54 protein-coding genes are annotated in these 55,925 nt (G+C 72.0%); 34 read left to right on the forward strand and 20 right to left on the reverse strand.

The annotated features are described in order from the left end of the window. Both ACN6LD_RS00005 and hemW read left to right on the forward strand, forming a co-directional pair. The coding region (locus tag ACN6LD_RS00005; protein ID WP_445042123.1) for a Dyp-type peroxidase at nt 1-998 on the forward strand (998 nt) is incomplete at its 5' end. A 165-nt stretch (nt 999-1,163) separates the two neighbouring features. Next, the gene (hemW, locus tag ACN6LD_RS00010; RefSeq protein ID WP_319189177.1) at nt 1,164-2,396 is read left to right on the forward strand and encodes a radical SAM family heme chaperone HemW; all 1,233 of its coding nucleotides are present in this window, start codon (nt 1,164-1,166) and stop codon (nt 2,394-2,396) included. 171 nt (nt 2,397-2,567) lie between these two features. On the opposite strand, the gene ACN6LD_RS00015 is transcribed toward hemW, so the two are convergent. Both ACN6LD_RS00015 and ACN6LD_RS00020 read right to left on the reverse strand, forming a co-directional pair. After that, complete coding sequence (locus ACN6LD_RS00015) at nt 2,568-3,377, reverse strand: DUF3097 domain-containing protein (protein ID WP_319189179.1); 810 nt, start codon at nt 3,375-3,377, stop codon at nt 2,568-2,570. Between the two features lie 33 nt (nt 3,378-3,410). Beyond that, the gene (locus ACN6LD_RS00020; protein WP_319189181.1) at nt 3,411-4,139 is read right to left on the reverse strand and encodes an MBL fold metallo-hydrolase; all 729 of its coding nucleotides are present in this window, start codon (nt 4,137-4,139) and stop codon (nt 3,411-3,413) included. A 161-nt stretch (nt 4,140-4,300) separates the two neighbouring features. On the opposite strand from ACN6LD_RS00020, the gene hrcA reads away from it, so the two are divergent. The 10 genes from hrcA to ACN6LD_RS00070 all read left to right on the forward strand — a co-directional run bounded on the left by hrcA (nt 4,301) and on the right by ACN6LD_RS00070 (nt 15,215). Next, nucleotides 4,301-5,317, forward strand: coding sequence for a heat-inducible transcriptional repressor HrcA (gene hrcA, locus ACN6LD_RS00025; protein ID WP_057574712.1), 1,017 nt, complete (start codon nt 4,301-4,303; stop codon nt 5,315-5,317). Further along, complete coding sequence (gene dnaJ, locus ACN6LD_RS00030) at nt 5,318-6,454, forward strand: molecular chaperone DnaJ (RefSeq protein ID WP_057574713.1); 1,137 nt, start codon at nt 5,318-5,320, stop codon at nt 6,452-6,454. It begins immediately after the preceding gene. Nucleotides 6,455-6,611: 157 nt separating this feature from the next. Next, complete coding sequence (locus tag ACN6LD_RS00035; protein ID WP_319189184.1) at nt 6,612-7,748, forward strand: nitronate monooxygenase; 1,137 nt, start codon at nt 6,612-6,614, stop codon at nt 7,746-7,748. Continuing rightward, nucleotides 7,745-8,491, forward strand: coding sequence for a 16S rRNA (uracil(1498)-N(3))-methyltransferase (locus ACN6LD_RS00040; protein WP_319189185.1), 747 nt, complete (start codon nt 7,745-7,747; stop codon nt 8,489-8,491). The genes ACN6LD_RS00035 and ACN6LD_RS00040 overlap by 4 nt, the downstream gene beginning before the upstream one ends. A gap of 73 nt (nt 8,492-8,564) precedes the next feature. After that, the gene (locus tag ACN6LD_RS00045; protein ID WP_319189187.1) at nt 8,565-8,957 is read left to right on the forward strand and encodes a VOC family protein; all 393 of its coding nucleotides are present in this window, start codon (nt 8,565-8,567) and stop codon (nt 8,955-8,957) included. A gap of 105 nt (nt 8,958-9,062) precedes the next feature. Further along, nucleotides 9,063-9,554, forward strand: coding sequence for a hypothetical protein (locus ACN6LD_RS00050; RefSeq protein WP_319189188.1), 492 nt, complete (start codon nt 9,063-9,065; stop codon nt 9,552-9,554). A 45-nt stretch (nt 9,555-9,599) separates the two neighbouring features. Beyond that, nucleotides 9,600-12,836, forward strand: coding sequence for a S41 family peptidase (locus tag ACN6LD_RS00055; protein ID WP_445042124.1), 3,237 nt, complete (start codon nt 9,600-9,602; stop codon nt 12,834-12,836). A gap of 103 nt (nt 12,837-12,939) precedes the next feature. Further along, nucleotides 12,940-13,293 carry a histidine triad nucleotide-binding protein gene (locus tag ACN6LD_RS00060; protein ID WP_319168461.1) on the forward strand — a complete coding sequence of 118 codons (354 nt, stop codon included), beginning with the start codon at nt 12,940-12,942 and terminating at the stop codon, nt 13,291-13,293. Nucleotides 13,294-13,299: 6 nt separating this feature from the next. Beyond that, a complete protein-coding gene (locus ACN6LD_RS00065) occupies nt 13,300-14,205 on the forward strand; it encodes a ribonuclease Z (protein ID WP_319189192.1) in 906 nt (301 codons plus the stop codon). A 20-nt stretch (nt 14,206-14,225) separates the two neighbouring features. Next, nucleotides 14,226-15,215, forward strand: coding sequence for an adenosine deaminase (locus tag ACN6LD_RS00070; protein ID WP_319189194.1), 990 nt, complete (start codon nt 14,226-14,228; stop codon nt 15,213-15,215). Between the two features lie 98 nt (nt 15,216-15,313). On the opposite strand, the gene ACN6LD_RS00075 is transcribed toward ACN6LD_RS00070, so the two are convergent. Further along, a complete protein-coding gene (locus ACN6LD_RS00075; protein ID WP_445042125.1) occupies nt 15,314-16,096 on the reverse strand; it encodes an IclR family transcriptional regulator in 783 nt (260 codons plus the stop codon). Between the two features lie 156 nt (nt 16,097-16,252). On the opposite strand from ACN6LD_RS00075, the gene ACN6LD_RS00080 reads away from it, so the two are divergent. The 11 genes from ACN6LD_RS00080 (at nt 16,253) to ACN6LD_RS00130 (ending at nt 27,173) form a co-directional block, all read left to right on the forward strand. After that, the gene (locus tag ACN6LD_RS00080; protein WP_445042300.1) at nt 16,253-17,149 is read left to right on the forward strand and encodes a 5-dehydro-4-deoxyglucarate dehydratase; all 897 of its coding nucleotides are present in this window, start codon (nt 16,253-16,255) and stop codon (nt 17,147-17,149) included. Beyond that, nucleotides 17,146-18,435: a glucarate dehydratase family protein gene (locus tag ACN6LD_RS00085; RefSeq protein WP_445042126.1), complete on the forward strand. Its 1,290-nt coding sequence runs from the start codon at nt 17,146-17,148 to the stop codon at nt 18,433-18,435. The genes ACN6LD_RS00080 and ACN6LD_RS00085 overlap by 4 nt, the downstream gene beginning before the upstream one ends. A gap of 209 nt (nt 18,436-18,644) precedes the next feature. Then, a complete protein-coding gene (locus ACN6LD_RS00090) occupies nt 18,645-19,865 on the forward strand; it encodes a carbohydrate kinase family protein (protein WP_415924853.1) in 1,221 nt (406 codons plus the stop codon). Nucleotides 19,866-19,988: 123 nt separating this feature from the next. Next, on the forward strand, nt 19,989-21,047 hold the full coding sequence (locus tag ACN6LD_RS00095; protein ID WP_319189201.1) for a PhoH family protein: 1,059 nt from the start codon (nt 19,989-19,991) through the stop codon (nt 21,045-21,047). A 12-nt stretch (nt 21,048-21,059) separates the two neighbouring features. Beyond that, complete coding sequence (ybeY, locus tag ACN6LD_RS00100; RefSeq protein ID WP_057574725.1) at nt 21,060-21,557, forward strand: rRNA maturation RNase YbeY; 498 nt, start codon at nt 21,060-21,062, stop codon at nt 21,555-21,557. Beyond that, nucleotides 21,554-22,858, forward strand: coding sequence for a hemolysin family protein (locus ACN6LD_RS00105; protein WP_319189203.1), 1,305 nt, complete (start codon nt 21,554-21,556; stop codon nt 22,856-22,858). Before ybeY ends, ACN6LD_RS00105 begins: the two co-directional genes overlap by 4 nt. Beyond that, on the forward strand, nt 22,855-23,214 hold the full coding sequence (locus ACN6LD_RS00110; RefSeq protein ID WP_319189204.1) for an MmcQ/YjbR family DNA-binding protein: 360 nt from the start codon (nt 22,855-22,857) through the stop codon (nt 23,212-23,214). Before ACN6LD_RS00105 ends, ACN6LD_RS00110 begins: the two co-directional genes overlap by 4 nt. A 111-nt stretch (nt 23,215-23,325) precedes the next feature. Next, on the forward strand, nt 23,326-23,679 hold the full coding sequence (locus ACN6LD_RS00115; protein WP_445042127.1) for a cytidine deaminase: 354 nt from the start codon (nt 23,326-23,328) through the stop codon (nt 23,677-23,679). A gap of 383 nt (nt 23,680-24,062) precedes the next feature. Further along, a complete protein-coding gene (locus ACN6LD_RS00120) occupies nt 24,063-24,539 on the forward strand; it encodes a hypothetical protein (RefSeq protein ID WP_319189207.1) in 477 nt (158 codons plus the stop codon). A gap of 172 nt (nt 24,540-24,711) precedes the next feature. Next, complete coding sequence (locus tag ACN6LD_RS00125) at nt 24,712-26,037, forward strand: beta-xylosidase (protein ID WP_319189208.1); 1,326 nt, start codon at nt 24,712-24,714, stop codon at nt 26,035-26,037. A gap of 101 nt (nt 26,038-26,138) precedes the next feature. Further along, nucleotides 26,139-27,173 carry a WxL protein peptidoglycan domain-containing protein gene (locus tag ACN6LD_RS00130; protein ID WP_319189210.1) on the forward strand — a complete coding sequence of 345 codons (1,035 nt, stop codon included), beginning with the start codon at nt 26,139-26,141 and terminating at the stop codon, nt 27,171-27,173. Here the strand turns inward: ACN6LD_RS00130 and ACN6LD_RS00135 are convergent. Next, nucleotides 27,170-27,508: a P-II family nitrogen regulator gene (locus ACN6LD_RS00135; protein WP_057574732.1), complete on the reverse strand. Its 339-nt coding sequence runs from the start codon at nt 27,506-27,508 to the stop codon at nt 27,170-27,172. The two genes, ACN6LD_RS00130 and ACN6LD_RS00135, sit on opposite strands and share 4 nt — an antisense overlap. Next, nucleotides 27,505-28,815 carry an ammonium transporter gene (locus ACN6LD_RS00140; RefSeq protein ID WP_319189211.1) on the reverse strand — a complete coding sequence of 437 codons (1,311 nt, stop codon included), beginning with the start codon at nt 28,813-28,815 and terminating at the stop codon, nt 27,505-27,507. Before ACN6LD_RS00140 ends, ACN6LD_RS00135 begins: the two co-directional genes overlap by 4 nt. A gap of 173 nt (nt 28,816-28,988) precedes the next feature. Between ACN6LD_RS00140 and era the strand changes: the two genes are divergently transcribed. Beyond that, nucleotides 28,989-29,942, forward strand: a complete 954-nt coding sequence (gene era, locus ACN6LD_RS00145) for a GTPase Era (RefSeq protein ID WP_319189212.1) — start codon at nt 28,989-28,991, stop codon at nt 29,940-29,942. An 85-nt stretch (nt 29,943-30,027) separates the two neighbouring features. Here era and ACN6LD_RS00150 read toward each other — a convergent pair whose 3' ends face one another. From ACN6LD_RS00150 to ACN6LD_RS00165, 4 genes are read right to left on the reverse strand one after another with little or no spacing between them, the layout of a single operon-like run. Continuing rightward, the gene (locus tag ACN6LD_RS00150) at nt 30,028-31,287 is read right to left on the reverse strand and encodes an MFS transporter (protein ID WP_445042128.1); all 1,260 of its coding nucleotides are present in this window, start codon (nt 31,285-31,287) and stop codon (nt 30,028-30,030) included. Further along, nucleotides 31,284-32,606: a GH1 family beta-glucosidase gene (locus tag ACN6LD_RS00155; protein ID WP_445042129.1), complete on the reverse strand. Its 1,323-nt coding sequence runs from the start codon at nt 32,604-32,606 to the stop codon at nt 31,284-31,286. Before ACN6LD_RS00155 ends, ACN6LD_RS00150 begins: the two co-directional genes overlap by 4 nt. A gap of 58 nt (nt 32,607-32,664) precedes the next feature. Further along, entirely contained in the window at nt 32,665-32,931 is a 267-nt protein-coding gene (locus ACN6LD_RS00160; protein ID WP_445042130.1) for a protealysin inhibitor emfourin, read from the reverse strand. Between the two features lie 21 nt (nt 32,932-32,952). Then, nucleotides 32,953-34,023 carry a M4 family metallopeptidase gene (locus tag ACN6LD_RS00165; RefSeq protein WP_319189218.1) on the reverse strand — a complete coding sequence of 357 codons (1,071 nt, stop codon included), beginning with the start codon at nt 34,021-34,023 and terminating at the stop codon, nt 32,953-32,955. Nucleotides 34,024-34,366: 343 nt separating this feature from the next. On the opposite strand from ACN6LD_RS00165, the gene leuA reads away from it, so the two are divergent. Further along, nucleotides 34,367-36,088, forward strand: a complete 1,722-nt coding sequence (leuA, locus tag ACN6LD_RS00170; protein ID WP_319189220.1) for a 2-isopropylmalate synthase — start codon at nt 34,367-34,369, stop codon at nt 36,086-36,088. Nucleotides 36,089-36,302: 214 nt separating this feature from the next. Continuing rightward, the gene (locus ACN6LD_RS00175; protein WP_319189221.1) at nt 36,303-36,998 is read left to right on the forward strand and encodes a TerB family tellurite resistance protein; all 696 of its coding nucleotides are present in this window, start codon (nt 36,303-36,305) and stop codon (nt 36,996-36,998) included. Nucleotides 36,999-37,265: 267 nt separating this feature from the next. Here the strand turns inward: ACN6LD_RS00175 and ACN6LD_RS00180 are convergent, their stop codons facing one another. Then, a complete protein-coding gene (locus ACN6LD_RS00180; protein WP_445042131.1) occupies nt 37,266-38,240 on the reverse strand; it encodes a hypothetical protein in 975 nt (324 codons plus the stop codon). After that, nucleotides 38,188-38,790 carry a SigE family RNA polymerase sigma factor gene (locus tag ACN6LD_RS00185; RefSeq protein ID WP_445042132.1) on the reverse strand — a complete coding sequence of 201 codons (603 nt, stop codon included), beginning with the start codon at nt 38,788-38,790 and terminating at the stop codon, nt 38,188-38,190. The genes ACN6LD_RS00180 and ACN6LD_RS00185 overlap by 53 nt, the downstream gene beginning before the upstream one ends. 80 nt (nt 38,791-38,870) lie before the next feature. Here ACN6LD_RS00185 and ACN6LD_RS00190 point away from each other — a divergent pair, with 80 nt between their 5' ends. Both ACN6LD_RS00190 and ACN6LD_RS00195 read left to right on the forward strand, forming a co-directional pair. Then, on the forward strand, nt 38,871-39,338 hold the full coding sequence (locus ACN6LD_RS00190) for a protein-tyrosine phosphatase family protein (RefSeq protein ID WP_445042133.1): 468 nt from the start codon (nt 38,871-38,873) through the stop codon (nt 39,336-39,338). A gap of 60 nt (nt 39,339-39,398) precedes the next feature. Further along, complete coding sequence (locus ACN6LD_RS00195; RefSeq protein WP_445042134.1) at nt 39,399-40,349, forward strand: FAD-dependent oxidoreductase; 951 nt, start codon at nt 39,399-39,401, stop codon at nt 40,347-40,349. Between the two features lie 12 nt (nt 40,350-40,361). On the opposite strand, the gene ACN6LD_RS00200 is transcribed toward ACN6LD_RS00195, so the two are convergent. After that, entirely contained in the window at nt 40,362-41,579 is a 1,218-nt protein-coding gene (locus ACN6LD_RS00200) for a GNAT family N-acetyltransferase (RefSeq protein ID WP_445042135.1), read from the reverse strand. A 189-nt stretch (nt 41,580-41,768) separates the two neighbouring features. Here ACN6LD_RS00200 and recO point away from each other — a divergent pair, with 189 nt between their 5' ends. The 3 genes from recO to ACN6LD_RS00215 all read left to right on the forward strand — a co-directional run bounded on the left by recO (nt 41,769) and on the right by ACN6LD_RS00215 (nt 44,843). Next, nucleotides 41,769-42,518, forward strand: a complete 750-nt coding sequence (recO, locus tag ACN6LD_RS00205; RefSeq protein WP_057574747.1) for a DNA repair protein RecO — start codon at nt 41,769-41,771, stop codon at nt 42,516-42,518. Nucleotides 42,519-42,549: 31 nt separating this feature from the next. Next, nucleotides 42,550-43,386: an isoprenyl transferase gene (locus ACN6LD_RS00210; RefSeq protein ID WP_319198199.1), complete on the forward strand. Its 837-nt coding sequence runs from the start codon at nt 42,550-42,552 to the stop codon at nt 43,384-43,386. A gap of 101 nt (nt 43,387-43,487) precedes the next feature. Beyond that, nucleotides 43,488-44,843: a histidine-type phosphatase gene (locus tag ACN6LD_RS00215; RefSeq protein WP_319198201.1), complete on the forward strand. Its 1,356-nt coding sequence runs from the start codon at nt 43,488-43,490 to the stop codon at nt 44,841-44,843. Between the two features lie 34 nt (nt 44,844-44,877). On the opposite strand, the gene ACN6LD_RS00220 is transcribed toward ACN6LD_RS00215, so the two are convergent. From ACN6LD_RS00220 to ACN6LD_RS00235, 4 genes are read right to left on the reverse strand one after another with little or no spacing between them, the layout of a single operon-like run. Then, nucleotides 44,878-45,288, reverse strand: a complete 411-nt coding sequence (locus ACN6LD_RS00220; protein WP_319195055.1) for a Fur family transcriptional regulator — start codon at nt 45,286-45,288, stop codon at nt 44,878-44,880. Between the two features lie 59 nt (nt 45,289-45,347). Continuing rightward, nucleotides 45,348-46,250: a metal ABC transporter permease gene (locus ACN6LD_RS00225; RefSeq protein ID WP_445042136.1), complete on the reverse strand. Its 903-nt coding sequence runs from the start codon at nt 46,248-46,250 to the stop codon at nt 45,348-45,350. Beyond that, a complete protein-coding gene (locus ACN6LD_RS00230) occupies nt 46,250-47,026 on the reverse strand; it encodes a metal ABC transporter ATP-binding protein (RefSeq protein WP_319195051.1) in 777 nt (258 codons plus the stop codon). Before ACN6LD_RS00230 ends, ACN6LD_RS00225 begins: the two co-directional genes overlap by 1 nt. 17 nt (nt 47,027-47,043) lie before the next feature. Next, a complete protein-coding gene (locus ACN6LD_RS00235; RefSeq protein ID WP_319195050.1) occupies nt 47,044-48,000 on the reverse strand; it encodes a metal ABC transporter substrate-binding protein in 957 nt (318 codons plus the stop codon). A 208-nt stretch (nt 48,001-48,208) separates the two neighbouring features. Between ACN6LD_RS00235 and ACN6LD_RS00240 the strand changes: the two genes are divergently transcribed. After that, complete coding sequence (locus ACN6LD_RS00240) at nt 48,209-49,591, forward strand: glycine--tRNA ligase (RefSeq protein ID WP_319195048.1); 1,383 nt, start codon at nt 48,209-48,211, stop codon at nt 49,589-49,591. 367 nt (nt 49,592-49,958) lie between these two features. On the opposite strand, the gene ACN6LD_RS00245 is transcribed toward ACN6LD_RS00240, so the two are convergent. Continuing rightward, nucleotides 49,959-51,071 (reverse strand): endonuclease/exonuclease/phosphatase family protein, encoded by a 1,113-nt coding sequence (locus ACN6LD_RS00245; protein WP_319195046.1) that lies wholly within the window; start codon nt 51,069-51,071, stop codon nt 49,959-49,961. 201 nt (nt 51,072-51,272) lie between these two features. Here ACN6LD_RS00245 and ACN6LD_RS00250 point away from each other — a divergent pair, with 201 nt between their 5' ends. Both ACN6LD_RS00250 and ACN6LD_RS00255 read left to right on the forward strand, forming a co-directional pair. Further along, nucleotides 51,273-52,283: an aldo/keto reductase gene (locus ACN6LD_RS00250; RefSeq protein ID WP_445042137.1), complete on the forward strand. Its 1,011-nt coding sequence runs from the start codon at nt 51,273-51,275 to the stop codon at nt 52,281-52,283. A gap of 25 nt (nt 52,284-52,308) precedes the next feature. Then, on the forward strand, nt 52,309-52,905 hold the full coding sequence (locus ACN6LD_RS00255; protein ID WP_319195043.1) for a TetR/AcrR family transcriptional regulator: 597 nt from the start codon (nt 52,309-52,311) through the stop codon (nt 52,903-52,905). Nucleotides 52,906-52,963: 58 nt separating this feature from the next. On the opposite strand, the gene ACN6LD_RS00260 is transcribed toward ACN6LD_RS00255, so the two are convergent. The 3 genes from ACN6LD_RS00260 to ACN6LD_RS00270 form a co-directional block, all read right to left on the reverse strand. Next, nucleotides 52,964-54,211 carry a sialidase family protein gene (locus ACN6LD_RS00260; RefSeq protein ID WP_445042138.1) on the reverse strand — a complete coding sequence of 416 codons (1,248 nt, stop codon included), beginning with the start codon at nt 54,209-54,211 and terminating at the stop codon, nt 52,964-52,966. Then, entirely contained in the window at nt 54,199-54,786 is a 588-nt protein-coding gene (locus ACN6LD_RS00265; protein WP_319195040.1) for an RICIN domain-containing protein, read from the reverse strand. Before ACN6LD_RS00265 ends, ACN6LD_RS00260 begins: the two co-directional genes overlap by 13 nt. 111 nt (nt 54,787-54,897) lie before the next feature. Continuing rightward, nucleotides 54,898-55,911 carry an AraC family transcriptional regulator gene (locus ACN6LD_RS00270; protein WP_319195038.1) on the reverse strand — a complete coding sequence of 338 codons (1,014 nt, stop codon included), beginning with the start codon at nt 55,909-55,911 and terminating at the stop codon, nt 54,898-54,900. Between the last annotated feature and the right edge of the window lie 14 nt (nt 55,912-55,925).

Genomic DNA, 55,925 nt, shown 5'->3' on the forward strand with positions numbered 1-55,925 from the left:
TGCCGCGGCGAGGCACGGCGGCCTCAGTAGTGGTAGCGGGCCTTGAGGATCTTCACTTCCTTCTCGTCCACCCGGTACACGAGCCGGTGCTCGGGAGCTGGACCCGCGCTCTGTCTGAGCCCCAGGAGCCCCAGGAGAACCAGGAGAACCAGGAGACCCAGGACGCCCGGGCGGCCGGCGGTGGTCGTGAGTCACGTCTCACCGCCACGCTCGGCGTCGGCCCGGGCCTGCCCGACCGCCTCGGTCTGCGCGCCCCGGACGCCCTGCGCGACCTGCCCTCCTTTCCCGGAGACCGGCTCGACCCCGCCCGCTGCGGCGGCGACGTGCTGGTGCAGCTGTGCGCCGACTCGGCCGACGTCACCGAGGCGACCGCGGCCACCCTGACCCGGCTGGCGGGGGACGCGCTGGTTCCGCGCTGGCGGCAGGCCGGCTTTCTGCCGCCCTCCCCGGACGGCGGCGGCACCCCGCGCGACCTGCTCGGCTTCAAGAACGGCAGTGCCAACCCGACCGCCGAGGAGTGCGAGCGCTGGGTGTGGTCGGGCGACGCGACCTACCTCGTCGTCCGGCGCGTCCACCTGCGTGTGGAGGACTTCGCCCGGCTCGCCGTGCACCGTCAGGAGGAGGTCGTCGGCCGCCGCCGCGCGACCGGCGCCCCGCTCGACGGCGGATCCGAGGACGACGAGGTCGACCCGCTCGCGAAGGACGCTCAGGGCCGGTACACCACGCCGCCGCGCTCGCACGTGCGCGCCGTGAGCCCCCGCCTCGACGACGGCGCCCGGATGCTGCGCCGCAGCTACTCCTACGCCGACGGCCCCACCGACCAGGGCCTGCTGTTCCTCGCCTTCATGCGGGACCCGGCGCTGTTCGCCCGGGTGCAGCGCCGCATGGCCGCACAGGACGACCTGACCGCGTTCATCCAGGCGCGGGGCTCGGCGGTGGCGTACGTCCTGCCGGGCGCCGGCCCGGGACGTCCGCTGGGCGCGGAGCTGCTGGCCTGAAGGCGGCACGGTCACAGTCCGGGCCCCGCGCCGACGAGGACCGGCGCCGACGAGGGCGGCACAGACGAAGGCCGCTCCGTCGAGGGCGGCTCCGTCGAGGGGCTGCCCTGACGAGGACACACGAGCCGACGAGGGCTGCCACGGGCGTGCGGGACAATGGGCCGTATGCCTTCCGCACTCCCCGACGGTGAGCCGGTTCCCGGCGACGGCGCGCTCCCGGCGTCCGCACTCGCCGGCGCCGCCGACCGCCCTCTCGGGTTCTATCTGCACGTTCCGTACTGCGCGACCCGCTGCGGGTACTGCGACTTCAACACCTACACCGCGACGGAGCTGCGCGGCACCGGCGGGGTCCTCGCCTCGCGCGACAACTACGCGGACACCGTGATCGACGAGATCCGGCTGGCCCGCAAGGTCCTCGGCGACGATCCGCGCGAGGTCCGCACGGTCTTCGTCGGCGGCGGCACGCCGACCCTGCTGGCCGCGTCCGACCTGGTACGGATGCTGGGCGCGGTCCGCGACGAGTTCGGCCTCGCGGCGGACGCCGAGGTGACGACGGAGGCCAACCCGGAGTCCGTCGACCCCGCGTATCTGACGGCCCTGCGCGAGGGCGGCTTCAACCGGGTCTCGTTCGGCATGCAGAGCGCGCGGCAGCACGTGCTGAAGGTCCTCGACCGCACGCACACCCCCGGCCGGCCCGAGCGGTGTGTGGCGGAGGCGCGGGCGGCGGGCTTCGACCACGTCAACCTGGACCTGATCTACGGCACCCCCGGCGAGTCGGACGACGACTGGCGGGCCTCGCTGGAGGCGGCCCTGGGCGCCGGACCCGACCACGTCAGCGCGTACGCCCTGATCGTCGAGGAGGGCACGCAACTGGCCCGCCGGATCCGCCGCGGCGAGGTCCCGATGACCGACGACGACGTGCACGCCGACCGCTATCTGATCGCGGACGAGGTGATGTCGGCGGCGGGCTACGACTGGTACGAGGTCTCCAACTGGGCCACCTCGCGGGCGGCCCGCTGCCTCCACAATGAGCTGTACTGGCGCGGCGCCGACTGGTGGGGCGCCGGGCCGGGCGCACACTCGCACGTCGGCGGGGTGCGCTGGTGGAACGTCAAGCATCCGGGGGCGTACGCGGCGGCGCTGGCGGCGGGCCGCTCCCCGGGCGCGGGCCGGGAGCTGCTGTCCGACGAGGACCGCAGGGTGGAGCGGATCCTGCTGGAGCTGCGGCTGCGCGAGGGGGCGCCGCTCGACCTGCTCCGGCCCGCGGGGCTCTCGGCGTCCCGCCGGGCGCTGGGGGAGGGGCTGCTGGAGGGCGGACCGTACGACGAGGGACGCGCGGTGCTCACGTTGCGCGGCCGGCTGCTGGCCGACGCGGTGGTACGGGATCTGGTGGACTGATCCCCCGGGGAGCGAACCGGTGCGCGAGGCGGGCCGTGGCCGGGGTGTGCGGGCGGACGTCAGGCCCCGCCGTCCGTGACGGAAGCGGGCTGTGGCCGGGATGTGCGGGCGGACGTCAGGCACCGCCGTCCGTGACGGAAGCGGGCCGTGGCCCGGGCGTGCGGACGGACGTCAGGCGCCGCCGTCGGTGACGAAGTCGATCAGTTCCTCGACGCGGCCCAGCAGCTCCGGCTCCAGGTCCTTGTAGGAGCCGACCCGCTTCAGGATCGCCTGCCACACCGCCCCGGTGTTCTCCGACGGCCAGCCCAGCGCCCGGCACACTCCCGTCTTCCAGTCCTGGCCGTGCGGGACGCGCGGCCACCCGGCGATCCCCAGGGACGCCGGTTTCACGGCCTCCCAGATGTCGATGTACGGGTGGCCGACGACCAGCGCGTGCTCGCTGGTCACCGCCTGCGCGATGCGCCACTCCTTCGTCCCCGGCACCAGGTGGTCCACCAGGACGCCGAGCCGGGCGTCCGGTCCGGGGCCGAACTCGGCCACGATCGAGGGCAGGTCGTCCACCCCTTCCAGGTACTCCACGACCACGCCCTCGACGCGCAGATCGTCGCCCCACACCTTCTCGACCAGCTCGGCGTCGTGCCGGCCCTCGACGTAGATACGGCCGGCCCGCGCGACACGCGCGCGGGCGCCGGGGACGGCGACCGAACCCGAGGCGGTGCGGGCGGGACGGGAGGGCCCCGCGGCGGGCCTCACCAGGGTCACCACCCTGCCCTCCAGCAGGAAGCCGCGCGGCTCGAGCGGGAACACCCGGTGCTTGCCGAAGCGGTCCTCCAGGGTCACCGTGCCCGCCTCGCAGCGGATCACCGCGCCGCAGAAACCGGTGCCGGGCTCCTCCACCACCAGGCCGGGCTCCGCCGCGACCTCGGGAACCGGCGCCGGCTTCTTCCAGGGAGGGGTCAGGTCGGCGGAGTACTGGCGCATTCGGATGACGATAGGAGAATCCCCGGGGCGGGATTACGGCGACACGCCGAATCGTGCCGCCAGCGCGTCCCGCTGTGCCCGTACGAACGCCGCGTCCACCACGGCCCCGTGACCGGGCACGTACCGCGCGTCCTCGCCGCCGAGGTCGAGGAGCCGGTCCAGGGCGGCGGGCCAGCGCGACGGCACCGCGTCCGGGCCGGCCTGCGGATCGCCGGACTCCTCGACCAGGTCGCCGCAGAAGACCGTCTCGGGCTCGCCGGCCGCCGCACCCGGGACGAGGACCACCAGATCATGGGCGGAGTGGGCGGGGCCCACGTTCGCCAGCAGGACCTGCCGGCCGGCGCCCAGGTCGAGCGTCCACTCCCCGGAGACGAAATGGCGGGGCCGTACGAGCGTGTCCGCGGCCTCGGTCGCCGCGGCCTCGTCCACGCCCTGCCGCACCGCGTCCTCCCGCAGCTCGTCGGCCGGCACGGAGTCGATGCCCACCGCCCCGAACACCTCCGCGCCGGCGAACGCCGCCGCACCCAGCACATGGTCGAAATGGGGGTGTGTGAGCGCGAGATGGGTCACACGTCCGCCGGCGAGCCGCTCGGCCTGCGCCCGCAGCAGCGCGCCCTCCGCCAGCGTCGATCCGGCGTCGATCACCAGCGCCGTGCCCGCCCCGACGACCAGCCCCACCGTGCAGTCCCAGCCCGGCAGCCGGCACCGGCCCACCCCGGCCGCGACCCGCTCCCATCCCAGCTCTTCCCAAGTCATCGTCATGCCGCGACGCTAGCTGCACGGCATCCGTGCCGGGGCCGACCTTGCCCCGGGTGTACCCCACAGCCGTACACTGGCCGGGGAACGCTGGCACTCGAATGTGAAGAGTGCCAAAGGCGAGGGCCCAGGGGACTGGGGGACGACATTCTGGAGGTGTGCGCGCGATGCTGAGTGAACGCAGGCTCCAGGTGCTGCGCGCCATCGTCCAGGACTACGTCGGCACCGAGGAGCCGGTGGGGTCCAAGGCGCTCACCGAGCGGCACAACCTCGGCGTCTCCCCGGCGACGGTCCGCAACGACATGGCCGCCCTGGAGGACGAGGGGTACATCGCCCAGCCGCACACCAGCGCCGGGCGGATCCCCACGGACAAGGGCTACCGGCTCTTCGTCGACAAGCTGGCCGGCGTCAAGCCGATGACCGGCCCCGAGCGGCGCGCCATCCAGAACTTCCTGGACGGCGCGGTCGACCTCGACGACGTCGTGGCGCGGACGGTACGGCTGCTCGCGCAGCTCACCCGGCAGGTCGCCGTCGTGCAGTACCCGTCCCTGACCCGCTCGACCGTGCGGCACGTGGAGCTCCTCTCCCTCGCGCCGGCACGCCTGATGCTGGTGCTGATCACGGACACCGGGCGGGTCGAGCAGCGGCTGGTGGACTGCCCGGCGCCCTTCGGGGAGTCCTCGCTGGCGGATCTGCGCGCGCGGCTGAACAGCCGGGTGGCGGGCCGCCGCTTCAGCGACGTGCCTCGGCTGGTGGAGGACCTGCCGGACGCCTTCGAGGCGGAGGACCGCGGCACGGTGACGACGGTGCTCTCCACGTTGCTGGAGACGCTCGTCGAAGAGAACGAGGAGCGGCTGATGATCGGCGGAACCGCCAATCTCACCCGCTTCGGACATGACTTTCCCCTCACCATCCGGCCCGTCCTGGAGGCCCTCGAGGAGCAGGTCGTGCTCCTCAAACTCCTTGGCGAGGCGGGGGATTCGGGCATGACCGTACGCATCGGTCACGAGAACGCCTACGAGGGACTCAACTCCACTTCCGTGGTGTCGGTCGGCTACGGTTCGGGCGGCGAGGCAGTCGCCAAACTCGGCGTGGTCGGACCGACCCGCATGGATTACCCGGGAACGATGGGAGCGGTACGAGCGGTGGCACGGTACGTCGGACAGATCCTGGCGGAGTCGTAAGTGGCCACGGACTACTACGCCGTCCTCGGCGTGCGCCGCGACGCGTCGCAGGAAGAGATCAAGAAGGCCTTCCGGAGGCTCGCGCGCGAGCTGCACCCGGACGTCAACCCGGATCCGAAGACCCAGGAGCGGTTCAAGGAGATCAACGCCGCCTACGAGGTGCTGTCGGACCCGCAGAAGAAGCAGGTCTACGACCTCGGCGGCGACCCGCTGTCCCAGGCGGGCGGCGGTGGCGCCGGCGGCTTCGGGGCGGGGGGCTTCGGCAACTTCTCCGACATCATGGACGCGTTCTTCGGCACGGCGTCGCAGCGTGGGCCCCGCTCGCGCACCCGGCGCGGCCAGGACGCGATGATCCGGCTGGAGATCGACCTCGAGGAGGCGGCCTTCGGCACCACGAAGGACCTCCAGGTCGACACGGCGATCGTCTGCACGACGTGCAGCGGCGAGGGCGCGGCCCCCGGCACCAGCGCTCAGACGTGTGACATGTGCCGCGGCCGCGGCGAGGTGTCGCAGGTGACCCGGTCGTTCCTGGGCCAGGTCATGACGTCGCGGCCGTGTCCGCAGTGCCAGGGCTTCGGCACCGTCGTGCCGACCCCGTGTCCCGAGTGCGCGGGCGACGGGCGTGTGCGCTCGCGCCGCACCCTGACGGTGAAGATCCCGGCCGGCGTCGACAACGGCACCCGGATCCAGCTCGCGGGCGAGGGGGAGGTCGGCCCCGGCGGCGGCCCCGCCGGCGACCTGTACGTGGAGATCCACGAGCTGCCGCACGCGCAGTTCCAGCGGCGCGGCGACGACCTGCACTGCACGGTGACCCTGCCGATGACGGCGGCGTCCCTCGGCACCAAGGTGCCCCTGGAGACGCTGGACGGCCTGGAGGAGGTCGACATCCGGCCCGGCACCCAGTCCGGCCAGTCGATCCCGCTGCACAGCCGGGGCGTCACGCATCTGCGCGGCGGCGGGCGCGGCGACCTCATCGTGCACGTCGAGGTGCAGACCCCGACGAAGCTCGATCCCGAGCAGGAGCGGCTGCTGCGGGAGCTGGCGAAGCTGCGGGGCGAGGAGCGGCCCACGGGGCAGTTCCAGCCCGGACAGCAGGGACTGTTCTCCCGGCTCAAGGACGCGTTCAACGGACGGTGACGGTGGAGGTGCGGCGGGCGGCAGTCTCTTCCGCCCGCCGTGCCTTTCCCCTCCTCCCGGACGGGCCGGGGGTGCGCGCCGACGACTGAATCTCCCGGCACGTGCCGAGGGGAAGGGCCGATTCGGACTTGTCCTGAGGACGTGACAACATGCCGCCATGTCCTCCGCGCTGACCGGTCTCCTCCCTCACCCGATCGTGCAGGCCCCCATGGCGGGCGGTGTCTCCGTCCCGCAGCTCGTGGCCGCCGTGTCCGAGGCGGGCGGACTCGGATTCCTGGCAGCCGGGTACAAGACCGCCGACGGCATGTACCAGGACATCAAGCAGCTGCGGAGCCTCACCAGCCGCCCCTTCGGCGTCAACCTCTTCATGCCGCAGCCCGAGTACCCCGGCGCGAGCACCGGCTCCACCGGAGCGGCCCAGGCCGCGCTCCCCGCTGCCGGCGCCGTTGACGTCTACGCCCACCAGCTCGCCGGTGAGGCCGTCTGGTACGACACCGAGCTCGGTGACCCGGACAGCGGCCGCGACGACGGGTACGACGCCAAGCTGGCGGTTCTGCTGGACAACCCGGTGCCGGCGGTGTCCTTCCACTTCGGCGTCCCGAGCGGCGAGGCGCTGGAGTCGCTGCGCCGCGCGGGAACGTTCACGCTGGTCACGGCGACCACCGTCGAGGAGGCCCTCGCGGTGGAGCGGGCCGGCGCGGACGCGGTCGTCGTGCAGGGCGTGGAGGCCGGCGGACACCAGGGCAGCCACCGGGACAACCCCGAGAACGACGGCTGCGGCATCGGCCTGCTCTCCCTGGTCGCCCAGGTCCGGGAGTCCGTGAGCCTGCCGGTCGTCGCCGCCGGCGGCATCATGCGCGGCAGCCAGATCGCCGCGGTCCTCGCGGCCGGCGCGAGCGCGGCACAGCTGGGCACCGCGTTCCTCGCCACACCCGAGTCCGGCGCGCACGCCGTGCACAAGCAGGCGCTGACCAACCCCCTGTTCGTGCGCACCGAGCTGACCCGCGCCTTCTCCGGCCGCCCGGCCCGCGGCCTGGTCAACCGCTTTCTGCGCGAGCACGGCCCGTACGCGCCCGCCGCCTACCCGGAGGTGCACCACCTCACCGTGCCGCTGCGCAAGGCGGCGGCCAAGGCGGGGGACGCCCAGGGGATGGCGCTGTGGGCGGGGCAGGGCCACCGGATGGCCCGCGAACTGCCCGCCGGACGACTGGTGGAGGTGCTGGTGACCGAACTCGCCGCGGCGCGGACAGCGTTGTCGCAGGGCTTCGCGGCCGACGAGGGCGGCGCCCGATGACCGCTCCCGTCTTCGTCGTCGACGAAATCCCGCACGGTCGGACCGAGTTCGTGCTGGACGGACCCGAAGGCCGGCACGCCGTCTCGGTGAAGCGCCTGCGGGCCGGCGAGGACATCGTCCTCACCGACGGCGCCGGACGCTGGGCGGAGGCCGAGGTCGTCGCCGCCGAGGGCAAGGACCGGCTGGTCGTGCGGCTGGGCGAGACGGTCGAGGAGCCCGTCGAGACGCCGCGGATCACCGTCGTGCAGGCCCTGCCCAAGGGCGACCGGGGCGAGCTGGCCGTCGAGACGATGACCGAGACCGGCGTCGACAAGATCGTGCCGTGGGCGGCCGCGCGCTGCATCACCCAGTGGAGGGGCGAGCGCGGAGCGAAGGCGCTCGCCAAGTGGCGGGCCACCGCCCGCGAGGCCGGCAAGCAGTCCCGCCGGGTCCGCTTCCCCGAGGTCGCGGAGGCGTCGACCGCCCGCCAGGTGGCCGCGCTGCTCGCCCGGGCCGACTTCGCCGCCGTCCTGCACGAGGACCGCGACTACGGCAGCGAGCCGCTGGCCGCCGCCGAACTCCCCGCCGAGGGCGAGATCGTGCTCGTGGTGGGCCCCGAAGGGGGCGTGTCGCCCGAGGAGTTGGCCCTCTTCGAGGAGGCGGGCGCGAAGGCGTACCGGCTCGGCCGGAGCGTGCTGCGCACCTCGACCGCCGGCACGGCGGCCGCGGCCCTCGTCCTGGGCCGCACCGGCCGCTGGTCCTGACCGCCCGCCCGTCTGTCCGCTCGTACGGCGGCCAGGCCTTGCCCGTCCGCCCGCCCGCCCTTCGGAGGTCAACGTGGAACTCGTCCAAGTCAGGCTGCTGGTCAGGGACTTCGCCCTCTGCTACCGCTTCTACGCCGACGTCCTCGGGCTGAAGCCGCAGTCGGGCGCGGAGCAGGGGCCGTACGAGAAGTTCAGCCCCGCCACCGGGTCGGCGGGCATCGCGATCCAGGACCGCGCGATGATGGCGGAGGTGCTCGGCGAGCTGGGCGACGCGGCGAACGGGCACCGTTCCCTCGTGGTGCTGCGCGTCGACGACCTGGACTCCTACTGCGCGGGCGTCACCGCCCGTGGCGCCGCCCTGATCCACGGCCCCGCTCCGATGACCGACCGTATGCGCGTCGCCCACCTCAAGGACCCGGAGGGGAACCTGGTGGAGCTTCAGGAATGGCTGCTGCTGCGCGGCTGAGCGCGACGGCGGTGAACAGCCCCCGCCCGTCCGGCTCATCGTCCGCGCGGAACGTGACCGCATACGGGCTACCGCAGGGCCGCCCCGAGTGGCACGCTGCCCTTCATGGGGGCATCGAGGCGTGATCGGCTGCTTCCGGCGGTGGCGGTCGTGTTCGCGGCGGTCGGCGTCGTGGCGTGCGAGCCGGGCGGGTTGAGCACCATGTCCGTGGCGCACACCACCGACGAGGCGGCGACGGCCGAGATCCAGCGACGGCACGTGGACGTGCGCTGGCTGACGTGCACGGCTCAGTACAAGGACGAGAAGAAGGCGGCCGCCGTCGCCGCCGTCGACTGCCGGGGCAAGACCTCCGACGGACGCGACATCACGGTCGAGGGCCGGGTCGCGCGGGCGGTCGACGGGGCCTGTGTGCGGGGGGACCTCACCGCGGTCGTCGGCCGGAAGCAGCTGTTCCGGGTGAGCGGGCTCGGCGACTGCAAGTCCGCGACGCCGTCGCCGGTCAAGCCGTCCGGTTCCGCCGCGCCCGGCGCCCGGCCGACCGTCACCGTGACGGTCACCGTCACCCAGACCGTCGGCGCGGGCGGCGCGGGGAAGTGACCGAAACCCCTGACCAGCGGGCCCGGCGATGCATACAGTGATCCGGTGACCCAGTCCGCGACGCCTGCCGCGTATCTCAGATTCCCGCACCTGCACGGCGAATTGGCGGCCTTCGTCGCCGAGGACGACGTGTGGCTCGCGCCCCTCGACGGCGGCCGCGCCTGGCGGGTCAGCTCCGACAACACGCCGGTCTCCTCGCCGCGCATCTCGCCCGACGGCGCCACCGTCGCCTGGACGTCCACCCGTGACGGCGCGCCCGAGGTGCACATCGCCCCCGTCGACGGCGGGCCCTCGACCCGGCTGACGTACTGGGGCAACGCGCAGACCCGGGTGCGCGGCTGGACCCCGGACGGCCGGGTCCTCGCCGTCAGCACCTACGACCAGGCGACCCTGCGGCGCAGCTGGGCCCGCGCCGTCCCGGTGGACGGCGGACCGGCGGCGACCCTGCCGTACGGGCCGGTCGGCACGGTCGCCCACGGCCCGCACACCGTGCTGCTGTCCGCGTCGATGGGCCGCGAGGCCGCCCACTGGAAGCGCTACCGGGGCGGCACCGCGGGCAAGCTGTGGATCGACCGGGAGGGCGACGGGGACTTCGTCCGACTGCACGAGGAGCTGGACGGCAACATCGAGTGCCCGGTGTGGGCCGGGGACCGTATCGCGTTCCTCTCCGACCACGAGGGCACGGGTGCGCTGTACTCCTCCCTCGCCGACGGCTCCGACCTGCGCCGGCACACGCCGCACGGGGGCGCCTCCCGCTCGGGCGAAGCCGAGAGCGGGGAAGGCTTCTACGCACGCCAGGCCGCCGGCGACGGCACCCGGATCGTGTACATGTCCGCAGGTGAGCTGTGGCTGCTCGACGACCTCGACGGGGCCGAACCGCGCCGCCTCGACGTCCGGCTCGGCGGCCAGCGCACCGACCGCCGCCCCTACCCGGTCGCCGCCTCCCGGTGGTTGGGCGGGGCCGCGCCCGACCACACCGCGCGCGGCAGCGCCGTCGAGGTGCGTGGCGCCGTCCACTGGGTCACCCACCGGTCGGGGCCCGCCCGGGTGCTCGCCGCCGAACCCGGCGTGCGGGCCCGGCTGCCGCGCACCTTCCGCACGGAGGGGGAGGAGTGGGCGGTGTGGGTGACCGACGCCGAGGGGGAGGACGCGCTGGAGTTCGCCCCGGCGACCGGCGCGGCCTCCGGCGCCACCCCGCGCCGGCTCGCCGCCGGACGGCTCGGCCGGGTCCTCGAGCTCGCCATGGCGCCCGACGGCAGCCGGGCCGCGGTCGCCGCGCACGACGGACGGCTGCTGCTCGTCGAGCGGGAGACCGGAGAGGTCCGCGAGGTCGACAGCAGCCCCGACGGCGAGGTGTCCGACCTGGTCTTCTCACCGGACTCGGCCTGGCTCGCCTGGTCGCACCCAGGGCCGCGGCCGCTCAGCCAGCTCAAGCTCGCCAACGTCACCGACCTGTCGGTCACCGAGGCGACCCCGCTGCGCTTCCGCGACTACGCGCCGGCCTTCACCCTGGACGGCAAGCACCTCGCGTTCCTCTCCACACGCGCCTTCGACCCGGTCTACGACGAGCACGTCTTCGACCTCTCCTTCGTGGCCGGCGCCCGCCCGCACCTCATCACGCTCGCGGCGACCACCCCCTCGCCCTTCGGCCCGCAGCGGCACGGCAAGCCGTTCGAGGCTCCCGACAAGGAGGAGACGCCCGACAGCGAGGGCACCCCCGCCACCCGTATCGACCTCGAGGGCCTCGCCGACCGGATAGTGCCCTTCCCGGTCGAGGCCGGCCGCTACTCCGGGCTGGCCGCGGCGAAGGACGGCGTGCTGTGGCTGCGGCATCCCGTGCACGGCGTCCTCGGGGCCTCCCGCGCCACCCCGGACGACCCCGGCCCGGACACCGAGCTGGAGCGCTACGACCTCGTCCACCTGCGCGTCGAGCACCTCGCGGCGGACGCCGACCGCTTCGAGGTCAGCGGCGACGGCAAGCGGCTGCTGCTGTGGACCGACGGCAAGCTCAAGGTCGTCCCCAGCGACCGGCGCGCCTCGGGCGACGAGGACAGCGACAGCAACGTCACCGTCGACCTCGGCCGGATCCGCCGCGTCGTGGACCCGTCCGCCGAGTGGCGGCAGATGTACGACGAGACCGGCCGGATCATGCGGGACAACTTCTGGCGGCCCGACCTCGGCGGCGTCGACTGGGACGGCGTCCTCGACCGCTACCGGCCCGTGCTGGAGCGGGTCGCGACCCACGACGACCTCGTCGACCTGCTGTGGGAGCTGCACGGCGAGCTCGGCACCTCGCACGCCTACGTCTCACCGCGCGGCGGCCACCGCGGGGGCGCCCGGCAGGGTCTGCTCGGCGCGGACGTCTCCCGTCACGCGGACGGCAGTTGGCGCATCGACCGGGTGCTGCCGTCGGAGACCTCCGACCCCGACGCCCGTTCCCCGCTCGCCGCGCCCGGCGTCGCCGTGCGGGCCGGCGACGCGATCGTCGCCGTCGGCGGGCAGCCGGTGGACCCGGTCACCGGGCCCGGGCCGCTGCTGGTCGGCACGGCCGGCAAGGTCGTCGAGCTGACGGTGTCGCCGTCCGGCGGGGGCGAGCCGCGGCACGCCGTCGTCGTCCCCGTCGCCGACGAGGAGGCGCTGCGCTACCACGCGTGGGTCGCGGACCGGCGGGCGTACGTGCACGAGGCGTCGGGCGGCCGCCTGGGCTATCTGCACGTGCCCGACATGCAGGCGCCGGGCTGGGCGCAGATCCACCGCGACCTGCGGGTCGAGGTGGCGCGGGAGGGCCTGGTCGTGGACGTCCGGGAGAACCGCGGCGGGCACACCTCCCAGCTGGTCGTCGAGAAGCTCGCCCGGCGCATCGTCGGCTGGGACGTGCCGCGCGGCATGCGGGCGTCCAGCTATCCGGAGGACGCGCCGCGGGGGCCCGTGGTCGCCGTCGCCAACGAGTTCTCCGGGTCGGACGGGGACATCGTCAACGCGGCGATCAAGGCGCTCGGCATCGGGCCGGTGGTCGGGACGCGCACCTGGGGAGGGACGGTCGGGATCGACAGCCGCTACCGGCTGGTCGACGGAACGCTCGTCACACAGCCCAAGTACGCCATCTGGCTGGAGGGTTACGGGTGGGGCGTGGAGAACCACGGCGTCGACCCCGACGTCGAGGTGGTGTGCGCTCCCCAGGACTACGCGGCCGGCCGCGACGTCCAGCTCGACGCGGCGGTGGCGTCGGCACTGGCCTCGCTGGAGACCACGCCCGCGAAAGTCCCGCCCGTGCTGCCCTGACCGGGGTCGCGGCACGCGCCGGGGGCGCCCGCACGGGCCGGAGCGACGCGGTCCCCCCGCTACCATGCCCCCGTACCGATCATCCGTCCGAGGAGGAAACCGCATGGCAGGGGAAGCGCAGGACGACTGTCTGTTCTGCAAGATCGTCGCGGGGACCATTCCGGCGACGATCGTGCGGGAGACCGAGACGACGGTCGCCTTCCGGGACATCAACCCCCAGGCGCCCACCCACGTCCTGGTGATCCCGAAGGCGCACCACGAGAACGCCGCGGCCCTCGCGGCCGCCGACCCGGCCCTCACCGCCGACGTGCTGCGCGAAGCCCAGGCCGTGGCCGACGAGGACAAGCTGGACAGCTACCGCGTCGTCTTCAACACCGGCGCGGGCGCCGGCCAGACCGTCTTCCACGCGCACGCGCACGTCCTCGGCGGCCGCGGTCTGCACTGGCCTCCCGGCTAGACCGCCGTGTCCGTACGCGAACTGGTCGTCCTCGGCACCGCCAGCCAGGTGCCCACCCGGCACCGCAACCACAACGGCTACCTGCTGCGCTGGGACGGCGAGGGCCTCCTCTTCGACCCGGGCGAGGGCACCCAGCGCCAGATGCTGCGCGCCGGGGTCGCCGCGCACGACATCCACCGGATCTGCGTCACCCACTTCCACGGCGACCACTCCCTCGGCCTCGCGGGCGTCGTCCAGCGCATCAACCTGGACCAGGTGCCGCATCCGGTCATCGCCCACTACCCGCGCTCCGGGCAGCGGTTCTTCGAGCGGCTGCGCTACTCCACCGCCTACCGCGAGACCGTCGGCATCACCGAGGAGCCGGTCGACGCGGACGGGCCGCTCGCCACCGCCGCCTCCTACCGGCTGGAGGCCGCGAGGCTCTCGCATCCGGTGGAGTCCTACGGCTACCGCGTCGTCGAGCCCGACGGCCGCCGCATGCTGCCCGAGCGGCTCGCCGCGCACGGCATCGGCGGACCCGACGTCGGCCGGATCCAGCGGGAGGGGGCGCTCGGCGGGGTCTCGCTCGACGACGTCAGCGAGGTCCGCCGCGGACAGCGGTTCGCGTTCGTCATGGACACCCGGCTGTGCGAGGGCGTGCACGCGCTCGCCGAGGGCGCCGACCTGCTCGTCATCGAGTCGACCTTCCTCGACGAGGACGAGCGGCTCGCCGTGGACCACGGTCATCTGACCGCCGGTCAGGCCGCCCGGGCCGCCCGCGACGCCGGGGTGCGGCATCTGGTCCTCACCCACTTCAGCCAGCGCTACTCCGAGCCGGAGGAATTCGAGCGGCAGGCGCGGGCCGCCGGGTTCGACGGCGAGCTGACCGTCGCCCACGACCTTCTGCGGATCCCGGTTCCGAAACGGCGGTGAAGCGGCCGTACCATGCTTTGATGCCCCTCCCCAAAGCCGAACTGCACCTGCACATCGAAGGAACCCTGGAGCCGGAGCTGGCCTTCGAGCTGGCCGCCCGCAACGGGGTCGCGCTGCCCTACGCCGACACCGACGAGCTCCGCGAGGCGTATCGGTTCGAGGACCTGCAGTCCTTCCTGAACCTGTACTACGAGCTCATGACGGTCCTGCGCACCGAGCGGGACTTCGAGGACCTCGCCGAGGCGTATCTCGCCCGCGCGGCCGCTCAGGGCGTGCGGCACGCGGAGATCTTCTTCGACCCGCAGGCCCACCTCGCCCGCGGGGTGGACATGGGCACGGTGGTGGAGGGACTGTGGCGGGCGCTGGGCCGCAGCGAGGCCGCCCACGGGATCTCGACCCGGCTGATCCTGTGCTTCCTGCGCGACGAGTCCGCCGAGTCGGCCCTGGCGACGCTGGACGCGGCGAAGCCCCACCTCGACCGGATCACCGGCGTCGGTCTGGACTCGGCCGAGGTCGGGCACCCGCCGGTGAAGTTCCGCGAGGTCTACGAGGCCGCCGCCGCGCTCGGGCTGCGGCGGGTCGCGCACGCCGGCGAGGAGGGCCCGCCGGAGTACATCACGCAGGCCCTCGACGTCCTCGGCGTCGAGCGCGTCGACCACGGGCTGCGCTGCATGGAGGACCCGGCTCTGGTGGAGCGGCTGGTGCGGGAGCGGATCCCGCTGACGCTGTGCCCGCTGTCCAACGTGCGGCTGCGGACCGTCGACGTGCTGGCGGAGCATCCGCTGCCGGCCATGCTGGACGCCGGGCTGCTGTGCACGGTCAACTCCGACGACCCCGCCTACTTCGGCGGTTACGCCGGCGACAACTTCGACGCCGTGCGCACCGCCCTGGGCCTGGACGAGGAGCGGCTGCGCGAGCTGGCCCGCAACTCCTTCCTCGCCTCGTTCCTGGAGGACGACGAGGAGCGGCGGGCGCGCTACCTGGCCGAGGTGGACGCCTACGTCTTCTGACCCGGCGTTCTCCGTCCGGCTCCGGCGTTCTCCTCGCTCCCGCCGGCTCGGCCGTTCTCCGTGCGCCGGCCCTGGTCGGCCGCGGTGTTCTCCGTGCGTCAACGCCAGTCGGCGGCGCCCGCTGAGCCCGGCGCGCTCGCCTCGATCTTCGCCCTGATCTCCCGCATCACCGTCACGATCCGCTCCTCGTGCTCAGGCGTCAGCCGGCCCACCGGCACCGAGCAGCTGATCGCGTCCTGGGCGGGAGCGTCGTAGCGCAGGGCGAAACCGAAGCCGACGATGCCGAGGACGCCCTCCTCGCGGTCCACGGCGTGACCGCGCGCCCGTATCTGCGCGAGGTCCGCCAGCAGCGCCCGCCTGTCGGTGTGCGAGTGGGGGGTCAGCGCCTCGTAGGGCCCCTCGGGCAGCTCCTCGTCCGGCCGCTGGGCCAGCAGGGCCTTGCCCAGCGCGCCGACGTGCGCGGGGAGCCGCCTGCCGACCCGGCTGATCGTGCGCAGGTATTCGTGCGACTCGCGCGTCGCCAGATACGCGACCCCCCGGCCGTCCAGCCGCCCCAGATGGATCGTCTCGCCCAGCGTCTCGGACGCCTCGTCGAGGAAGGGGCGCACCAGCCGCACCCGCGGGTCGGAGTCGAGGTAGCTCGTGCCCGTCAGCAGAGCGTGGATGCCGATGCCGTAGAGGGACCCGGTGACGTCGGTGCGCACCCAGCCGCGGCTGATCAGGGTCTGCAGCAGCGCGTACATCGAGCTGCGCGGCACCCCGAGCTCGTCCGCGAGCTCCTGCAGCCGCGCGGGCCGGTTGCCGCGCGCCGCGAGCAGTTCCAGCAGCTCGACCGTCCGCGCCGCGGACTTCACCTCCCGGACGCCCCCTGTCTCCGACATGAGCCGATCGTAAGCGCGGGTCCCGCTCCATTGACGCATGGCGTTCGTGTATCTAACCTCCATCTGCATACATGGATTGCGTCTACATAGGGAGATGGCAGGGAGATGGCGAGGGTGAGCCACAACCAGGACACGGTCCGACGCCTGCGGGACGGCATGGCGCAGGGAGTGCTGTCGTTCCCGCTCACGAGCTTCCACGACGACGGCTCCCTCGACCCCGACGGCTTCCGCGCGCACGTCGCCGGCCGGCTCGCCGCCGCCCCCGGCGCCCTCTTCCCGGCCTGCGGCACCGGCGAGTTCTTCTCCCTCGACGAGGAGGAGTACGGGCAGGTGGTGACGATCGCCGTCGAGGAGGCGGCCGGCCGGGTGCCCGTCGTCGCCGGCGTCGGCTACGGCTGGGCCCAGGCCGTTCGCTTCGCGCGCATCGCCGAGGAGGCCGGCGCCGACGCCCTCCTCGTCCTCCCGCACTACCTCGTCGCCGCCCCGCAGGACGGCCTCGTCGCCCAGCTGGAGCAGATCGCCGCCCGCACCCCGCTGCCCCTCATCGCCTACCAGCGCGGCCAGGTCGCGTTCACCGTCGCCTCCCTGAGACGCATCGCCGCCCTGCCGACCGTCGTCGGCCTCAAGGACGGCCACAGCGACCTCGACCGCCTCCAGCGGCTCACCCTCGCCGCCCCCGAGGGCTTCCTCTTCTTCAACGGCGCGGCCACCGCCGAGATCCAGGCCCGCGCCTACGCCGCCGTCGGCGTCCCCGCGTACTCCTCCGCCGTCCACGCCTTCGCCCCGGAGATCGCGAACGCCTTCTTCGCCGCCGCGCGCGACGGGGACGACAAGGCGGCGGACCGGCTGCTGCGCGACTTCTACGTCCCGCTCGTCGAACTGCGCGACCGGGTGCCCGGATACGCCGTGTCGCTGGTGAAGGCCGCGGCCCGGCTGCGCGGCCTGCGCGTCGGCCCGGTCCGCGCCCCGCTCACCGACCCCTCGCCCGCCGACCTCGCCGAGCTCCTGACCCTCCTGACCGCCGGCCTGGACCTCGTAGGAGCCGCCCTGTGAACCTCACGATCGCCGACGTCCGCCTCACCCCGATCCTGGTCGCCGACCCGCCCCTGCTCAACACCCAGGGCGTGCACCAGCCGTACACCCCCCGGCTGATCGTCGAGGTCGTCACCGCCGACGGGACCACCGGCATCGGCGAGACGTACGGCGACACCAAGTACCTGGAACTGGCCCGTCCTTACGCCGCGAAAATGATCGGCCGTCAGATCTCCGACCTGAACGGCCTGTTCACGCTCGCCGACGAGGTCGACGTCGACGGCTCCCGGGTCTTCGGGCAGGTGGACGTCGGCGGGCTGCGCGGCGTACAGACCGCCGACAAGCTGCGCCTGTCCGTGGTGTCCGCCTTCGAGGTCGCCTGCCTCGACGCTCTCGGCAAGGCGCTCGGCCTGCCCGTGCACGCCCTGCTCGGCGGCAAGGTGCGCGACGCCGTCGAGTACAGCGCCTACCTCTTCTACAAGTGGGCCGGCCACCCCGACGGGGTGCCCGCGGAGAAGGGCGACTGGGGCGCCGCCGTCGACCCGGCCGGAGTCGTCGAACAGGCCCGCCGCTTCACCGAGCGCTACGGATTCACCTCCTTCAAGCTCAAGGGCGGCGTCTTCCCGCCCCAGGAGGAGATCGCCGCCGTCCGCGCCCTGGCCGAGGCCTTCCCCGGACACCCGCTGCGCCTCGACCCCAACGGCGCCTGGTCCGTCGAGACCTCGCTGAAGGTGGCCGAGGAGATCGGCGGGCTCCTCGAGTACCTGGAGGACCCCGCGCTCGGCACCCCGGCGATGGCCGAGGTCGCCGCGCGGACCGACGTCCCGCTCGCCACCAACATGTGCGTGACGACGTTCGCCGAGATCAAGGAGGCCTTCACCCGCGACGCCGTCCAGGTCGTCCTCTCCGACCACCACTACTGGGGCGGGCTGCGCAACACCCAGCAACTCGCCGCGCTCTGCCGGACGTTCGGCGTGGGCGTCTCCATGCACTCCAACACGCACCTGGGCATCTCGCTGGCCGCCATGACCCAGGTGGCGTCCACCGTCCCGAACCTCCACCACGCCTGCGACTCCCACTACCCCTGGCAGTCGGAGGACGTCCTCACCGAACGGCTGACCTTCCACGACGGCAAGGTCGCGGTCTCCGACGCGCCCGGCCTCGGCGTCGAACTCGACCCCGGCCGCCTCGCGTTCCTCCACCGGCGCTGGCTCGACGACGACGGCGCCCTGCGCGACCGCGACGACGCGGCGGCGATGCGCGTGGCCGACCCTGCCTGGCAGACGCCCGCCGTGCCCCGCTGGTGACCGCGGTCCCCGCGCGGTAGGCGGGAGGCGCAGTGGGGCCGGCGACGGCGGGGCGCGGGGCGCCGGGCGGTCCCGCGCCCCGCCTCAGGAGCGGGCCGAGACCGTTCCGTACCGGCGGGTAGGCCCTGCCGCCCCGGGCCTGACGACCCCCGGAGCGTCCGCCCCGTGGTGCACACTGGCCAGATCGGCACCACGTCAGGGAGCGCACCGTGACCGCGTCCAACGCGTCCACCGGAGAGGGACGCCACCGCCACACCGGCCCGAACGGCCACACCGGCCGTACCGGGCAGGACCGCCACACCGGCCAGAACGGCCACCCGGGTCCCGGGCGGCGGGCCGCCCGGGTCGACCCGCTGGGGGAGCGCCGCGCCGCCGGCGACCCGCCGTGGGACGTCTACCTCACCGGGACGGTCTTCCTCGACATCATCTTCACCGGGCTCGACTCCGCCCCGGTGCGCGGGACCGAGTCCTGGGCACGCGGCATGGGATCGAGCCCCGGCGGCGTCGCCAACATGGCCACCGCGCTCGCCCGTCTCGGCCTGCGCACCTCCCTCGCGGCGGCCTTCGGCGACGACCACTACGGCGAGTACTGCTGGGACGCACTCGAACAGGGCGAGGGCATCGACCTGACCCCCTCCCGCTCGGTCCCCGGCTGGCACTCCCCGGTCACCGTCTCCATGGCCTACGAGGGCGAACGCACCATGGTCTCGCACGGACACGAGCCGCCGCCCGAGGAGCCGGCGCCCGAATGCCCGCCGCACGCCCGTGCCGCCGTCGCCTCCCTCACCCCCGGCATCCGCGCCCCCTGGATCGAGCAGGCCGCCCGCCGCGGCACCCGCGTATTCGCCGACGTCGGATGGGACGACACCGGCGCCTGGGACCTGGCCGGCCTCGCCGACCTGGAGCACTGCGAGGCCTTCCTGCCCAACGCTCAGGAGGCCATGCGCTACACCCGTGCCGACTGCCCCCGTGCCGCCGCGCACGCCCTCACCGAACACGTTCCGCTCGCGGTCGTCACCCTCGGCGCGGAGGGCGCGTACGCGGTGGACCGTGCCACGGGCGAGAGCGCCGAGGTCCCCGCCATCGCCGTCGAGGCCCTCGACCCCACCGGCGCCGGCGACGTCTTCGTGGCCGGCTTCGTCACCGGCACCCTGGCGGGGTGGCCGCTGGCCGACCGGCTGGCCTTCGCAGGTCTCACGGCGGCCCTCTCGGTGCAGGAGTTCGGCGGCTCGCTCTCCGCCCCCGGCTGGTCCGAGATCGCGGCCTGGTGGCGCAGGGTCCAGTCGGTCGAGGGCCAGGACCCCGAGGCGCTGCAGCGGTACGCGTTCCTGGACGGTCTGCTCCCGGCACTGCTCCCTGCGGCGGAGGAGGCCGCCCCGTGGCCGCTGCGCAGGGCGGTGCCGACGATCGGTTTCGGCCGTTCGGCATAGTCACCGGCACATGACAAAACCCCTGGGGCGTTGTCAGCCCCCTGGCGTACCCTTGAATCGCCAGGCCGCCCTTGTGGCAGGCGAGACGTATCCGGGAGGACGTAGAGGCCTTCGGGCCGGCCTATGACTCAGACACCGACAGCTCACACGCCCGCGCAGGGCAAGGCGAGAGCACAGTTCACCGTTCCCGCCCAGCACCCCATGGTGACCGTGCTGGGATCCGGAGACTCCCTCCTGCGCGTGATCGAGACGGCTTTCCCGGCGGCCGACATCCACGTCCGGGGCAACGAGATCAGCGCGGTCGGCGACGCACGGGAAGTCGCCCTTGTCCAGCGCCTGTTCGACGAGATGATGCTGGTGCTCCGCACCGGGCAGCCGATGACGGAGGACGCAGTGGAACGCTCGATCGCCATGCTGCGGGCGAGTGAGAACGGGACGAGTGAAGGCCAGGAGACCCCGGCCGAGGTTCTGACGCAGAACATCCTGTCCTCACGCGGCCGCACCATCAGACCCAAGACCCTCAACCAGAAGCGGTACGTCGACGCGATCGACAAGCACACGATCGTCTTCGGCATCGGCCCCGCGGGCACCGGCAAGACCTACCTGGCCATGGCCAAGGCGGTGCAGGCGCTGCAGTCCAAGCAGGTCAACCGCATCATCCTGACCCGCCCCGCGGTCGAGGCCGGCGAACGCCTCGGCTTCCTCCCCGGCACCCTCTACGAGAAGATCGACCCATACCTCCGCCCGCTCTACGACGCCCTGCACGACATGCTCGACCCCGACTCGATCCCGAAGCTGATGGCCGCGGGCACGATCGAGGTCGCCCCGCTGGCGTACATGAGGGGTCGCACGCTCAACGACGCCTTCATCATCCTGGACGAGGCGCAGAACACCTCGCCCGAGCAGATGAAGATGTTCCTGACCCGGCTCGGGTTCGACTCGAAGATCGTGATCACCGGTGACGTGACGCAGGTCGACCTGCCGAACGGCACCAAGTCCGGCCTTCGGCAGGTCCAGGAGATCCTCGAGGGCGTCGACGACGTGCACTTCTCCCGCCTGTCGTCCCAGGACGTCGTCCGGCACAAGCTCGTCGGCCGTATCGTCGACGCGTACGAGAAGTACGACAGCCACAACGGTACGGAGAACGGCACCCACCAGGGCGGCCGTAACAAGCGGAAGTAGACGAGCAGCGCCATGTCGATCGACGTCAACAACGAGTCCGGAACCGAGGTCGACGAGCAGGCGGTCCTCGACATCGCCCGCTACGCGCTCGCGCGGATGCGCATCCACCCGCTCTCCGAGCTCTCGGTGATCGTCGTGGACGCCGACGCCATGGAGCAGCTGCACATCCAGTGGATGGACCTGCCGGGGCCGACGGACGTCATGTCCTTCCCGATGGACGAGCTGCGTCCGCCGTCGAAGGACGACGACGAGCCCCCGCAGGGCCTCCTCGGCGACATCGTGCTGTGTCCCGAGGTCGCCGAGCGGCAGGGCAAGGAAGCGCCCACGGAGCACTCCATGGACGAGGAGCTGCAGCTGCTCACGGTCCATGGAGTGCTGCACCTGCTGGGCTACGACCACGAGGAACCCGACGAGAAGGCCGAGATGTTCGGCCTCCAGGCGGCCATCGTGGACGGCTGGCGGGCCGAGAAGGGCCTGACCGGGCCGTCGCCGGCGCCCACCGTCTCATGAGCCCCACCCTCATCGCCGGCGCTGTCGCGCTGGTCGTCGTCGCGTGGCTCGCCGCCTGCGCGGAGGCGGGTCTCGCGCGCGTCTCCAGCTTCCGCGCCGAGGAGGCCGTGCGGTCCGGCCGGCGCGGCAGCGCCAAGCTCGCGCAGATCGCCGCCGACCCCACCCGCTATCTCAACGTGGCCCTGCTGGTCAGGGTGGCGTGCGAGATGGCGGCCGCCGCGCTGGTCACCTACGAGTGCCTGCAGGAGATCGACGGCACGGCTCCGGCGCTGTTCGCCGCGATCGGCGTGATGGTGCTGGTGTCCTACGTGGCCGTCGGCGTCTCCCCGCGCACCATCGGCCGTCAGCACCCGCTGAACACGGCGACGGCGGCCGCGTACGTGCTGCTGCCGCTGGCCAGGATCATGGGCCCGATCCCGTCGTTGCTGATCCTCATCGGCAACGCGCTCACGCCCGGCAAGGGTTTCCGCCGGGGCCCGTTCGCCTCCGAGGCCGAGCTGCGGGCGCTGGTCGACCTCGCCGAGAAGGAATCGCTGATCGAGGACGAGGAGCGCCGCATGGTGCACTCGGTCTTCGAGCTCGGCGACACCCTGGTGCGGGAGGTCATGGTGCCGCGGACCGATCTCGTCGTCATCGAGCGCTACAAGACCATCCGTCAGGCCCTCACCCTTGCGCTGCGCTCCGGGTTCTCCCGGATACCCGTCACCGGGGAGAGCGAGGACGACATCGTCGGCATCGTGTATCTGAAGGACCTGGTCCGCAAGACGCACATCAGCCGGGACGCCGAGGGCGAGCTGGTGTCGACGGCGATGCGGCCGGCCGCCTTCGTCCCCGACACCAAGAACGCGGGCGACCTGCTGCGCGAGATGCAGCAGGACCGCAACCACGTCGCCGTCGTCATCGACGAGTACGGCGGCACGGCGGGCATCGTGACCATCGAGGACATCCTCGAGGAGATCGTCGGCGAGATCACCGACGAGTACGACCGCGAGCTCCCGCCGGTGGAGGAGCTCGGCGACGACCGTCATCGGGTCACCGCCCGTCTCGACATCACCGACCTGGGCGAGCTGTACGGCCTGGAGGAGTACGACGACGAGGACGTGGAGACGGTCGGCGGCCTGCTGGCGAAGGCCCTCGGCCGGGTGCCCATCGCCGGCGCCTCCTCCGAGGTCGAGCTGCCCGACGGGCGCAAGCTGCGGCTGACGGCGGAGGCCGCGGCCGGCCGCCGGAACAAAATCGTGACGGTGCTGGTGGAGCCGGTGGAGCCCGCCGTGCCGTCGGCGGAGGGCGAGGCCGGGTGACTCCCGAGGAGCTGCGCACCCTGTGTCTGTCCTTCGAGGCGGCGCAGGAGGACTTCCCGTTCCGGCCGGAGATCTCGGTCTTCAAGGTGCTGGGGAAGATGTTCGCGCTGAGCTGGACGGCCGACCGGCCGCTGAAGGTCAACCTCAAGTGCGACCCCGAGGACGCGGTGCGGCTGCGCGGTGAGCATCCGGGCCTGATCGCGCCCGGGTACCACATGAACAAACGGCACTGGAACACGGTGACGGTCGACGGCGAGCTCCCCGCCGCCCTGGTCCGGGAGCTCGTCGAGGACTCGTACGACCTGGTGGTGGCCGGTCTGCCGCGTGCCGAACGGCTGCGCCTCGACCGTTCCTGAGGCCGCTTCGGCGTTCCCGGGGCCGTTCCGCGGCCGCGCGGTCCCGGTTCGGGACCCGGCCTCGTCGGGGGCCGCCGCAACCGGCACGCCGGTTCTTCGTATGCTCGGGGCATGACCGACAGCACCGCGCTCGACCCCGAGGACCGCAAGATCGTCACGCTGGCCCGTTCCGCGCGGGCCCGCAACGGTGTGCCCGAGGGGGCCGCCGTCCGCGACGACACCGGACGCACGTATGTCGCGGGGACGGTGGATCTGCCGTCGCTGCGGCTGAGCGCGCTGCGGACGGCGGTGGCGATGGCCGTGGCGTCCGGCGCGCGGTCGCTGGAGGCGGCGGCGGTGGTGACCTCGTCGGAGGAGGCCGCCGAGGACGATCTCGCCGCCGTACGGGATCTCGGCGGGCCGGGGACGCCGGTGCTGCTGGCTTCGCCGGACGGAACGGTTCGGCTCACCGTCTCCGCCGGCTGAGGCCCCGGGTTCCCCGGGCCTCCGGTTTCCCAGGGTCTCCGGTTTCCCAGGGCTTCCCCGGTCCTCACCCGTCCCCCTCGGGCCTCCGGTTCCCCAGGGTCTCCGGCTTCCCAGGGCTTCCCCGGTCCTCACCCGTCCCCCTCGGGCCTCCGGTTCCCCAGGGCTTCCCCGGTCCTCACCCGTCCCCTCGGGTATCGGTGTCCGGGTCACCGGGTGCAACTCGGCCGGAATTCGGTCTTGCCGTGCTCCGTCCCTCCCGGGTCAATGAGACCGTAAGTTCCGACGGACCGTCAGATTCACCCCCACCGGCACCGGTGTCCGCACCCACCGTCCCGTTTTTCGGCCGTCCGTCTCCCCACATCCGGGAAGGAGCCGGAAACCCCATGAGAGGCAAGCGAATCGGATCAGGTGCGGCAATGCTGGCCGGGACCCTCGCGGTCACCGGACTGGCGTTCGCGCCCTCTGCCGCCGCCGTCAGCCCGACGACGGCCACGTTCACCGCGAGCTGCGGTCTCTTCGGCGGCGGGGCGGCCACCCTCACGGCCACCCAGAGCGGCAGCTCCGCCACCCTCACCCTCACGTCCAGCGCGATCACCGCGCCGATCCCGATCAGCGCCAACAGCATCAACTCCACGCTCACGATGGCGAACTCGACCGGAGCCGCGAGGGTCTTCTCCGGCGCGGTGAACCCCGCCATGGCGACCGGCGCGCCGATCACGGTCGGACCGCTCAACGGGACCGTGACCTCCGGAGACAGCCTCGACATCAACGGCGGCTCGCTGAAGATGGTCATCTTCGGGATCACCGTCACCTGCAAGGCGACCGGCCCGCAGACGCCGGGACCGTTCGTCTACGACTGATAGCGGTCGGAAACTGTACGTGCGGGCCGTCAGTTCTCCTGCTGCAGCAGGAAGCTGACGGTCCATCAGTTCGTTGGCGCGTTTCCATTGACTTCTCGCGCGATCCGCATCTCAATGCCCCCTGTCGGCGCAGAAGAGCCGCTGCGCCCGCACCCTGGAGGAGGGGGCACCAATGGGTTCGACACCCCGCAGTTCCCGAAGACGGCACTGGGCGTCACTGCTCGGGGCCACCGCGCTCGCGGTCACCGCGGGCGGGGCGCTGGCGTGTCCGGCCGGCGCCGCGACCGACGTCAGCTTCCCGACGCACTGTGTTCCGCCGCCCATCGCCGGCATCCCGCCGATCGACGGCACCACCACCGCGAGGCTCGCGGTCAACGACACCACGCCCGAGGTCGGCGACACCGTCACCGTGACGTACACGGTGGTCTCGCCCGCCGCGAGCAACCCCACCGACCTGGCCCTGCCGGCCGACATCATGACGCCGACGGGCAAGGTCACCCTCGGCGGCGCGCAGACCGGCAGCGTCACCGTGACGGGCCCGAAGAAGAACGACCCGGTGCCCGGCAAGGGCGTCTTCCCGTCGTTCTCCATGACCGGCACGTTCACCGTCACCAGCCCCGGCGCGATCACCCTCTCGCCCGGCGACTACAACATCCACACCAGCTACATCCTCGAGCTGGACACCCCCTGCACAGTGACCAACCCGCCCGCCCCGGTGTCGGAGACGGTCACCGCGGCGGACAACCCGCCGGCCAACACCCGTGCCATCCAGCTGGGTTCGGCCTCCGGCAGCCCGGGGGCGAGCGTCGCGGTCACCGGTAGCGGCTTCACGCCGGGCGCGTCGGTCACCCTGGCCGGCCGGTCCGGATCCGCCCAGACGGCGGACACCGCGACCGTGACCGCGAACGGGCAGGGGAACATCTCCGGCTCGCTCGTCGTCAGCGACCTCACCACGAACGGCGTGGTGGCGTACGAGGGGAGCGCCTGGAGCGCCGACCTCGGCGCCGGACCGGTCGCGTACGTCGTCATCGACGACCAGCCGGTGCCGGACGGCAGCCAGAAGGTGACCACCACGGTCCGCGCGGGCACGCTGTCGATGTCCCAGGCCGGGGACGCCGTCCAGCTGTCCGGGGTCGAGTTCGGCCAGGGCGGCGCCTCGACCGGCGACCTGCAGACGGTCACCGTCAAGGACTTCCGCGGCGGACCCGCCGGCTGGTCCCTGACCGGCAAGGTCACCGACTTCAGCGGCTCCGGAGCCAAGATCGACGCCGGCAAGCTGAGCTGGACGCCCGCGTGCAGCACCAAGGCGGGCAGCCCGAGCACCTGTCAGGCCGGTTCGGCGGGCACGGTCGGCGCCTCGGGGGCGACCCTGGCGTCCACGCCCGACGGTACGGCCACCGGCGGCGAGTTCACCGCCAACGCCCGACTGTCCCTCGACGTACCGTCGTTCACGCCTCCGGGCACCTACGCCGGCGTCCTGACCCTCACGCTCAGCTGATCTCACGCACCATGTCCACCGGTGGCCGGGCGCCCGCCCCACAGGTCCGCACCCGCCCGTCCACCCAGCCGTCGCAGCCCGTTCGTGGGGGGTCCGCACCCATGCGCAAGCCGTACGTCCTCCTCCTGCCGTTCCTGCTGGGCCTGCTGTTCGCCGCGCCCGCGCCCGCACGGGCCGCCGACAACGGCAGCTGGTCCGTGTACCCCGTCTCCTCGGCCGTCGCCGCGCGGCCCTATTTCTACGTCTCCGCGGATCCGGGCCAGACGATCGAGGACAAGGTCGTCGTCGCCAACAAGACCGACGCGCCGCTCACCTTCCGGCTGTACGCGGCCGATGCGTACAACACCGCACGCGACGGCGGGTTCGCCGTCAGGTCGCTGGGGGAGCGGATGCGGGGCGTGGGCGCGTGGGCCGAGCTGCCGCGTGACCGGATCACCGTGCCCGGCCGCAGGACCGTCACCGTGCCGTTCACCGTCCGGGTGCCCGAGGGCGCCGAGCCGGGCGACCATCCGGGGGCCATCGTCGCCCTCGACGAACGCGTCGAGCGGGGCGACGGCTCGGTCGCGCTCGGCGTGCAGCGGGCGGTCGCCGCCCGCGTCTACCTCCAGGTCGGCGGACCCACCCTGCCCGCGCTCGCCGTCGAGGACGTCCGTGTCAGCCACCGCCAGCCGCTGGTCCCGGGCTTCGGCGACAGCACCGCGACGATCTCCTACACCCTGCACAACACCGGCAACGTCACCCTCGAACCGAAGGTGCGGCTGGTCGCGCGGGGCCTGTTCGGCCGCACCCTCCTGGACCGCCGCCTGACGAAGGTCCCCTCCCAGCTCCTCCCCGGCCAGCGGGTCCGCCTCACCGAACGCTGGACCGGCGCCCCCCACCTCGACCGGACGGACGTCAAGCTGACGGCGACCGCCGACCACACCAGCGAGTCGGCCACGGCATCGTTCGTGGCGGTGCCGTGGCTGGTGACGGCTTTGCTGACGGCGGGGATCGCGGCAGGCACATGGCTGGTGATCAGGCGCCGGCGCAAGCACCCCGAAAGGGCGCGGGGCACGGGCGACAGGCGGCTCCGCCGCCGGGCGCGGCCGGCCACGGCGGACCCGCAGACGAAAATCGGCCAACCCGCCGGAGGCTAGAGCGCGTCCGGACCGCGCTCGCCCGTACGCACCCGTACGACGGTCTCGACCGGCAGCGCCCACACCTTGCCGTCGCCGATCTTGCCGGTGTGCGCGGCGCGCACGATCGCGTCGATGACGGCCTCGGACTCCGCGTCCTCGACGACGACCTCGATGCGGACCTTGGGCACCAGGTCGACCTGGTACTCGGCGCCCCGGTACACCTCGGTGTGGCCGCGCTGCCGGCCGTAGCCGCTGGCCTCGGTCACGGTCAGACCGTGCACGCCGAGCTCCTGCAGGGCCGTCTTGACCTCGTCGAGGCGGTAGGGCTTGACGATCGCGGTGATGAGCTTCATGCCTGTGGCTTGACCTTCTGGGCGGAGGGGACGGAGTGCGCGGAGACCGGGGCGCCGTGCCCCAGGACGCCGTGATCGTATGCCGTCTCGGCGTGCACCGTAAGGTCCAGGCCGGTGTGCTCGTGGTCCTCGTCGGCGCGCAGGCCGATCATGCGGTCGAGCAGCTTGCCGATGCCGTAGGTCACGGTGAAGGCGTAGGCGGCGACCGCGATCACCGCGACCAGCTGCCTGCCGAGCTGCCCGAACCCACCGCCGTACAGCAGGCCCTCGGGGCCGCCGGTCATGGTGTCCACGGCGAAGACGCCGATCAGGAGCGTGCCGATGACGCCGCCGACCAGGTGGACGCCGACCACGTCGAGGGAGTCGTCGTAGTCGAGCCGGAACTTCCAGCTCACGGCGTAGGAGCAGACGACGCCCGCGGCGAGGCCCACGACCAGGGCGCCGAGCAGGGAGACCGAGCCGCAGGACGGCGTGATCGCCACCAGACCCGCGACCGCGCCGGAGGCCGCGCCCAGCGTCGTCGGGTGGCCGTCGCGCTGCTGCTCGACGAAGAGCCAGCCCAGCAGGCCCGTGCAGCCGGCCGCCAGCGTGTTGAGGAAGGCCGCCGCCGCCAGCCCGTTCGCGCCCAGCGCGGAACCGGCGTTGAACCCGAACCAGCCGAACCACAGCAGGCCCGCGCCCAGCATCACCATGGGCAGGTTGTGCGGACGCATCGCGTCTTTCTTGAAGCCCAGCCGCGGGCCCAGGACCAGGCACAACGCCAGACCGGAGGCCCCGGACGTGATCTCGACGGGCAGGCCGCCCGCGAAGTCCAGCGCGCCGAGCCGGTCGAGGATCCAGCCGCCCGGGCCCCAGACCCAGTGCGCGACGGGAACGTATACGAGCAGCGTCCAGACCGGCACGAAGACCAGCCAGGCCGCGAACTTCGCCCGGTCCGCGATCGCGCCGCTGATCAGCGCGGCGGTGATGATCGCGAAGGTGAGCTGGAAGGTGGCGAACAGCAGGGTCGGGACCGTGCCCTGGACGCTGTCCGGGCCGAGGCCGGCCATCCCGGCGTGCTCGAGGCCGCCGATGAGGCCGTCGCCGGCGTCCTTCCCGAAGGCGAGGGAGTAGCCGGCCGCCAGCCACACCACCGTGACCAGAGCGATCGACACGAAGCTCATCATGAGCATGTTGAGGACGCTCTTCGTGCGGACCATGCCGCCGTAGAAGAGGGCCAGTCCCGGGGTCATCAGCAGGACGAGGGCGGTGGCGGCGAGCAACCAGGCGGTGTCGCCGGTGTTCGCGTGGGCGGCGGCCAGAGTCACGATGTCTCCAACGATGCGGGGGCTCGTCAGAGGGTCACCGCCCTGCGTTTCCTCCAGCGCACATGCGTGTTTCCGCAACGTTTCGTTGCGTGGAGGTTTCCGGGAGCTCACTGTGCGGCGCCCGACCGCTCGTGTGTACGGCGGTGCTTTGCGGATCAGGGAGAATGGGGGCCATGAGCGTTCGCAACCAGTCATCCGAGCAGCCGGCCGAGTCCGTACACCGTGCCGGCTTCGCCTGCTTCGTGGGCCGCCCCAACGCCGGCAAGTCCACCCTCACGAACGCTCTGGTCGGGAAGAAGGTGGCGATCACCTCGAACCGTCCGCAGACCACGCGGCACACGGTGCGGGGCATCGTGCACCGCCCCGAGGCCCAGCTGATCCTGGTGGACACGCCGGGGCTGCACAAGCCGCGCACCCTGCTCGGCGAGCGGCTCAACGACGTCGTGCGCGCCACCTGGGCCGAGGTCGACGTCATCGGCTTCTGCCTGCCGGCCAACGAGAAGCTCGGCCCCGGCGACCGGTTCATCGCCAAGGAGCTGGCCGGGATCAAGCGGACGCCGAAGGTCGCGGTCGTCACCAAGACCGACCTGGTGGACTCCAAGGCCCTCGCCGAACAGCTCATCGCGATCGACCAGCTCGGCAAGGAGCTGGGGTTCGAGTGGGCCGAGATCGTGCCGGTCTCGGCCGTGGGCGACCAGCAGGTCGGGCTGCTGGCCGATCTGCTCGCGCCGATGCTCCCCGAGAGCCCGCCGCTCTACCCCGAGGGCGACCTGACCGACGAGCCCGAGCAGGTGATGGTCGCCGAGCTGATCCGCGAGGCGGCGCTGGAGGGCGTCCGCGACGAGCTGCCGCACTCCATCGCGGTCGTCGTCGAGGAGATGCTCCCACGCGCGGACCGCCCCGCCGAGAAGCCGCTGCTCGACGTCCACGCCAACATCTACATCGAGCGCCCGAGCCAGAAGGGCATCATCATCGGCCCCAAGGGCAAGCGCCTGAAGGACGTCGGCATCAAGTCCCGCAAGCAGATCGAGGCGCTGCTGGGCACGCCGGTCTTCCTGGACCTCCATGTGAAGGTGGCCAAGGACTGGCAGCGCGACCCCAAGCAGCTGCGCAAACTGGGCTTCTGAGGGCGCGAGCGGGCGGCGCGGCAGTCGTCGTCACGCTGGTGGCGACGGCCGCGCCGCCGGCGTGACGGGCTCGTCGGCCGGCGCCTCAGTCCACCCCTCTGATCCGCCTCACCAGCACCGCTCCCGCGAGGCAGATCACGGCGGACACCAGGTACAGCGCCCGGTAGCCGCCCAGGTACGTCACGATCGGGGCGGCGAGGGCGGGCGCGGCGACCTGGGGCAGGGCGTTGGCCACGTTGATGACGCCCAGGTCCTTGCCCCGGTCCCCGGCCTTCGGCAGCACGTCCGTCATCAGCGCGAAGTCCACCGAGGTGAACACGCCGAAGCCGACGCCGAGCACCGCCGCCGCCACGATCGCCCCCGGCCAGGTCTGCCAGGCGGCCAGCATCGCCGTCGCCACCGCCATCAGCACGCCGGACCAGATCACGAACGGCTTGCGCCGGCAGAGCCGGTCCGACCAGACGCCGCCGACGACGACCGTGGCGAGCAGCGTCAGCCCGTTCACCGCCGTCAGGATCAGCACGCCCCCTTCGGGGTCGGCGTGGTGCAGGCGGTCGCGCAGGTAGTACAGGAGGTAGAGCAGCACCAGCGCGTTGCTCAGGTTCATCAGGAAGCGGGTCAGCCACGCCCACCCCAGGTCGGGGTACCGGCGCGGGCTCAGCCAGAACCCGGCCGCGAAGCCCCGCCAGGACCAGGCCGGCCGGTCCTCCTCCGCCAGCCTCAGGTCCTCGTACCGCAGCACGTACGGGAGCACGCCCAGCGCCGTGAACACCGCGCACGCCACATAGCCCGCCCCGACGCCCCCGGCGGCCGTCGCGAGCCCCGTGCCGCCGACCACGCCGATGATCTGCGCGACCCCCAGCCAGCCGCCGACCGAGCCCCGCTGGAGCCGGGGGACGCGGTCAGGGACGGCCGCCGTCACCGCCGCGAAGGCCGCGTTCAGCGTCAGCTGCACCAGGCACCAGCCCAGCGCCATCGTCCAGACCCCGCGCGCCCCCGCGAGCAGCAGCAGCGACAGGGCGCCTCCCGCCGTCCCGGCGACGATCCACGGGGTGCGGCGGCCCCGGCGGGACGTCGTGCGGTCCGACAGCGCGCCGAAGAGCGGGTTCGCCGCCAGCGAGACGACCGCGCCGACGCCCGTCACCCAGGCCAGCACCGCCTCCTTCGACATGCCGGAGCCGGGCGCGAAGTCCTCGGCCTGGGAGGCCAACAGGATCTGCAGGGGGCCGTACCAGCCCACCCAGATCGCCCCGTTGGCGAGGGACAGGGCCGACGTCCAGCCGCGGCCCACCCGTTCGACGGGCTCGGCCAGCGCTGCCGCCGGGACCCTGTCCGCCGTCGTCATCCCTGCGCCTTGAGGACGTTGCGCAGCCAGGCGTAGGACGCCTTCGGGGTGCGGACCTGCGTCGCGAAGTCGACGTGGACGAGGCCGAAGCGCTGTGCGTAGCCCTCCGCCCACTCGAAGTTGTCCAGCAGCGACCAGACGAAGTAGCCGCGCACGTCGACGCCGGCCTCCAGGGCCCGGTGCAGGGCGCGGAGGTGACCGTCCAGGTAGGCGATCCGGGCCTGGTCGTCGAGGCCCTCGTAGGAGCAGCCGTTCTCGGTGATGACGACCGGCGGGAGGCGGTCGCCGTAGCGGTCCTTGAAGGTCGTCAGGAGCTCGGTCAGACCCTCGGGGACGACCGGCCAGCCGAAGTCGGTCACCGGGACGCCCTCGATCTGCTGCACGGAGAAGGGGAGTTCGGCCGGCATGGTGATCCCGCCGAACTCGATCTCGGTGCCCTGCGGGGCGCCGACCCGGGTCGGGGCGTAGTAGTTGACGCCGTACCAGTCGAGGGGCTCGCCGATGATCTTCAGGTCGGCCGCGACGTCGCCCGGCATCAGGTCGCCGAGGCCCTCCGGGTACGTGCCGAGCAGCAGCGGCTCGGCGAACAGGCGGTTGAGCAGGAGGTCGTAGAACGCCGCCGCCTCCAGGTCGGCGGGCTCCTGCGAGGCCGGCCAGGTCGGGCCGTGCGAGTTGGCGATGCCGATGTCCGCGGCGCCGGCCGCGCGCAGCGCCTGCACGGCGAGACCGTGGCCGAGGAGCTGGTGGTGGGCGACCGGCAGCGCGTCGAAGAGGAGCTGCTTGCCGGGGGCGTGGGTGCCGAGAGCGTGGCCCAGCAGGGTGTGCTCGGCGGGCTCGTTGAGGGTGATCCACTTCGTGACGCGGTCCCCGAGCCGGTCCACCACCACGGACGCGTGCTCCGCGAACCGGGACGCCGTGTCCCGTTCCAGCCAGTCCAGGTCCGCCGGCAGGTCCCAGTGGAAGAGGGTGGGCACCGGGCGCACGCCCGCCGCCAGCAGTTCGTCCACGAGCCGGTCGTAGAAGTCGAGGCCGCCGGGGGCGTTGACCCGCGGCCAGGACACGGAGAAGCGGTAGGCGTTGACGCCGAGCCCCGCGAGGAGGGCCACGTCCTCGCCGTGGCGGCGGACGTGGTCGCACGCCGTCGCCGCCGTGGAGCCGTCCTTCACCCGTCCCGGCTCGGCCGTGAAGACGTCCCAGACGGACGGTTCGCGCTGGTCCACCGCACCTTCGATCTGGTGTGCGGACGTGGAGACGCCCCACAGGAAGTCGGCCGGGAATCGGGGGATCGGATGCGCCGCCTCGCGCGGATCGTTCGCCATGGTCGGGATCATGCTTACCGATGGGTAAGGAAGTCAACGCCCTTACGGGAACTGCCGATCAGGCGCCTTCCTTCAGCACTCTCGTGATCAGCTCGCGCTGCTGCGACGTCAGTCGCGGGTCGGCCGCGTGGACGGTCCGCCCGTCCACCGTGATCTCGTAACGGAAGCCGTCCGGCACGCCCTGCGGGGGCGTGCCCCGGCCGGCGGCGACCGCCTGCTCGGCCAGGGCGTGCCACTCGCCGGCGTCGGGCCGCCCCGAGGTGTCCACCTCGGCCTGCCGCTCGATGCCCGCGAACCCGCCCGTGCGCCTCACCTGAATACGCATGGGTCCCTGTGTAGTACGGATCTACAGGATCCGCACCCCCACCTGCTCCCACGCCTTCTCCACGGCCTGGAACTCGTCGCCCCCGTCGCCGAACCGCTCGCGCGCCGCCTGCACCGTCAGTGCGGCGAAGTCGGTGAAGGGGGCCTTCTCCGCGAGCTCGCCGCCGGTCAGCACGTCGTACCAGATCTGACCCGCCTTCTCCCAGGCGTATCCGCCGAGAGCGGCGGCGGCCAGGTAGAACGCGTGGTTGGGGATGCCCGAGTTGATGTGCACGCCGCCGTTGTCGCGGCTGGTGCGGACGTACTCGTCCATGGTCGCGGGCTGCGGGTCCTTGCCGAGGACGTCGTCGTCGTACGCGGTCCCCGGGGCCTTCATCGAGCGCAGGGCGGAGCCGGTGACGTCCGGGGCGAGCAGGCCCGCGCCGATCAGCCAGTCGGCCTCGGCGGCGGTCTGGCCGAGCGAGTACTGCTTGATGAGCGAGCCGAACACGTCGGACATCGACTCGTTGAGCGCGCCCGGCTGGCCGTAGTAGGTCAGGTTCGCCGTGTACTGCGTGACGCCGTGGGTGAGCTCGTGCCCGATGACGTCGATGGAGTTGGTGAAGTCGAGGAAGATCTCGCCGTCGCCGTCGCCGAACACCATCTGCTCGCCGTTCCAGAAGGCGTTGTTGTAGCCCTCGTCGTAGTGGACGCTGGCGTCCAGCGGCAGGCCGTCGCCGTCGATGGAGTGGCGCTGGTAGGCCTTCAGATAGAGGTCGAAGGTGGCGCCGAGACCGGAGTAGGCGCGGTTGACGGTCGCGTCCCGGCCCGGGTCCTGGCCCTCGGAGCGGACCTTGTCGCCGGGCAGGTCGGTGCCGTGCCCGCAGTCGTAGATCGTGCGCAGCGGCTGGTCGGAGGGGGCCTTCACGGCCGGGGCGGCGGCCAGGCGGAACTCGGTGGTCATCTGGCGCAGGACGCGCAGCTCGTTGTCGCGCAGGAGGGTGCGCCGGGCGGGACCGGAGAGTGCGGGGTCGTCGTTGCGCGCCAGCCGATGGAGGAGGTGCGGCGGTACGACGGTGCAGAAGACGGGCTCGAAGCCCCCGTGAGTCGTCATGCCCGGCACCCTTGCACTCTGTGACCCGACTGTCACGACAGGCAACCATGATCGGTGAAAAACGGTGACAAACACGGCAGATTCACGGCTTCAAGTGGTATGGCGCACGTTTCGTCCCTTTTCCCTTCAGTTGCTCCCGGTGGTCCCGCATACTGATACGGACCACCGCGACAGATGCGGCTCGGCTAGGCTGCGGAGCACTATGCGTTTCGGGCTGCTTCTCCTTAGCTGCCGCGGCGAGGGCCTGTAGTCGAGGCCGACCCCCTCCCCGCGGAGCTTGGTGTTGCGTGTCGGCCGTCCTTCCGTCCGGACATCTCCGGTCACCCCGAGGAGCCAACGCCCCATGGCGAACCGCCAGCAGCCCAGCCAGATGCCGATCCACAAGTACGGGCAGTACGACCAGGTCGACATCCCCGACCGCACCTGGCCGAACAACCGGATCACCGCCGCCCCCCGCTGGCTCTCCACCGACCTGCGCGACGGCAACCAGGCCCTGATCGACCCCATGTCGCCCGAGCGCAAGCGCCGGATGTTCGACCAGCTGGTCAAGATGGGCTACAAGGAGATCGAGGTCGGCTTCCCGGCCTCCGGACAGACCGACTTCGACTTCGTGCGCTCGATCATCGAGGAAGAGGGCGCGATCCCGGACGACGTCACGATCTCCGTGCTGACCCAGGCCCGTGAGGACCTGATCGAGCGGACCGTGGAGTCCCTGAAGGGCGCCCGGCGGGCGACCGTCCACCTGTACAACGCCACCGCGCCCGTCTTCCGCCGGGTCGTCTTCCGCGGTTCCAAGGACGACATCAAGCAGATCGCCGTCGACGGCACCCGCCTGGTCATGGAGTACGCGGAGAAGCTGCTGGGCCCGGAGACCGAGTTCGGCTACCAGTACAGCCCCGAGATCTTCACCGACACCGAGCTGGACTTCGCCCTGGAGGTCTGCGAGGCGGTGATGGACGTCTACCAGCCCGGTCCGGGCCGCGAGATCATCCTGAACCTGCCGGCGACCGTCGAGCGCTCCACGCCCTCCACCCACGCCGACCGCTTCGAGTGGATGAGCCGCAACCTCTCCCGCCGCGAGCACGTCGTCGTCTCCGTCCACCCGCACAACGACCGCGGCACCGCCGTCGCCGCCGCCGAGCTGGCGCTGATGGCCGGAGCCGACCGCGTCGAGGGCTGCCTGTTCGGGCAGGGCGAGCGCACCGGCAACGTCGACCTGGTCACCCTGGGCATGAACCTGTTCTCCCAGGGCGTCGACCCGCAGATCGACTTCTCCGACATCGACGAGATCCGTCGCACGTGGGAGTACTGCAACCAGATGGAGGTCCACCCGCGCCACCCGTACGTGGGCGACCTGGTCTACACGTCCTTCTCCGGCTCCCACCAGGACGCCATCAAGAAGGGCTTCGACGCCATGGAGGCCGACGCGGCCGCCAAGGGCGTCACCGTCGACGACATCGAGTGGGCCGTCCCGTACCTGCCGATCGACCCGAAGGACGTCGGCCGCTCCTACGAGGCGGTCATCCGCGTCAACTCGCAGTCCGGCAAGGGCGGTATCGCGTACGTCCTGAAGAACGACCACAAGCTGGACCTGCCCCGCCGGATGCAGATCGAGTTCTCCAAGCTCATCCAGGCCAAGACGGACGCCGAGGGCGGCGAGGTCACCGGCGGCGCCATCTGGTCCGTCTTCCAGGACGAGTACCTGCCGAACCCCGAGAACCCGTGGGGCCGCATCCAGGTCCGCACCGGCCAGTCGACCACCGACACCGACGGCGTGGACACCCTGACCGTCGAGGCCACGGTCGACGGCGAGGACACCGTCCTGACCGGTACCGGCAACGGTCCGATCTCGGCCTTCTTCGACGCCCTGCAGTCCATCGGCATCGACGTACGCCTGCTGGACTACCAGGAGCACACGATGAGCGAGGGCGCCTCCGCGCAGGCCGCCTCCTACATCGAGTGCGCGATCGGCGACAAGGTCCTGTGGGGCATCGGCATCGACGCGAACACCACGCGAGCGTCGCTGAAGGCGGTCGTCTCGGCCGTCAACCGCGCTACCCGCTGAACCGTCCCACCGGTGGTTTAGGAGCCCCGCCCGCCCTGCCCGGCGGGCGGGGCCCCGCTGTTTTCGGCCACCGGCGCGTGGAGGTCACGGAAAGGTCTCGTCCTGGGTGCTGACTACACCTCTCCCCTGTGGCTAACATCACGCAGACGCGGCGATGATGCCTGGGGGCACTTCCCGCGCCCTTTAGGCCGCGGGGGAGTTTCGGAGGTGCGACGTGCTGCCAGAACGGGGACGAGACGGCCGTGTCACCAGGGGTGCCCGCATCCTGGGCACCCGCACCGCGTGGACGCCCGTCGGCGACGGCGAGTTCTTCTGCCCGGGCTGCGGCGGAGACCGCAACTACCAGCGGCTGACCGGCCAGCGCCGCTTCACCGTGCTCGGCGTGCCCGTCCTGCCGCGCGGCGAGACCGGCCCGGTCGTCGAGTGCGCGGCCTGCCACCGGCACTTCGGCGCCGACGCCCTCGACCACCCCACCACGGTCCGCTTCTCGGCGATGCTCCGCGACGCCGTCCACACCGTCGCCCTCGCGGTGCTGTGCGCGGGCGGCGGCTGCGCCCGCACCGCCCTCGAGACGGCGGCGGGAGCGGTCCGTGCGGCCGGCTTCGCCGACTGCACGGAGGAACAGCTCGCCGCCCTCGTCGACGCGCTGGCCGCCGACACCGGCCGCAGCTACGGCGAGCCCTACGCCCCCGGGCTCGCCATAGAGCTCCACGAGGCCCTCGACCCGCTCTCCCCCCACCTCGCACCGGTCGGCCGCGAATCGATCCTGCTGCAGGGCGCCCGGATCGCCCTCGCGGACGGTCCCTACACCCCGGCCGAACGAGAGGTCCTCGCGACGGTGGGCGCGGCCCTGACGATCTGCGCGGATGACGTGACCCGCCTCCTGGCAGCGGCCCGCACACCGTCCTAGGGCCCCCGAACACTCCCCGGGGAGCAGTCCCCCCGCCCGGCCGTCCCCGGCCGCCCCGGCAGTACGCCCGAACTCGCCCTCACGCGCGACGATCCGCCTCCCTCGCCGGAAGTCCGGGGAGCGCAGACCGACAGCCGCGCCGAAGGGAGGTCCCGTTTCACCGGGGGCCGGAGATTTCACCAGAACCGGACGCACGAAGGGCGGTCGCAGCGCCGTCCCCCGGGTGATGCACGACCGGTGACACCGGGCAGGGCGTGACCGCCGCCGCTACGGCAGCGTCCGGTGGTACGTGCTGTCCGTGTCGGAGTCGTAGACGAGCTTGCCCGCGCCGTCGTAACCCTTCACGTGCGGGGCCAGGGTGACCTGCCGGTCCAGCATCCCGGCGGCCACGAACCAGCCGTGGTCGAGCGTGGCGGCGACCGGGCCCGCGTCGCCGTAGGAGACGGTCACCTTGGCCACCGACGGCTCGACGGCGCCGATGGCCGCCCAGCGGAACGGCAGCTTCCAGTGCCCCTTGTCGAGGTACGACTGCTGGTACAGGACGCCGCCGTTGACATCGGGCACCACCACGCCCGCGTCCGCCGAGTTCGCTTCGCTCGAGCTGACGCTGATGCCGGAGCCCACGCCGTCCTCGATGTCGCACACCACCCGGAAGCCGGCCGGCCGCTCCTTCACACCGACGACGTGGAAGCCGTCACCGGGGGCGTTGGAGTCTCCCGTGCTCTTCGCGGCGAGGATGATCCGGTAGTCCTCGGCCTTGCCCAGACGGGCCTTCGTCCCGCCCTCGGCCTTCAGGCAAGCTGCCAGCCCGTCCGCCGCCTGCGCGAAGGTGATCCCGTCCAGCAGCTGACCGTCGCTCGCCGGCCGCGCGGGCCCCGAGGCGCCGCCGCCGGCCGTCGAACCCGCCGTCGGGCCCGGAGTCGAACCCGCTGTGGTGCCCGCCGTCGTGCCGGGGTTCGCGGCCGTGCCGCCCGGGACGCTCGCCGACGGCTTCGTCGCCGCCGTGTCGGAGCCCCGCCCCCCGCTCCCGCCGGCCACGGCGTACGCCCCCACCGGCACGGCGACCAGCGTCGCCAGCACCGCCCCGGTCAGCGCCACGCGCCGCCGCCGCTCGGCCAGTCCCCGCTGCCGGATCGCCGGATACGGCGCCGGTGACGGGCTGATGGTGTACGCGTCCTCCGCGAGCAGCTCACGCATCCGCGCCTCGAACCCGAAGTCCTCGTGCCCGCCTGTCTCGTTCACCGCTGTCTCCCCGCTCTCCTTGCTCTGCCTGCCCCCGACCGTCCGCCGGCGTGCGGCCCGCGGACAGTCCCGGATACGTTCGCAACTTCGCCAGACCCTTCGACGCCTGGCTCTTGACCGTGCCGGTCGAGCAGCCGAGCACCTCGGCCACCTCCGCCTCGGAGAGGTCCTCCCAGTACCGGAGAACCACCACCGCCCGCTGCCTGGGCGGTAGCTGGGCCAGTCCGGCGAGCAGCGAGCCGCGCTCCTCCACCCGCCCCGCGCCCTCGTCGAGCCCCGCCCGGTCCGGCGGCGCCGCGGTCAGCGCCTCGGTGACCCGCCGCTTGCGGAACCGGTCGCTGTTGCACGTGACCAGCATCCGTCGCACGTACGCCTCCGGGCTGTCGCTGCGCGATATCCGCCGCCACGACCGGTACGCCTTGGCCAGCGCGGTCTGCGTCAGGTCCTCCGCGTGATGGACGTCCCCCGTGAGCAGATACGCGGTTCGCACGAGCCGGGACCACCGCGCTCTGACGAACTCCTGGAACCGGTCCTCTTGTTCGGCCTGCATCAAGCACCCTCCTCGCCCCCCAGACCACCGGAGGGACCGAATCGGTTGCCCGGTCCCGGCGAACGCGTTGGAATGGAGTGATGCACAAGGACGCATGGGCCTGGAGTGAGGACGCCCCCGGAGTGCTCGCCCTGCCCTCCGGCCGGCTCGTCCGCGGCCGCGGCCTGCGCCGCCCGCTCGACCCGTCGGCGCCCGCCCCCGCCTACGGCCTCTACCTGCTGGGCCGGCGCCCCCCGGCGGCGCCCTGGGAGTCCCGCTGGGTCCGCTGGCCCGACTTCCGCCTCCCCGCCGACCGCGAGGACGCCCGCACGGCCCTCACCGAGGCGTGGCGCCGGGCGGCCGACGAGCGCGTGGAGATCGCCTGCTTCGGCGGCCGCGGCCGCACCGGCACCGCCCTGGCCTGCCTGGCCGTCCTGGACGGCGTCCCCCCGAGTCGGGCGGTCGCCTTCGTCCGCCGCCACTACGACCCACACGCGGCGGAAACCCCCTGGCAGCGGCGGTACGTACGGCGGTTCGGCGTTGCCGGCGAAGCGCAGGGCCGCGGCTAGACTGACGCCTCCTCGGGACGGGCACACGAGATCCGCCTGGGACCTGCCGAGGAGGTGAGGATGCCGGCATCCGCGCTAGTGATCGGTGCCGGCGTGGTCGGCCTCACCACGGCGGTCAGCCTCGCGGAGGCGGGCCGGGACGTGCGGGTGGACGCCGAACTGCTTCCCGGCGCCACGACCTCGGCCGCCGCGGGCGCCTCGTGGGATCCGTTTCTGGCCGAACCCGCCGACCTGGTGGAGCGCTGGAGCAAGGAAACGCTGCGCCTTCTGCTGGAGTTCGCAACCGACGACAGCACGGGGGTTCGTCTCGTCGAAGGCACGCACGAGTCCCGCGTGCCGCGGGATGTGCCGACGTGGGCTCCCTGGGTGAATGCCTGCCCGTGCGCGCCAAGGGATCTGCGCCCGGGTTATGTCGAGGGATGGCGCTACCGTGCTCCCGTCGTCGACATGCCCAAGTATCTGGGCTATCTGGCCGACCGATTGGCACACGCCGGCGGGCGGCTGCGACAGCACCGCTACGTCTCACTCGAAGAGGCGCTGTCGGAGGCGCCCGTCATCGTGAACTGCACGGGAACCGGTGCGCGAGCCCTGGTCGGCGACTCGTCCGTGGAGGCGATGCGCGGCCAGCTCGTCGTGGTCGAGAATCCCGGCATCACGACGTTCTTCTGCGACGACACCCCGGAAGCCGAAGAACTCACGTATTTCTACCCGCAGTCCGACGTGGTGGTCCTGGGCGGTACCTCGGACCGGGGGAACTGGGATCTGCGACCCGATGGCGCTGCCGCCGCAGACATCCTCCGACGATGTGCGCAGATCGAGCCTTCTCTCGCCGAGGCCCGGGTGGTGGGGCACCGCGTCGGTCTCAGGCCGGTCAGGCCCCGGGTCCGGCTGGACACGGAAAAGCGTGACGGTGCACTGCTCCTGCACAACTACGGCCATGGAGGCGCCGGGCTGACCCTGTCCTGGGGATGCGCCCGCGAGGCCGTCGACCTGCTGCGCGCCGCTGAGTAGACGACCCGTCGCTCACTCCCTGACCTGCCACTGACGGCGCCCCGCCGTCCCCGCCTCGGGACCGCGGCGGTAGAGATACAGCCAGGTCCGGGCGGAGAGGGCGCAGGCCAGCGCGGCGGTCCAAGGCCAGCTGGTGGTGCGCGTCGCCACGACTGCCGCACCGATGAGGGGCGAGGCCGCCGTGAACGCCATGAGAACGATCTCCACGATGCTCTTGCGGAACCGGTGGGCGATAGAGAACTCCGACCGCTCGTACCACGCGATGCTCACACTCAGCAGGACGGCCAACACCATGGTCGTCCTCGGATCGCCGCTCGCCTGTGCATAGGTGACCGGGAGGGAGATGAGGAACGGCAACACACCACCGAACTCGGAGAGCACGTTGCCGTACTTCATGATCCTCCCGAAGGTGTTCGAGTGGATGCGCGCGAGTTCACCCGAGGCGCTGGCGTAGACGATCAGGGACAACACGGTGCTGAAGGTCGCACCGATCAGGAGAAGGCGCACGTCGTCAGGGAACCGTGTCGAGGTGAAGGCGAAACCCAGGAGGAACGTGATCGCCGCCAGTATCGCCCCGGAGAACGCTATGCCCGCCGCGGCCTCACCCGACTGAAGGGTCGCGGGGTCATCCTGCTCGAAACGCGTGATCTCCAGCGCGGGCTCTCCCCGCAGGGACACCAGCGCGGTCACGGCCTGATCCTGCGATCCGAGGGATTCGATCAGTTGCGTCTGCGCGCGCAGGGGGACGAGATAGCGCGTGTCGGGGTCTATGTACTCGACACGTCTCTTGTGCTGGTAGTGAAGGCAGACGCCGCCGGCGTGCCTGCTGGTGCGCATGACGCGAGTGCCGATGAAGCCGCTCTTCAGCAGGAGACCCGACAGCGGGATGTCCGAGATCTCGATCACGGCTGAGACCAGAGGGGTCGGACCGACGCTCTGCGAGACGCGCAGTGACAGTTCGTCCAGGAGGCGGAGCGCGATCCCCTGCCGGCGCAAGCCGTCGCGGACGGCAGCCGCCGACAGTCGCACATGTCCGGGGGAGGGCCGCTCCGCGGCGACGCATCCGACCACCTCGCCGTCGGACTCGGCGACCCGGACCAGCCCTGCGGCGATCGACTGGGCCAGCAGGGCCGACGACGGAACCTCGGCGGTGTCGCACGTCTCCGCCAGTAATCGGCTGAGTCCCGGCAGATCGTCTGCACGCGCGTTCCGGGTGGACCATGCGCTCACTGCGTCGCGCCCCCTCGGCTGTGTCGCCGATGCGCGGGCCACCGCCCCCCAGCGCATTGTCGGCCTGCTCCCCAAGCCGTTCGATCGTACCGATCAGTTGCCGGGCCGTCTCCGGCCGAGACCGCCCCATACCGAACTGTCCCCGGCGCTCGGGCACGCCCCGCTTCGGGCGTAGGCGAGAATGGGGGCATGAGTCTGTTCCGCGATGACGGGATCGTGCTGCGCACCCAGAAGCTGGGTGAGGCGGATCGCATCATCACGCTGCTCACGCGCGGGCACGGGCGGGTGCGGGCGGTGGCGCGGGGGGTGCGGCGGACGAAGTCGAAGTTCGGGGCGCGGCTCGAGCCGTTCTCCCACGTCGACGTGCAGTTCTTCGCACGGGGCAGCAGCGAGCTGGTCGGACGCGGGCTGCCGCTGTGCACGCAGAGCGAGATCATCGCCCCCTACGGCGGCGGCATCGTGACCGACTACGCCCGCTACACCGCCGGGACGGCCATGCTGGAGACCGCCGAGCGGTTCACCGACCACGAGGGCGAGCCGGCCGTGCAGCAGTACCTGCTGCTCGTGGGCGCGCTGCGGACGCTGGCCCGCGGCGAGCACGCCCCGCATCTGGTGCTGGACGCGTTCCTGCTGCGGTCGCTGGCCGTGAACGGGTACGCCCCCAGCTTCGGGGACTGCGCCAGGTGCGGGATGCCGGGGCCCAACCGGTTCTTCTCGGTCGCCGCCGGCGGCTCCGTCTGCGCGGACTGCCGGGTGGCCGGCAGCGTCGTACCCTCGCCGCAGACCCTGGTGCTCCTGGGCGCGCTGCTCACGGGAGACTGGGAGACGGCCGACGCGTGCGAGCCGCGGCACGTCCGGGAGGGCAGCGGGCTGGTTTCCGCCTATCTGCACTGGCACCTGGAGCGCGGACTGCGCTCCCTTCGGTACGTCGAGAAATAAGCAAGCGAACGTCTAAGGAGACGAGAGGCACATGGTCGTACGCGGGTTCCTGGGGCGGCAGCGTCGGGAGTACAGGACTCCGGAGCCGCACCCGTCCGGCGCTCGGCCGCCGAAGCTCCCGGGCGAGCTGGTCCCCGAGCATGTGGCGATCGTCATGGACGGCAACGGGCGCTGGGCCAAGGAGCGCGGGCTGCCGCGCACCGAGGGGCACAAGGTCGGCGCCGAGCAGGTCCTCGACGTGCTGCAGGGCGCCGTCGAGATGGGCGTGCGCAACATCTCGCTGTACGCCTTCTCCACCGAGAACTGGAAGCGCTCGCCCGACGAGGTCCGCTTCCTGATGAACTTCAACCGCGACTTCATCCGCAAGACCCGCGACCAGCTCGACGAGCTCGGCATCCGGGTGCGCTGGGTGGGCCGGATGCCCAAGCTGTGGAAGTCGGTCGCCAAGGAGCTCCAGGTCGCCCAGGAGCAGACCAAGGACAACGACCGGCTCACCCTGTACTTCTGCATGAACTACGGGGGCCGGGCGGAGATCGCGGACGCGGCGCAGGCGCTCGCCGAGGATGTGAAGGCCGGTCGGCTCGACCCGTCGAAGGTCAACGAGAAGACCCTGGCGAAGTACCTGTACTACCCGGACATGCCGGACGTCGACCTGTTCCTGCGGCCGAGCGGCGAGCAGCGCACCTCCAACTACCTGCTCTGGCAGAGCGCGTACGCGGAACTGGTCTTCCAGGACGTCCTGTGGCCCGACTTCGACCGCCGTGACCTGTGGCGGGCCTGCGTCGAGTTCGCCTCCCGGGACCGCCGTTTCGGCGGCGCGACCCCGAACGAGGTCCTCCTCTCCCTCGAGGGCGAGGCGAACGGCTAGGCCGTTTCCCGCACGTCGCCGGGGTGAGGCGCGCGGGGGCCGGGAGGTCATGGTCATCTGCGGGTCATCCGGCATTCACGGCGGTCGCCGACGATCCGCTCATGAACCGCCTCACCTCCGCAGTGACCTTCACCCTCGCCGCGTGCACCCTGCTGGCCACGGCCCTGCCCGCGCAGGCCGGGGCCGACGGCCCGCCGGCGCTGCCGCACCGTGACAGCTACGGCACGAAGGCCGTCTACGCGCCCGGTCAGAGCGCGCGCACCTACCAGCGGCCGCCGGCCGGGTTCGCGCCCGTCTTCACGGAGAACGTCTCCCGGCACGGTTCGCGCTCCGCGACGGACGGCGAGGACGCCGACCTGGTCCTCGCCCTCTGGGACGAGGCCCGCGCCGCAGGTCAACTCACCCGGAAGGGCGCGGAGTTCGGGCCGAAGGTGCGCGCGCTGCAGGCCGCCATGGCGAAGGTCGGGTACGGCGACCTGAGCGGTCTGGGAAAGCGGGAGATACAGGGCGCCGCCCGCCGCACGGCCGCCCGGCTGCCGTCCCTCTTCGCCGGGATCGCGGCGAACGGCGAGAAGATCGGCGTCGTCAGCTCCGGGCAGGGACGGGCCGTCGACAGCGCCGATCTGTACGCGGGGGCCCTCGCGGCCGCCGATCCGGATCTCGCGCCGCTGATCGGCGCGACCCGCACCGACAAGGATCTGCTCTACTTCCACAAGGCGGACGGCGGCGCGGCCTACCGCGACTACATCGCGCACGACGGGCGTCTCGCGAGCACCCTGACACAGATCACCGACCAGCCCCGGACCCACCAGGCCGCATCGAGCGTCCTGCGCCGTCTGTTCAAGGCCGCCTTCGTCGAGCGGATCGCCGTCGCCGACCGGGTCGCCGCCGCGACGGCCGTCTACAACCTGTACGCCATCGCCCCGGCGATGGGCGACGAGAGCCCCGGCGGCCGGGGCTGGGGGATGCAGCGGTACATCTCGGCCTCCGACGCCGCCTGGTTCGGGTACCTGAGCGACGCCGAGGACTTCTACGAGAAGGGTCCCGGTTTCGCCGGCAGCGACATCACGTACCGGATGGCGGACGTCCTGCTCGACGACTTCTTCCGGCAGGCGGAGGCCAAGAAAGCCGGTACGAGTGACCTGGGCGCGCAACTGCGTTTCACGCACGCCGAGGAGATCATTCCGCTGGCCGCCCTGATGGGCCTGCCCGGCAGCACGAAGCCGGTCACCGCGGACCGGCCGTACACCTATGCGGGCAACGCCTGGCGGGGCGCGGACGTGGCCCCGCTCGGCGCGAACATCCAGTGGGACGTCTACGAGAAGAACGGCCGCTATCTGGTCCGCATGCTCTACAACGAGAAGGAGACGGCCTTCAAGGCGGGCTGCGCCCCGATCGCGAAGGGCAGCAGGTTCTACGACCTGGACGAGCTGGAGAGGTGCTTCGGCCGGGGCTGAGCGCAGGGCGGGGCGGGGGTGGCGGGTGTGGCGGTCACTTGTCCGCGCAGTCGGAGCACGTGCCGAAGATCTCCACGGTGTGGGCCACGCTGACGTAGCCGTGCTCCGCCGCGATCGCCTCGGCCCACTTCTCGACCGCGGGACCCTCCACCTCCACGGCCTTGCCGCAGACGCGGCAGACGAGGTGGTGGTGGTGCTCGCCGGTGGAGCAGCGGCGGTACACCGACTCGCCGTCCGACGTGCGCAGGACGTCGACCTCGCCGGCGTCGGCGAGGGACTGGAGCGTGCGGTACACCGTGGTCAGGCCCACCGAGTCGCCCTTGTGCTTGAGCATGTCGTGCAGTTCCTGAGCGCTGCGGAACTCCTCGACCTCGTCGAGCGCGGCCGCCACCGCGGCACGCTGCCGGGTGGAGCGGCCCCTCACAGGCGGTCCAGCGGTCGTCACCGTCGTCTCCTCACATCTGCGGGTTGCCGGGCCATTGTGCCAGCCGCGGCTGTGCGCAGTCAGACGCCGACCCCGTCACCCGCGTCCCGGGTGGCCGGAATCGTGCACTCGGCGGGGTCGCCGGCCGGTCCCTGCGCGGCCAGGGCGCGGGCGCGGCGGCGGGCCAGCGGGGCGGCCAGCACGCCGAGCGCGATGAACGCGGCGATGGTCAGCAGGACGATCGTCGCACCGGGCGGAACGTCCTGGTAGTAGGAGGTGGCGGTGCCGCCGAGGGTCACCGTCACGCCGATCGCGACGGCGATCGCGAAGGTGGCGGCGAAGCTGCGGCTGAGCTGCTGGGCGGCGGCCACGGGGACCACCATCAGGGCGCTGACCAGCAGCAGGCCCACCACCCGCATGGCGACGGTCACCGTCACCGCCGCGGTGACGGCCGTCAGCAGGTTCAGCGCCCGCACGGGCAGGCCCGTCACGCGGGCGAACTCCTCGTCCTGGCTGACCGCGAAGAGCTGGCGGCGCAGACCCAGGGTGACCGCGACGACGAAGGCCGCGAGCAGACAGATCGCGGTGACGTCCGACTCGGAGACGGTCGACAGGGACCCGAAGAGGTACGACGTCAGGTTGGCGTTGGAGCCGCCCGGCGCGAGGTTGATGAACATCACGCCGCCGGCCATGCCGCCGTAGAAGAGCATGGCGAGGGCGATGTCGCCGCGGGTCCTGCCGTACCAGCGGATGAGTTCCATCGCCACCGCGCCCAGGACGGAGACGGCGGTCGCCATCCACACCGGGGAGGCGTTGAGGAGGAAGCCGAGGCCGACGCCGGTCATCGCGACATGGCCGATGCCGTCGCCCATGAGGGCCTGGCGGCGCTGGACGAGGTAGATGCCGACCGCGGGCGCGGTGATGCCGACGAGGACGGCGGCGAGCAGGGCCCGCTGCATGAAGGCGTAGTCGAGGATGTCCATCAGCTCAGCAGTCCCGTGCGGATCGGTTCGACGCCCGCGGGGGCGTGCGGGTGTACGTGGTCGTGGCCGGGGAGGGCGTGCTGCCCGACGGCCGGAGTGGGCGGGCCGTCGTGCAGGACGCAGCCGTCGCGCAGGACGACCGCCCGGTCGATGAGGGGCTCCAGCGGGCCCAGTTCGTGCAGTACGAGCAGGACGGTCGTGCCCGCCGCGACCTGGTCCTTCAGGGTGCGGGCCAGGACCTCCTGGCTGGCGAGGTCGACGCCGGCCATCGGCTCGTCCATGATCAGCAGTTCGGGTTCGGCGGCGAGCGCGCGGGCGATGAGCACGCGCTGGTGCTGGCCGCCGGAGAGGGCGTCCACGTTGTCCTTGGCGCGGTCGGCCATGCCGACGAGGTCCAAGGCCCGGCGGACGGCGGCGTGGTCGGCCTGGCGGAAGACGCCGAAGCGGGTGCGCGAGAGCCGGCCGGAGGAGACGATCTCCGTCACCGTGGCCGGGACGCCGCCCGCGGCCGTGGTGCGCTGCGGCACGTATCCGATCCGCGACCAGTCCCGGAACCGGCGGTGCGCCGCGCCGAACAGCTCGATCTCGCCCGCTTCGATCGCCACCTGGCCGATGACGCTGCGCACGGCCGTCGACTTTCCCGAGCCGTTCGCGCCGAGCAGGGCGACGACCTCACCGCGCCGCACGGTGAGGTCGACGCCCCGCAGCACGGGGCGCGAGCCCAGCTGGGCGCGGACTGCGCGCATCGCGATCACGGGCTCGGCCTTCGCGTCCATGACGCCCTCCGTAGAGATCACTTGGTACCCAGGGCCGTCTGCAGCGCCTTGAGGTTCGCCTGCTGGACCGAGAAGTAGTCCTTGCCGCGGGACTTGTCCGTGATGCCCTCGATCGGGTCGAGGACGTCCGTCTTCAGTCCGGCGTCGCCGGCGATGGTCTTCGCGGTCTTGTCGCTGACGAGCGTCTCGTAGAACACCGTGGTGACGCCGTCCGCCTTGGCCATCTTCTCAAGCTCCTTCACGCGCGCGGCGCTGGGCTCCGACTCGGGGTCGAGGCCGTTGATGGCCTCCTCGGTCAGGCCGTAGCGCTCGGCGAGGTAGCCGAAGGCGGCGTGGGTGGTGACGAACACCTTGGTCTTCGTGTTCGCCAGCCCGGCCTTGAACTCGGTGTTGAGGTCGCCGAGCTTCTTCACCAGGGTCGCGGTGTTGCTTCTGTAGTCGGCCGCGTGGTCCGGGTCGGCCTTCTCGAAGGCCTTGCCGACGCCCTCGGCGACCTGGGCGTAGCGCACCGGGTCGAGCCAGATGTGCGGGTCGAGGCCGGCCAGCTCCTCGTTCTCGTGGTCGTCGTGCTCGGCCGCGTGGCCGCCGACCTCGTTGCCGTGTTTCTCCAGCGAGGTGAGGGAGGCGGCGTCGATCTTCGTCTTGACCTCGGACTGGGCCACCGCGTCGTCGACGGAGGGCTGGAGGTTCTTCAGGTAGAGCACCGCGTCGGACTCCTGGAGCGCGGCGGTCTGCTTGGCGCTGATCTCCAGGTCGTGCGGCTCCTGGCCGGGCTGGGTGAGGCTGGTGACGTGGGCGTGGGCCCCGCCTATCTGCTCGGCGAGGAAGGCCATCGGGTAGAACGACGCGACGACGTCGAACTTGTCCGTGCCGGCCGCGGCCGCGCTGTCGGTGGAGCAGGCCGAGAGGGTGCCGAGGCCGAGGGCGGTGGCCGCCGCGACAGCCGCGCCGGATATGAGTCGTCGTGCGTTCATGACACTCATTTTCAACAAATATGGAAACCGTTGTCAACAAGCTGAGGGGCAAGGGGCGAGTAAGGGCCCGGTAAGCCCCGAAGGGCTGCGGTATGGCCCCCTGTGAGCCTGGGCCCGATTTGGTCGAGGGGGAGTCCCCGCCGGTACCCTGAAGTCTTCGCTGGAAGCACCTCGCTTCGTCGCCCGTCGTCGTTATGAAGAGAGCACCGTGGCCGCCGACAAGATCGACACCATCGTCAGCCTGAGCAAGCGCCGTGGCTTCGTATTCCCCTGCAGTGAGATCTACGGCGGCCAGAAGGCCGCCTGGGACTACGGACCGCTGGGTGTCGAGCTCAAGGAGAACCTGAAGCGCCAGTGGTGGCGCTACATGGTGACGTCGCGCGAGGACGTGGTCGGCATCGACTCGTCCGTCATCCTGGCTCCCGAGGTCTGGGTGGCCTCCGGTCACGTCGCCACCTTCTCCGACCCGCTCACCGAGTGCACCGCCTGTCACAAGAGGTTCCGCGCGGACCACCTGGAAGAGGCGTACGAGGCCAAGCACAAGCGCCTGCCGGAGAACGGCCTGGCCGACGTGAACTGCCCCAACTGCGGCAACAAGGGCCAGTTCACCGAGCCCAAGCAGTTCTCGGGTCTGCTCTCCACCCACCTCGGCCCGACCCAGGACACCGGCTCCGTCGCCTACCTGCGGCCCGAGACCGCCCAGGGCATCTTCACCAACTTCGCCCAGGTGCAGACCACTTCGCGCCGCAAGCCGCCGTTCGGCATCGCGCAGATGGGCAAGTCCTTCCGCAACGAGATCACGCCCGGCAACTTCATCTTCCGCACCCGCGAGTTCGAGCAGATGGAGATGGAGTTCTTCGTCAAGCCGGGCGAGGACGAGAAGTGGCAGGAGTACTGGATGGAGCAGCGCTGGAACTGGTACACCGGTCTCGGCATGCGTGAAGAGAACATGCGGTGGTACGACCACCCGAAGGAGAAGCTCTCCCACTACTCCAAGCGCACCGCCGACATCGAGTACCGCTTCCAGTTCGGCGGCAACGAGTGGGGCGAGCTGGAGGGCGTCGCCAACCGGACCGACTACGACCTCTCCGCTCACTCCAAGGCCTCCGGCCAGGACCTCTCCTTCTTCGACCAGGAGGCCGGCGAGCGCTGGACGCCGTACGTCATCGAGCCCGCGGCCGGCGTCGGCCGCGCGATGCTGGCGTTCCTGCTCGACGCCTACGTCGAGGACGAGGCGCCCAACGCCAAGGGCAAGCTGGAGAAGCGCACGGTCCTGCGTCTCGACCACCGTCTCGCCCCGGTGAAGGTCGCGGTCCTGCCGCTGTCCCGCAACCCCGAGCTGTCGCCGAAGGCCAAGGGCCTCGCCGCAGCGCTGCGCCAGAACTGGAACATCGAGTTCGACGACGCCGGCGCGATCGGCCGCCGCTACCGCCGCCAGGACGAGATCGGCACGCCGTTCTGCGTGACGGTCGACTTCGACACCCTCGAGGACAACGCGGTCACCGTCCGCGAGCGTGACTCGATGAAGCAGGAGCGGGTGTCCCTCGACCAGATCGAGGGCTACCTCGCCGCCCGCCTGATCGGCGCGTGACCGCTCACGGCGCTCAGCACCACGAGGCCGGCCCCGACGGGACTCCCGTCGGGGCCGGCCTCGCGTCATGCCGTGCAGTCCCGCTCGCGCCGGTGGCCGCGCAGCAGCACTTCGGCGTCGGTCTCCGCGTTGTGGTCGTACGCGGCACGGGTCTCGGCGCGCCGCCCCCCGGGCGGAGCCGACATGCCGTCGACGAGGCCGTCGTGGGCGTGCGACCGCGCACATTCCGCAGATGCGGAACGGGTGGATGCCGGCGCGAAGGGCGGTCACGGGGCGCGGTCGGGAGCCCCGGCGACGGTTCGCGGAGTTGCGCCCGCTGCGGGCCGGCGAAGGGGCGCGGCTCCGGGAGACGCTGTGCCGTCCGTGCCTACAGGTCGACGTCCACGTAGAGCGCCGCGTGGTCGGAGGCCGCGGTGCCCTTCGAGGTCACCGTGTCGAAGGACTTGATGTCCTTCGCGAAGATGCCGCGGGTCTCCAGGCCGACGTGCTGGACCTGCGGCCACAGCTCGGGCGAGAGCAGGATGTAGTCGAGCTTGTCCCGCTCGCTCCTGCACTCCCCGTGGGTGCCGGGCAGTCCGCGATAGGCGTGGTGACTCATCACGTCCCGCAGCCCGGTGTCCCGGAGGACCGTGGCGGGGTCGCTGTCCGGGTCGTCGTTGAGGTCCCCGGCGACGACGACGTGCGGGGTGCGCTCCAGCGCGGCCCGGTAGATCTCCGCGACCCGCTCGGCCTGTGCAAGGCGCAGACCGGGATTGTCCTGGAACTTGCTCTTCAGGTGGTTGCCGAGGACCACCAGGGGCGTCCCGTTCAGCCGGATCTCGAACTCGGGGCAGTCGCGGCTGAAGAGGCGCAGGTCGGGTCGTTCGGGGTCGGTGTCGAAGAGGTGGGACCGCACGGACGTGATGGGGTGCCGGCTGAGGATGCCGACGTCGATGCCCCGGGGGTCGTTGCCGTCGATCAACAGGGCGTAGGGGTACGGCCGCCGGCCGAGCGCCCCGGCCAGCACCTGCGTGTTGAAGCGCTCCAGGGTGAGCCGGTCCTCGACCTCCACGGTGAGCAGGATGTCGGCGTCCACCTCCGAGACCACCCGGCCGGTGTTGCGCACCACGCTCAGTTCGAAGTCGTCCTGACCCAGTTCGGCCCAACCGGCCCACGCGGCACGGCCCTTGGCGGTGACCTCGACGCGGGTGTTCTTTCCGGTGCCCGTCGTCTTGAAGAGCCCCGAGTCCTTGCCCGGCCGTGACTGGTTCACGTAGATGGGCGGCGGGTCCTTCGGGTCGATGTCGTACGCCCGGTGCTTCTCGACGAGTCCGGCGATCTTCTTCTTGTCGTCGTCCGTGTACACCGGCAGGTCGAGGAGGGCGACCAGCGTGGCGAAGTCGTCCAGGATCTCCTTGCGCTTCGCCGGGTCCTCGATGCGGAACGCGGTGGGCCGGCGGAAGAGGTTCTCCATGTTGAAGGTGGCGATGCGGATGCTCATGGCAGCCTCCATGGCGGCGCGAAGGGCCGCTCGGCCGGCGGCAGGCGCCGCCGAGGTGACTGCGCACCGACATATCCCATTGTCCTCGCGTCTCGCGCCCCGTCGACCGGACGGACCCCGCGGGGCCGCGGCCCACGCATCGCGACAGATTGCAGATGACAGATATTGAAATCTGTCATCTGTCATGGCAGGGTGGTGTGCATGACGATGCGAACCCGTTCCCTCGGCACCACCGGCCCCCAGGTCTCCGCCCTCGGTCTCGGCTGCATGGGCATGTCCGCGCTGTACGGCGGCGCGGACCGGGCCGAGGGGATCGCGACGATCCACGCGGCCCTCGAGGCCGGCGTGACCCTGCTGGACACCGGCGACTTCTACGGCATGGGCCACAACGAGCTGCTGATCGGCGAAGCGCTGCGCACCGCGCCCGCCGCCCGCCGTGAACAGGCCCTGACCAGTGTGAAGTTCGGCGCCCTGCGTGGGCCGGACGGCTCCTGGGCCGGCTACGACGGCCGGCCCGCAGCCGTGAAGAACTTCGCCGCCTACTCCCTCCAGCGCCTGGGAGTCGATCACATCGACGTCTACCGCCTCGCCCGGCTCGACTCCGACGTGCCGATCGAGGAGACGGTCGGTGCGATCGCCGAACTGGTCGAGAAGGGGTACGTGCGGCACATCGGCCTCAGCGAGGTCGGCGCCGAGACCATCCGCAGGGCCGCCGCCACCGCGCCGATCGCCGACCTGCAGATCGAGTACGCGCTGATCTCCCGCGGCATCGAGCAGTCGATCCTGCCCGTGACCCGTGAACTGGGGATCTCGATCACCGCGTACGGCGTGCTGTCGCGCGGACTGATCTCCGGCCACTTCACCGCCGAGCGCCGGCTCGCCGCCGACGACTTCCGGGCCCACTCGCCCCGCTTCCAGGGTGACAACCTCCAGCACAACCTGAACCTGGTGGAGGCCCTGCGGAAGATCGCCGAAGAGAAGGGCGTCTCCGTCGCGCAGATCGCGATCGCATGGGTGCTGGCCCAGGGCGAGGACATCGTGCCGTTGATCGGCGCGCGGACCAGGGAGCGGCTCGCGGAGTCGCTGGGCGCGCTGGACGTCGTCCTCGAGGCCGGCGACCTCGCCGCGATCGAGGAGGCCGTCCCGGCAGGCGCGGCCGCCGGCGAGCGCTACGCGGCGGCCGCGATGGCCCACCTCGACAGCGAGCGCTGACCCGACCTCCGGGTACGGTCTGAGCATGCCACCGACCACCGAGACCCTGACCGCCGAGCGCATCCTCGAGGCGACCGAGGAGGTGCTGCGGCGGCACGGCCCGGCCAAGGCCACCGTGGTCGACGTGGCCCGCGCGCTAGGCGTCAGCCACGGCAGCGTCTACCGGCACTTCCGCACCAAGGCGGCGCTGCGGGCGGCGGTCACGAAGCGGTGGCTGGACCGTACGTCGCAGACCTTGTCCGCTATCACCGCCGACGCGTCACGGTCCCCGGAGACGCGGCTGCGCGACTGGCTCGCGGCGCTCTTCGAGGCCAAGCGCCGCAAGGCGGGCGACGACCCCGAACTGTTCGCCACGTACATGGTGCTGACCGGGGAGACCGGTGACGTGGTCGACGAACACCTCGACGACCTGACCGGTCAGCTGACCCGGATCATCGAGGCGGGAGTCGCGTCCGGCGCGTTCGCCGCCCCCGCCCCGCAGGCTGCCGCCCGCGCCGTCTTCCACGCCACCGGCCGCTTCCACGACCCCGGATACCACCGGGTGTGGGAGCGGCCGGGCGTCGAGGAAGACTTCACAGCCGTGGTCGACCTGCTGCTACGGGGCCTGCGGGCCACTCCCTGAGCGGTCCCGGGCGTCCCGGGCCTCCTGAGGGTCGCCCTCGTCCCGGCCGCCGCGCGGTCTACCTGTCGGAGATGTCGAGCCTGCTCACCAGGATGGCCGAGGTGTCGTGCTCCCATACGACGAAGAACTTGCCGGGCGCGTACTCGTCGGCCATCGGGTAGGTGTCCCAGCCCGCGCCGGTTCCGGCCGGCGTCGGGTCGTTGGGTCCTGTGGGGTCGGCGAACAGCTCGCTGCTCGACCAGGCTGCCGTGCCGGTGTTCTTGGTCCGGTAGTTCATGGCCTGGCGGATCGGGTCCGTCTTGGTGTTGTAGATGGTCAGATACCGGCCGGTGCTGTCCTTGGTGAAGTAGCCCTTGGAGTCGTTGTTGGGCACGTTGGTGTCCAGCCGGAAGGGGCTCCAGGACACCTTGACGACGGTGCCGGTCTCGGTGGTCGTCTTCGTGACGTCGGCGGTGGCGGTCAGTGCGAACGACGCGGCCCCGTCCACCGGAGGCTTGCTGCGGGCGACCATGAGCAGCTTGTTCGGGTCGTCCTGAGAGATGACGAGTTGCGGTTCGCCGGGCAGGTGGTCCGTGGGGTTGGGCACGGGGCCGGCTGCCGTCCACTTCACGAGATCCACGGAGTACAGAACCCCGTTCTCCCGCTTCGACGCCCAGTACGGCATGACATACAGTCCGTTGGCCATCTGGACCGGGCGTCCGGCGAGGGCGAGGTTCTGCTTGCCGGGGAGGCTCGCGTCCGTCGTCGGGTTGAGCGGCATGTCGATGGTGAAGTCGTGCCAGGTGTGCCCCCCGTCGGTGCTCTCCTTGGCGACGACGGCGTCTATCGGCAGGCCGCTGTAGTTGGTGATCGCCGTTCGGCCCATGTACGCGAAGATCCGGTTGCCCGTCTTGTAGAGCTCGACGTAGTGCCAGGAGTACTCGCTGGTCTCCTGCGCCAGCGTCTGCGGCCGGCTCCAGGTCACGCCGCCGTCGGTGGTGTAGGAGTACCGGATGTACCCGTGGTCGAAGACCGAGTTGGCGGGCGAGGTGATCACCGAGGCGGTGGTGCCCTCCCGCCACACCACGACCGCGTCGTTCGCGCTGGTGCTGATGATGTCGGGGGTGCGGGGCCCGTCGCCCTCGGTCACGGTGTTCTGGTAGACGAGCCGCGGGGTGGGGGGACTCGCGGCGGACGCGCGGTCGGGCGCGCTGACCAGGGTCATGAGCAGCGCGGCGACGAGACCGAGGAACCCGGCCACGAGGGCCGGCCGGGACCGGCGCGCGCGGGACCGGCGCGAGGAGGACTGTTCCGTTACCAGAGCCACTGTTGCTCCTTGCTCGCGTCGCAGGTCCGCTGAGCGGGTTTGACTCTGTCGTTCGTCGAGGCGCCGACTATGGCCAGGCAGAACTTGCTGTTGACGTTCCTCAGCCGGTCGATGGAGTCGTGCGCCCAGACCTGCTCGGCGTCCTCGGCGCTCTCGCCGCCGTTGCACGGCCACTGGATGGGGTTGGCGCCCTCCAGCTTGGTGCCGCTCGCCATGGCCAGGCACAGGCCGCTCGCCAGGTTCTTCACCTGATAGCCGCCGGGCACGGCTATGAGCGCCCAGTACTGGCTCTCGCTGGTGCTGCACGGCCACTGGATCGGGTAGTCACCTTGTGTCGAGCTGGAACCACCGGCCACGGCGGCGCACTTCCCGGTGCCCTGGTTGTAGAGCCGGGCGTAGACGGGGGTGGCGTCGGCAGCCACTGCGGCGGCCTCGGCGGTGGTCGCCGCCGCAGCCGTGGTGGTCGCCGCGGTGGCCGCCGTCGCCGTGCCGGTGAGCGAGGAGGCGCTGAGCAGGGGCGCGGTCAGAAGGGCCGCAGCGGCCAGGGCAAGGGGCATCCGGAAGGTTCTACCCATGGAGGAGTTCTCCCGACGTGGGAAAAACGGGTGTGTTCATCACGCCGCCAGCATGCGCGGCGGTCCGGAGGCTGTCCTTAACAACGGGTGCACAGGCGGTTGACGGTGCGTCTACTCGTCGTCCGAAGGACACATCAGCCTCAGGAACCGGTACTCCGTGGGGGACATCCCGTACGTGGCGCGGAAGGCCCGGGTGAAGTCGGAGGCGCGCAGGATGCCCCAGCGGGCGGCGATGACGTGGACGGGCGTGGCGTGCAGCGCGGGGTTCGCCAGATCGCGGCGGGCGCCCGCCAGCCGTTGGCCCCGGATGAAGGCCGCGACCGTCTCGCCCGTGCCCTCCTCCTGGAAGAGGCGGTGCAGATAGCTGAGGGAGATGTGGTGCGCGGCGGCGACGACGGGCGGCCGCAGCTCCGGGTCGTGCAGGTGCTGCCGGATGAACGCCCGCACACGGGTGACGGTGACCCGGCGTTGGGTCTCCGGCGTCAGGTCGGCTTCCGCCTCCAGCTCATGGGCGAGCCATGCCGCCAGCAGGTCGACCACGACCATGCCGAGGCGCGGTGCGTCGGACGGCTGGAGGGAGGCGGCCTGCTGGTCCAGTCCGGTGAGAAAGCCCGTCAGCAGGGCGCCCGGTCCCTGGCGTCCCGACAGGCGCCTGCCCAGGAGGTTGCGCACCCGGGCGTACGGCAGGGGCAGCAGTGACTTGGGAACCTCCACGCCCACCCCGGTGACCAAGGGCGGCTCCGAGGAGGACGACGGCTGCCCGCCGTGGGGCTCCACGACGTACGGGCGTGAGCTGTCGGACAGCCACAGGTCCTGCGGCCCGTAGGTCTCGGACCGTCCCACGTGGTCGAAGCCGAGCCCACCGCCCAGCACCAGCGACAGGTGGTACTCCTCGGGATCGGACTGCCGCACCAGCCGCGCGTTGCGGCGGTACCGCGTCGGCACCACCCGGATGGGCCACACCCGCACCGCCCCCAGTTCGAGCAGCCGCTGCTCCGCCCGGAAGTCCGCGGCGTAGTCACTGCTGATGTCGCTGGGTGCGATCGTGCGGTCCATCAGCTGACGCCAGTACTCGAACCTGTCCGCCACCGGCACGTCCGCGGTGCGGAACACCGTCCCGATCATTGTGCCCCTGCTCC

This window comes from Streptomyces sp. SAS_272 (genome assembly GCF_052543235.1).

Bases quoted from the DNA above. Each gene is read 5' to 3' on its own strand.
- hemW (WP_319189177.1), top strand. From the start codon at position 1,164: ATGCCTTCCGCACTCCCCGACGGTGAGCCGGTTCCCGGCGACGGCGCG.
- ACN6LD_RS00015 (WP_319189179.1), bottom strand. From the start codon at position 3,377: ATGCGCCAGTACTCCGCCGACCTGACCCCTCCCTGGAAGAAGCCGGCG.
- ACN6LD_RS00020 (WP_319189181.1), bottom strand. From the start codon at position 4,139: ATGACGATGACTTGGGAAGAGCTGGGATGGGAGCGGGTCGCGGCCGGG.
- hrcA (WP_057574712.1), top strand. From the start codon at position 4,301: ATGCTGAGTGAACGCAGGCTCCAGGTGCTGCGCGCCATCGTCCAGGAC.
- ACN6LD_RS00035 (WP_319189184.1), top strand. From the start codon at position 6,612: ATGTCCTCCGCGCTGACCGGTCTCCTCCCTCACCCGATCGTGCAGGCC.
- ACN6LD_RS00040 (WP_319189185.1), top strand. From the start codon at position 7,745: ATGACCGCTCCCGTCTTCGTCGTCGACGAAATCCCGCACGGTCGGACC.
- ACN6LD_RS00050 (WP_319189188.1), top strand. From the start codon at position 9,063: ATGGGGGCATCGAGGCGTGATCGGCTGCTTCCGGCGGTGGCGGTCGTG.
- ACN6LD_RS00060 (WP_319168461.1), top strand. From the start codon at position 12,940: ATGGCAGGGGAAGCGCAGGACGACTGTCTGTTCTGCAAGATCGTCGCG.
- ACN6LD_RS00070 (WP_319189194.1), top strand. From the start codon at position 14,226: ATGCCCCTCCCCAAAGCCGAACTGCACCTGCACATCGAAGGAACCCTG.
- ACN6LD_RS00075 (WP_445042125.1), bottom strand. From the start codon at position 16,096: ATGTCGGAGACAGGGGGCGTCCGGGAGGTGAAGTCCGCGGCGCGGACG.
- ACN6LD_RS00080 (WP_445042300.1), top strand. From the start codon at position 16,253: ATGGCGCAGGGAGTGCTGTCGTTCCCGCTCACGAGCTTCCACGACGAC.
- ACN6LD_RS00095 (WP_319189201.1), top strand. From the start codon at position 19,989: ATGACTCAGACACCGACAGCTCACACGCCCGCGCAGGGCAAGGCGAGA.
- ybeY (WP_057574725.1), top strand. From the start codon at position 21,060: ATGTCGATCGACGTCAACAACGAGTCCGGAACCGAGGTCGACGAGCAG.
- ACN6LD_RS00105 (WP_319189203.1), top strand. From the start codon at position 21,554: ATGAGCCCCACCCTCATCGCCGGCGCTGTCGCGCTGGTCGTCGTCGCG.
- ACN6LD_RS00115 (WP_445042127.1), top strand. From the start codon at position 23,326: ATGACCGACAGCACCGCGCTCGACCCCGAGGACCGCAAGATCGTCACG.
- ACN6LD_RS00120 (WP_319189207.1), top strand. From the start codon at position 24,063: ATGAGAGGCAAGCGAATCGGATCAGGTGCGGCAATGCTGGCCGGGACC.
- ACN6LD_RS00125 (WP_319189208.1), top strand. From the start codon at position 24,712: ATGGGTTCGACACCCCGCAGTTCCCGAAGACGGCACTGGGCGTCACTG.
- ACN6LD_RS00130 (WP_319189210.1), top strand. From the start codon at position 26,139: ATGCGCAAGCCGTACGTCCTCCTCCTGCCGTTCCTGCTGGGCCTGCTG.
- ACN6LD_RS00135 (WP_057574732.1), bottom strand. From the start codon at position 27,508: ATGAAGCTCATCACCGCGATCGTCAAGCCCTACCGCCTCGACGAGGTC.
- era (WP_319189212.1), top strand. From the start codon at position 28,989: ATGAGCGTTCGCAACCAGTCATCCGAGCAGCCGGCCGAGTCCGTACAC.
- ACN6LD_RS00150 (WP_445042128.1), bottom strand. From the start codon at position 31,287: ATGACGACGGCGGACAGGGTCCCGGCGGCAGCGCTGGCCGAGCCCGTC.
- ACN6LD_RS00155 (WP_445042129.1), bottom strand. From the start codon at position 32,606: ATGGCGAACGATCCGCGCGAGGCGGCGCATCCGATCCCCCGATTCCCG.
- ACN6LD_RS00160 (WP_445042130.1), bottom strand. From the start codon at position 32,931: ATGCGTATTCAGGTGAGGCGCACGGGCGGGTTCGCGGGCATCGAGCGG.
- ACN6LD_RS00165 (WP_319189218.1), bottom strand. From the start codon at position 34,023: ATGACGACTCACGGGGGCTTCGAGCCCGTCTTCTGCACCGTCGTACCG.
- leuA (WP_319189220.1), top strand. From the start codon at position 34,367: ATGGCGAACCGCCAGCAGCCCAGCCAGATGCCGATCCACAAGTACGGG.
- ACN6LD_RS00185 (WP_445042132.1), bottom strand. From the start codon at position 38,790: ATGCAGGCCGAACAAGAGGACCGGTTCCAGGAGTTCGTCAGAGCGCGG.
- ACN6LD_RS00190 (WP_445042133.1), top strand. From the start codon at position 38,871: ATGCACAAGGACGCATGGGCCTGGAGTGAGGACGCCCCCGGAGTGCTC.
- ACN6LD_RS00195 (WP_445042134.1), top strand. From the start codon at position 39,399: ATGCCGGCATCCGCGCTAGTGATCGGTGCCGGCGTGGTCGGCCTCACC.
- recO (WP_057574747.1), top strand. From the start codon at position 41,769: ATGAGTCTGTTCCGCGATGACGGGATCGTGCTGCGCACCCAGAAGCTG.
- ACN6LD_RS00210 (WP_319198199.1), top strand. From the start codon at position 42,550: ATGGTCGTACGCGGGTTCCTGGGGCGGCAGCGTCGGGAGTACAGGACT.
- ACN6LD_RS00215 (WP_319198201.1), top strand. From the start codon at position 43,488: ATGAACCGCCTCACCTCCGCAGTGACCTTCACCCTCGCCGCGTGCACC.
- ACN6LD_RS00225 (WP_445042136.1), bottom strand. From the start codon at position 46,250: ATGGACATCCTCGACTACGCCTTCATGCAGCGGGCCCTGCTCGCCGCC.
- ACN6LD_RS00230 (WP_319195051.1), bottom strand. From the start codon at position 47,026: ATGGACGCGAAGGCCGAGCCCGTGATCGCGATGCGCGCAGTCCGCGCC.
- ACN6LD_RS00235 (WP_319195050.1), bottom strand. From the start codon at position 48,000: ATGAACGCACGACGACTCATATCCGGCGCGGCTGTCGCGGCGGCCACC.
- ACN6LD_RS00245 (WP_319195046.1), bottom strand. From the start codon at position 51,071: ATGAGCATCCGCATCGCCACCTTCAACATGGAGAACCTCTTCCGCCGG.
- ACN6LD_RS00250 (WP_445042137.1), top strand. From the start codon at position 51,273: ATGACGATGCGAACCCGTTCCCTCGGCACCACCGGCCCCCAGGTCTCC.
- ACN6LD_RS00255 (WP_319195043.1), top strand. From the start codon at position 52,309: ATGCCACCGACCACCGAGACCCTGACCGCCGAGCGCATCCTCGAGGCG.
- ACN6LD_RS00265 (WP_319195040.1), bottom strand. From the start codon at position 54,786: ATGGGTAGAACCTTCCGGATGCCCCTTGCCCTGGCCGCTGCGGCCCTT.
- ACN6LD_RS00270 (WP_319195038.1), bottom strand. From the start codon at position 55,911: ATGATCGGGACGGTGTTCCGCACCGCGGACGTGCCGGTGGCGGACAGG.